Source organism: Fictibacillus fluitans (genome assembly GCF_030418125.1).
GTDB lineage: Bacteria > Bacillota > Bacilli > Bacillales > Fictibacillaceae > Fictibacillus_C > Fictibacillus_C fluitans.
Genome location: NZ_JAUHTR010000005.1, coordinates 1 through 55,416, shown reverse-complemented (window position 1 = coordinate 55,416; position 55,416 = coordinate 1). Strand labels below are relative to the sequence as shown.

Sequence of the window (55,416 nt, the reverse complement as noted above, 5' to 3'; positions counted from 1 at the left end):
CTAAAAGGCATGATGTTCGGTGGTATCGCCGGTATGCTGTTTGGCGGATTGCTGGGCAATATGGGCGGACTTGGTTCGTTGCTTGGCCTCTTTATTAACGTGATCGCGATCCTGGTCATCATTTCCTTGATCACCCGCATCTTCTCGAACATTAAAAACAGCCGCCGCAAGCGCGAGGAGTATGATGGATGGAAACGCTAACGCTAACGCTCTCTGAGCAGGACATCATCAACGCCCTTTGTCTGCACCTTGCCAACAAAAAGGAAGTAGCACCAGAAGACGTTGAGGCAGAACTGCTTTTTGATGATGATTATGGGTTTTCAGCTGAAGCGTATGTGGGAGGCAGAAAACAGGTACTGATCGAAGCCAACATGATTGAAGCACTTCGTTTTTATCTGGATACACAAATGAATATTGATCCAATTTCAGCAGGCTTGGAATTGGTTCTGGACGAAGAGGAAGGCATTATTGCCAACGTCAGAGCCAGATAAAGAAAACCACCAGCCCTTACGAAGGGCTGGTGGTTTTTATTTGTTTCAGGAAAGATTCGGGCATTACGACAGCCGTCACTTCGCCTTTTACACAAAGGATATCAGCGGCAAATACTTCAGTATGTACTTTCCACTTTTTCGGATGAATCTCTTCCATCGTTCCCACAGCCCTTAAAGGAGTGCCATGAGGGGTGGGCTTCATAAAGTCCACCTTAAGCGAGGCTGTTACAAACCGGGGCGGTTCATGGCCATCACCAGGTTCATGGCCATTTTTCCGGTGCAGGGCAAGCGAGGCAGAACCTGTACCATGGCAATCAATTAATGAAGCAATCAGCCCGCCATACACAAACCCGGGCACCGCGGTGTGTTCCGGTTCCGGTGTATAGACCGTCTCCGTCAGCTCCCCATTCCACCTTGTTTTAAATTGGTGGCCCTGATCATTCAGTTTCCCACATCCATAACACCAAGAATAATCATCAGGATACACATCCTGTACTGCCGTTTTTTCTGCCATTTGTAGTCACTCACTTTCTGTCACATTGTCAGTATCCCTTTCCACAAAGAGCATTGAAAACCTTTATTGTTTTTCTTGAAAAGCAACAGATTTTTTAGTTTTCATTCTCCATCATTTCAACCAAAGACTTTGCCCTATGGTAAATTACCTTTCTTAAATGAGCTGGTGAGACAATTCGGATTTGGCTGCCAAACCCCAAAATATACTGAACTGCTTCTTCTTCAGTATCAAAGCAAAACGAAGCGGGGATCCATCCGTTAGAAAGCGGGTCCTCCAGGCGTATTTGCTGCACGAAGCGTCCTGTAAACCTGATCCGGGAAAGGATGGTGGGGGAAAGCTCTACCTCAACATCATATGTAGGAAGGGACTGAATGAATTGCTGTGATGATTGCTCCCAGTACTCGGCCAGGTTATAGTCTGCCGGTCGTTCAAATGTTTCGTCAGTGAATTGGGCGGACAAGATCCTGGAGGCACGGTAGGTGCGAATTTCCTGGCCGACACCTGCGATGAAATACCATGTGCTGCTTTTGGCCACCAAACCGAGGGGAGATACCATCCGTTCCCGCCGTTCACCATCCGCCCGTTCATAGTGGATGAGTAGCTTTTTATCCTGCCAAAGCGATTCTTGCAAAGTGGCAAAGGCTGTGATGTTCTCGGTAGATTGCCGCCAAGAACTGGTGTCTATATGGATGCGGTCCCACACATCCTTTGCCTGGCCATGAAAAGAAGCAGGAAGCGAAGCAAGCAGTTTCTCCCGGGCGGCATGCCAATCTTCACTGATTCCCAGATCTTTTAGCAAATGAAGGGAAGGAAGAAGAAATAACGACCTGATTTCCTCCGCTTTTAACCCCGTCAAATTGGTTTTATAAGATTCAAGCAAACGCCATCCGCCAGATGTTCCACGTTCAGCAATTACGGGGATACCGGCAGAACTCAGGGCATCCATGTCACGGTGGATGGTGCGAGGGTTGACTTCAAGCTCATTTGCCAGTTCCTTCGTGGTGAGTTTGCCCCTGTTTTGCAGCAATAAAATTATGGAAATCAGCCGGTCTGCGCGCATGGTTTTCCCTCTCTTTACTCATTATATATATGACAATGGGTGTCATTATTCTTTAGTATACTCGGTTTGAACAATGATTAGTGAAAGGGGAATATCAATGGACAAAAAAAGAAAAGTCGTGCTCTATATTGCCAGTAGTCTGGATGGATTTATCGCAGGGAAAGATGGAGATCTCAGCTGGCTTGCCAGTGTGGAGAGGCCGGGAGAGGATTATGGCTATGCGGAGTTTATGAATGAAGTGGACACGGTCATCATGGGGAGAAAAACATACGATACAGTCCTTTCTTTTGAAGGCGAATTTCACCACAAGGGACGGAAATGCTACGTTCTGTCTCGGTCAAAAAGTGGAAGTGACGGCCAGGTGGAATATTACAATGGCGATGTCCGGGATCTCATTGACCGGCTGAAGCAGGAGAAAGGGAAAAACATTTTTCTTGATGGCGGAGCCGAAGCGGTTAAAGTATTGAAAGAGCACGATCTGATTGATGAGTATGTGATCTCCATCATCCCGGTTTTCCTTGGGAGCGGTATACGTTTGTTTCATGAAACGGACAATGGAAAAAGTATGACACTTGATTCGTGTAAAACGTTTGAATCGGGATTGGTTCAGTTGAAATATTCGTAAATAGTTATTGAGCGTGCTGGGTTTATGATGCCACACAGGGGGTAAATCATAGCTATAATGGAAAAAGGAGGATAAACTGATGGACCATGTGAAAGCACTTATTTTAAAGTTTGTCATGGTTGAAGTGATGGTTTATATTGTTCTTGGAGCCGCAATGAAAGTTTCCATTGGAGACACACTTCTCATCAGCCTGATCCTTACCATTGCAGCTTATATTTTGGGTGACCTTATCCTGTTTAAGGCGTTTGGTAATCCAATAGCCACGATTAGTGACCTTGTTATTGCGTTTTTTGCCATTTGGCTGGTAGGTTCATTAATCATTGAACCCAACATCCCTCTCATTACGGGCTCCATTATTTCGGCCGTACTCATTGCAGCCGGAGAATGGTTCTTCCATAAATATATGGCCCGCAACGTTTTTGAGAATGACCATGTAAAAGAAGCTCACAGTCCCAACCTTTAATTTAATCCGCCCTCTGCTATAGCAGCCGGGGCTTTTCTATGTACAGACACAGATAGGAGCAGCCAGATGAACGAACAGGATTATGATCAATTGATGAATATAAAAACAACCGGTGAACAAAAAGTGTATAGTGTCACTTCCCACTATCACCGGTATGAGCCTACTCCTTATGAAGCGCTCGAAGGCTTATTTCGCGACTATCACCTGCGGCAGGGTGACCGGGTGGTCGACTTTGGCTGCGGAAAGGGAAGAATCAGTTTTTACATCAACCACTTCTATCAGAATGCGGTGACTGGTGTAGAGGTGAATGAAGAATTTTATAAAGATGCGGTGAATAACCTGGAAACGTATCTAAAAAAACACCAAAAGAGCAAAGACCGTATTCAATTTCATTGCGCTCTGGCGCAGGAATACCCCATTCATCCGGAAGATAACCGCTTCTACTTCTTTAACCCGTTTACAATGCCGATTTTCATGAAGGTCATCAACAACATTTTGCTCTCAGTGGAACGCTTTCCGCGCGATGTGGAACTGATTTTATATTATGCGACAGAAGAGTATACCTATTTTCTGGATAACCAGACATCGTTTGAGTTGAGAGAGGAAGTAAGGCTTTCCGGGATCTATGACAGCAATCCGTACGAGAAGTTTTTAATCTATCGTTTAAAATGAAAAACAGGACCTGTCCCGGCGGACACGTCCTGTTTTTTCTTTTACTTGGCAAGGCGTTCCATGGGGTCTGGAGCTTGAACCTGGGTAATTGCCTCATATTCTCCAGGGCTTAAAATGCTTTGATCGTTTTTCATTAAGTAAGCATAAGCGAACATGGAGATGAACAGGCCAAACGTCCAGGCGTTGTCCCACAGGAATCGAAGTCCCGGAACGAGAAGACCGAGAACGGGCACGGCTACGCCGATAATAAGCGCGTATACTCCGTTTTTATTAAATCCGGAGGAGTAATTGTACCTGCCGGCTGGTTCATAGAGTTCCTTCAGAGCCATTTTTCTCCGGCGGACAAGCCAATAGTCAGCAATGGCGATCCCATCAATGGGTCCAAGGAGGGCGGCATATGTACCGAGCCAGCCAAAAATGTAATTTCCAAAATTGGACATGATGAACCACGGCTGCATGAGAACGGCAAAAACTCCGGTAATCAGTGCACCGATGCCAAAGGTAATACGTTTCGGATACAGGTTTTCAATGGCACGGGCGGGCGCAACGATGTTTGCGCCAACATTAATGGTAAGAGAGGCCATGGCGATGATGATCGTTCCTAAGAAGATGATAAAGGGCGGGAACTTGGCAAGCAATTGGACAGGATCCCAAATGGCTGTACCAAAAATAACAACAGTTGCTGAAGTAACGGCGATGCCGATGAAGGAGAATATGCTCATGGTGAGGGGAAGAGAGAAGCTTTGCGCGATCATTTGTGATTTCTGGCTTTTCGCATAGCGGCAAAAGTCGGGAATATTTAAGGCAAGTGTAGCCCAGAAGGCAATGACGCCAGTCAGTGTCGGGAAGAATACTTTAAGGAAATCACCGGTTGTCGTGAACTTGGATGGTGTGGATAAAATAGGTCCCCATCCGGCATTGGTAAATGCCCAGATCATAAGAATCAACGCCGAAATTCCGACTACAGGCGCGGCAATTAAACTCAACACCTTGATCGCCTGGGGTCCTTTATAGGCGACACCCACGTTTAAAGCCCAAAATAAAGCAAAAATAATAGCGGTATGCCCGGTCAGGTTTTTCCAGGCAGGGAAGGAAGCGGACAAGAGAACATCAATCGCGGTCGTACCAATCCAGGTGTTGATTCCAAACCAGCCGGCTGCCACGATGGCACGGGCCATGGAAGGAATATGTGCCCCCTTTGAGCCAAACCAGAGCCGGGCAAACACAGGATAGGGTATGCCGAATTTAGTACCGGCGTGGGAGTTTAATAGGATCGGGATAAGAACGATCACATTGCCGAGAAAAATGGTTCCGATCGCCTGCCACCAATTCATGCCAAGCGAGATCATTCCGCTGGCCATCGTATAGGCGGGGATGCACAGGCACATGCCGATCCAAAGAGTGGCAAAATTCAAGCCGGTCCAGGTATGTTCCTTTACCGTTGTAGGGCGGAGGTCATCATTCCATAGTTCACTGTCACTTACATCCATGGCTGCTTCATCAGACAGAGTTACAATACCATTTTGCTCAATTTGAGTTTTCATAGCGTACCTCCTTTTTTATGGCAAACCAAATCAAAAAAAATGCAGCGTTCAGTCCTCAGTTTCCTCCTTCCCCCAAAAAGTTCCAAACTTCGTTAAAATTTCGCCATATGTACAATAAAAACCTTCTTAAGTAAAATGAAAGATGGGAAGATAATCTACCAATCGGGCAAGGGGAGAATAAGTCAGTGGAAGATAATTTTATGAAAGCTTTTAAACAATCGGACTATCACGTGAGCGGCCATGGGCCAAGGAATCTCCACGTGCTCAAGGATGCCATCGGAAAATTACATGGTGAACTGGAAAGCGATATGTATGGAAAGGGAAAGGTAATTGAAGATTTTCAGGAAAAGATGGCCGGCGTTCTTGGAAAGGAAGCGGCGGTGTTCTTTCCGAGCGGGACAATGGCACAGCAGGTTGCCCTTAGGATTTGGTGCGATGAGAAAGATCTGAAGACCGTAGCTTACCATCCATTATGCCACCTCGAGATTCATGAGGAGGACGGGCTGAAGGAACTGCATCACATTAAGCCGGTTTTACTGGCCGATGAGAACCGGGTCATCACCCTGGATGATGTGATGAACATAGATGAAGAGATTGCATGCCTATTGCTTGAACTTCCGCAGCGTGAAATCGGCGGCCAGTTGCCGGACTATACGACACTTGAGGAAATCTCCGCCTATTGCAGGGAAAAGGGCATCCGGCTGCATCTCGATGGGGCGAGGCTGTTTGAAGTGCTCCCCTTTTATAAAAAATCAGCACAGGAAGTTTGCGGCTTGTTTGATTCGGTATATATTTCTGTATATAAAGGGATTGGCGGGATTGCCGGTGCCGTTTTGGCAGGAAGCAAGGAGTTTACCGAGAAATCCAAGGTATGGAAACGACGGCACGGCGGGGACTTGATCAGTCTTTACCCCTACATTTTGAGTGCGGATTACTACTTTGATGAGCATATCCATAAAATGGTCCAATATTATGAAGAAGCAAAAGAACTTGCCGAATTTTACAACCAGTGTTTTGGAATCACCACGCTTCCAAAGGTTCCGGTTTCCAACATGTTTCATGTTCATGCTGAAGCACCGAAGGAAGATATGCAGGATTTGCTCGCAAAGATGTATGAGGAAACAGGGATTGGCCTCACTGGGCATGTCAGAGAAAATGGGGAAAAGGGCAGCCGCTTTGAAGTGAGCCTCGGTGATCTGTACAGCAGGGTGCCCAAGAGGAGGCTGAAAGAAGCTTTTGCAAAACTGGACGAAAGAATGAAATCAAGATAACATAAAAAAACGGCACTCATCTTGAGTGTCGTTTCTTCAAGTTCTGCTATTCACGGGTTTCAAAGGTTTTACAGGCTGTCTCCGCTACACTGTCCGCTTCTTCTCCATGCATTCCGATGACATAGATAGAGTCTGCAACACACTGGTCACCTTCTGCCCAATACTTACAGTTTTCAACATTGCATAGAACTTCAAGTTTCATGAGTGCTTCCTCCTTTAATGGTTTGTTACTACTTACCCTTATATTTGGTGGGCTAATCATATGGTGAAGGGAATTACTTAAAAAATGGTCGATCATCGGAGGAAGTTTGCTTGTCTTGCTGGCTCTGTCATTTCTATTGCCTTTCAATCAGAAAAAATACATATAGACCAGCGTGTATCTTCCATTCTCAGGGTATATTCAGTAGTAACTGAACATGTTACTGGGAGGATGCATATGAAATGGCAAGGTAGAAGGCAAAGCACAAATGTTGAAGACAGGCGTGGAATGGGAGGGAAAACCCTGGTCGGCGGCGGAATTGGTGGAATCGTCCTCGTGCTCGTAGTCATGCTGCTCGGAGGAAATCCGAGCGATGTGCTGAACAGCCTGGGCACGACAGGTACAGATAACAATTCTGCACCTTATGAAGAATCTGATCAGGAGAAGGAATTGTCTTCGTTTGTGTCGGTGGTTCTGGCGGACACGGAAGACGTCTGGAAAAAGGAATTTGAGGAAGAAGGAAAGGTATATAAAAATCCTAAGATGGTTTTGTATAATGGCACCGTTCAATCGGCTTGCGGAACAGCTGGTTCATCTGTCGGACCGTTCTACTGTCCGGGTGATCAGAAGCTTTACATTGATTTGAGTTTTTACCAGGAGCTTAAAAACGAGTTCCAGGCCCCGGGTGATTTTGCCATGGCATATGTGATTGCCCACGAGGTGGGACACCATGTGCAAAATCTGTTGGGAACGATGGACCAGGGATCACGGCAGGGCTTGAGCAAAACCCAGGCCAATGCCCAATCGGTGCGTGTCGAGCTTCAGGCTGATTATTATGCAGGTGTATGGGCCCATGAGGCACAAGGCATGAACCTTCTTGAAAAAGGTGATGTGGAAGAGGCGATCAGAGCCGCCAGTGCGGTAGGAGATGACACCCTGCAGAAAAGAGCACAGGGCTATGTCGTGCCGGAAAGCTTTACCCATGGAACCTCAGAGCAGCGGATGCGCTGGTTTAACAAAGGATTGAAGAACGGTACCATCGAGGGCGGCGATACCTTCCATGCTAAGAAATTATGATTTTAAATATTTGTATCTAAAGGAGTGTTCTTTGCGAGCACAGTTTTTGCTATCAACAGTCATCGGTGATTTGTTGATTGGAGTGGAAGGTGCGAGACTCCAGCAGGAAATGCGGGACAGGTGAGACTAAGGAGGCGTTTACGCCGGTAACAGGCTCACCGCCCGCCCTGCGGAAAGCGAGCGTCCTGGAACGGAAATTAACTGCTAACATGCAACGAAGGGTTACGAAAAAAGACCACCCGTCATCGGGTGGCCTTTTCTATTTAAGCTCCTTTTCTGGCAAGGGGGGCTTCTTTTGACTTTTTATTGAACAAGAACTCTTTTACCGGGTTGGTGCTGCTCTTGGCTTTTTTTACAAAAAGCGGATTGAGCACGACAACGGCGAGGAAGTTCGCTGCGAGTCCCCAGAATCCTTCATAGATGCCGTAGGAATTGCCAGTGCCGTAAACAGTAAAGGTTACGGCCAATCCAACAAGCAAACCAATGATGGTCGCTTCTCTCGTCTGATTCATCCAGAAGAGGCTGATGACAATCGCCGGGAAGATTTGCACCATGCCGGAAACACCGAGCAGCTGCAGGGAAACAAGAGCGCTTGGGAAAACAAGGCCGAACAACAGGGCGAGCCCGATAACGACAAATACCATCCCTCTTGTAATCATGGTAAGGCGTGAAGGCTTTACCTTGGGGTTTATCCAGTCACGGTAGATGTTATTGGCAAACAGGTTGGATGCTCCGATGGCCATGATGGAACATGGGATCAGAGACGCCAGGGCAATGGTTGAATACGCAAGCCCCTGTGCGACGCCGCCGTAAGAAGACTGGATCAGGCTTAACAGGGCAAAGCGCGGGTCAGTTCCCTTGGGAAGTACAAGAAAAGCGATGAATCCAAGGAAAATAACAAGAATAAGAACGATGTTATAAAGCGGCAGAAATATCGCATTTTTGCGAAGTGAATCTGCACTTTTTGCGGTGAAAACGCCCGTTGCTGCGTGCGCCCACATGAACAGGGCAAGCGCAGACACGAATGAAGCGGTGATGAACCAAGGAATTCCCTTTGGCCCGTCGGTTGGTATAGTCAGAAGCTGAGGTGCATCCTTAACGATGCGGTCCATCATTGGGGTCCAGCCTCCAAAGTGGATCATTGGAAGTGTCACGACCATAAACAGCATGATCGCCCAGACTAGTACGTCTTTTATTATGGCTGTATATGTTGGTCCTTTAATCCCGCTGAAAAAGGTGTATAGCGCAACAAGCAGGAAGGAGGTGATGACCACGAATTTTACATTGATAAATCCGGTTCCAGCCACCCGCAGTGTATCCTGGATCCCGCTCAGCTGCAAACAGATATATGGAATCAGCATGAGTACGCCAACAATCGCAATAAGAATGGAAAGAAGCTTGCTGTCAAAGCGTTCTCTTGCATAATCAGCCAATGTGGTTAATTTATGATGATTGGCGACTTTCCAAAGCTTTGGAAGGAAAAAGTATGAGATAAAGAAGGCAAGTACGGAATACGGAATCGCAAAAAAGGCAAGACTTCCGCCGGTATAGGCTGTACTTGTCAGTCCCAAAAAGGTATAGGCGGTGTAAAGGTCAGCACCTACAAGAAACCAGACGAGCAGGCCGCCAAAGCGCCTTCCGCCTACTGACCATTCTTCTACAGAGCTGCGGACTTTCTTATCACGGCCGGAAAGGAAGCCGATGAGTACAACGGTTAAGATAATAAAAATGGTGATGGACAGTGCTGTTAAATTGCCTTGCATGTTACTCCAAGCCTCCCTTTGATTTCTGAAGTTGATAAATGCCATAGGTGCATAAAGGGGTTAAAACAATCCACAAAAATAACCAGAAGTGGAAAAATGGCAGCCCGAAAATAATGGGGCCAATCTTGTTGACAAAAGGCAATAAGGCCAGCTGCGCAACGAAAGGAAGCAGAACAAGTATAGTTAATATCGCTTTTTTCATGATGACGAGACTCCTTCTACGGTGAATTCAATGTTCATTATCATACCAGCAAAAAACTGGCAGGACAAGGGCAATTGAGTAAATTGTTAAAATATTTCGTATTGAGTGAAAATGATAAGGCTTACATTGATAAAAGTTAAAATAATGCTCTGGGAGTACCTTATTTATAGCTGGAGTCTCTGTGTGTGAAACCCTCATTTTTTTATACTTAAATTACACGTTGAATGGATAATGAGGTGGATGTTTTTGTTGGAATGGATGACAAGGTTGTTTGAAGAATGGGGAGTTTGGGGCATTTTGCTTTCCCAGCTGCTGGAAGGGAGTTCTTTTCCATTTGTTGGTTCTGCCTTTATGGTGACAGCGGGCGTTCTGATGGATTTCAGTTGGATGGATAGGGTATGGATTGCACTTAGCGGTAGTCTTTTTTACACAGCGGGAAGCCTGGTTCCGTATTTAATTGGGTTAAAACTCGGAGAGTCCGCTGAAAGAAAAATGAGTCTTGATAAGCGGGCTAAATTGGATAAAATTACTGAATACATAAGCAAGTATGGTAATTGGTGTGTGGCTGTCCTAAGTCCTCTCCCGGTTGGCAATGTGGTTCCCTTCTTTGCGGGAATGTCCAGAATGAACATTTGGAAGTATTCGCTGTTAACCATGACAGGCACATTTCCTGCCACTCTTCTTTTTTTAGGCATTGGGTATTTTTATTCAGGGGAAAAGGGCAGTGCAATGGACATCATCCTTATATTACAGGTTATCCTTTTTATGATGTTTACGGTTATCGCACTCCTGATTGCAGTGTGGAAATATATTGTAAATCGCAGACCAAACAAACAAAAAAACTTCTGACCAGGAGCCAGAAGTTTTCTTATGTGTGATATACATAGACTTTCCCGTGTTCAATATGCCTGCCAAGCTTAGGGCCTTTGTAGCCCCGCTTCAGTAATTCCTTACGCATAAACATCATGACACCGCCATGGCAGACAATTAAAATATCATCACCCTGCTTCTGGGTGATACGGTCTACCGTACGGCTGATCTGCTGGAGAACTTCCTGTTTGCCAGGGTTTTGTGAGGGATGTCATCAGCCAGGCCAGACGGATGAACAAGAGATGAACGGGCAGCGGAAGTGGATGTTTGAACGGAAGAAAGGGGAGAGTCTGATTTCCCTCAATTCCTCCAAAAAGGTAATCTCTCCCTTGAAAGCCCGTCTCGCTGTAATTTCAGCCCTTGAAAGATCACTGGAATAGCACCACTTCCAATCCACCCCGCCAAGGTCAACCTCAGATTCTTCGACCTCGGAGGCATCATATTCATCCACCCATTTCATCAGGTCACGCGAAGAAAATAAGCCGCTTGGATAGCCTTCTGTTACTTTAAAATGGCGCATCAATCCAATTCGCATCCACAATACCTCTCTTTATTATTGGGAACGTGTAAATATCCTCATCAATAATTCCACCCGCGGAAGCTGAAATCCTTGTGTTTTGGGAATATTCAGGGTCATTAAACCCGATATGACGGTAAAGTAGCAAGAGATCAGTTCACTGATGTCTCCTTCTGCCAGTTCTCCGTTTTTCTGGCCTTCTTCAAATACAGGTTTTAGCATGTCGATATATAAATCCATGGATGCATATTCAAGAAGCCCTTTTGCTTTTTCAGGCACCTCATCTGAGGTCCGCACTTGATGCATAAGCAAAAAATACAGCTGACCTTCTTCATCAAGAATGAGTTCAGTCAGTTTTGTTAACTTCTCAAGAGGAGATCCGGGCATTTGGTGAATCTGCCGGGTTCCCTCAATAGACCCCTGAATGGCGCGTTCCACCAGGGTGATGAACAGTTCATCCTTTGAGGAAAAGTAGCGATACATAAGCCCCTGGCTGATGCCGGCTTCCTCGCTGATCATGCTCATTTTTGCACCGATCAAACCTCTGCGGGCAAAGACCTTGAGAGCGGCTGACAGAATTTGTTCCCTTCGTTCGTCGCGTTTTTGCTGAAGCTGTTCTTCGTTTAATGGCAAATGTATTCACTCCTGTGTTTGTTGCTTCTTAGGAAGAGTATATCAATTCTCGCGAGGAACCTCTAATTCATTCGTTTTGGCAGCTGCAAAGATTTCTTCGGAAAAGTCGGGAAGGATATCCCTCAGTGCTTCTTCAAGCGGTTTACCATTCTCCAGCTCAGCCAGCACGCTTTGGCCATGTGAAGAAGAGGAAAGGACCGTTCGAACCATTTGCGGGTTGAATATGGTTCTTGGGGAGACTGACAGGGTGTTAACGGCCCAATAGAGTCCATACAGCTTCCAGTCCTGCTTTTCGGTGGCATATTTTAAATAAAGATCCATAAAGGTTTGACCAAAATCAATTCCCTTCAGAGGCTGGGTTCCCTCATAGCCGACTCCATGCCAGCGCAAATCAGCCGCACAGTTCAGCCACCAGGCTGCTTCAATCACATGCTGGAATTTCTTCAGCAGGTTTTGTTCATAGCCGGTCTCGGATGTATGATTATGCTCCAGCTCTTTGTAAAGCAATTCCGCTTCCATCGCGGCAACCGTCATGCCCTGGCCAAAGATTGGATCAAAGTTGGAATATGCATCTCCCAAAACGAGTAAACCAGCCGGCCAGTTTTCCATTTGTTCAAAGTGTTGCCGGAATAAATGAGGGACCCGGAAGCTTTTAGGCGGGGAAATGGGGTCCAGTCCTGAAATCAATTCTGAAATAAGGGGGCTTGGGAGTTTGCCGATTTCCTTTTCAAATTGAACAGGATCACTCGGAGGACACACACCGTCCGGACGATAAAGGATCGTTTCGGCCACTTGGTTTTCAATGAATGAAAAGGCACCGAGGAACGTCTTTCCAGGTGTTCCTCCGACATTCACGGCATCCCATTTATCGGCCAGATGCTCCTTGCCGGGAGGGAGTTTATACCTTCGGGTGCTGTATCCGATGTCCGCGGTCATTTTATCGGGAAGAGGAACGGTATACCCCAGTTTGCCGAGCCATTCGGTTAGCTTTGAGGTTCTTCCGCTTGTATCTATTACTAAATCAGCTGTGATGATATAAGGAGGTAAGTCTGTTTCCCGGTCACGGGCCAGGACGCCTGTAATTCTGCTGTTCTCCGGGGAGGCGGTGAGGGAAAGAACATCATGCTGCTGGAGAAAGTGAATGTTTTCGATCTTCCTGACCCTTTCCCGCAGAACATATTCGAGCACCGCCCGGCTGAACTTTATATCGTTTCTTGGATAAGGGCTGACCATGGTCCCGTACTGGTTCTGCTGGTGAATGATCTTATTAAGAGAAGAAGGCGCGCCAAATGAAATCAAGTCTTGTTCATAATCAGGAAAAAAACGATCGATAATTGCTTTGCCGCGTAAAGTTATGCGATGCGGATGGAAAGCCTGGGGAGTGCCGCGGCGGTGCTCTGGACCGTCGGGAAAAGCATCTTTTTCAACGATCAGCACCTTGGAATAAAAATCGGATAAAACACGCGCGGCCAGTAAACCACCTATACTTCCGCCAATAACCAGTCCAGTGCTCAGGTTTTTCATTGTTTCATTCTCCTCTCGTTTTATGAATGAATCATTCATTCATTTTTAAGATATGATCTTTTTAAGGTTTAGTCAACCGATTTTTAGAAATAATATTTAATGAATCTTTTTACATATGTTCATTACTTATGAAATTTTGGTAAAATGAAAAAAAGAAAAGGTGAAATGGCGGTGGAGAAGCTTGGAACAGGATAAATTGAAGAAGGTAATAGAGGCAGCAAAGCTTTATTATTTACTGGACTACAATCAAAATCAAATTGCAGCTGAGTTGGGAATATCACGGCCCACTGTTTCAAGGTTGCTTCAGCTCGCCAAAAGCGAAGGGATCGTTCAAATCAAAATAATGGACCCCGAAAATGACATTGAACAACTGTCCAGTGATCTTGAGCAGAAGTTTCATCTAAAGAAGGCCATTGTAGCTTCTGTCCCCCAATACGAAAGCGGACTGATAAAAGAAGAACTGGGTGAAAAAGCCGCAGCCTATCTTTATGAAATTACGCAGGATGGAGATATCATTGGGGTAACCTGGGGAACCACCCTTTATCATGTTGCCTGCCACTTGAAGCAAAAGTTCGTTAAAGATGTGAAGGTAGTCCAGCTGAAAGGCGGAATCAGCCATTCGGAGACCCACACCTACCATTCCGAAGTACTGAGCTTGTTTGGAAAAGCATATAACACCGTGCCCGTTTATTTGCCGCTTCCGGCCATTGTGGACCATATTGTGGTGAAGCAGGCAATGGAGGCAGACCGGCACATTAAACGGATTTTGGATTTGGGGAAAGAAGCGAACATCGCCTTATTTACCATTGGAGCAGTCAAGTCCGAGTCACTCCTGTTCCAGCTGGGCTACTTTTCTGAGGAAGACCAAAAACAAATCCGCTATAAAGCAGCAGGGGATCTCTGTTCCCGTTTTATTGACGAAAACGGTGAGATTCTGAATGCCGACATTAATGAACGGACACTGGGAATTGATTTGATGGAGCTGAAGAAAAAGGACCATTCCATTTTGGTTGCCGGTGGACAGCAAAAGATCGACGGGATATGCGCCGCACTCAAAGGCGGCTATGCCAATGTCCTTGTTACCGACCAGTTTACAGCCCGGTCATTGCTGGATAAAAACTAGCTGTCCCTTCGGGGATTTTTTATTGGAAAAAAATACTTTTACATTTGTTCATATAGTTATTTACATTTGTTCAATTGCTTGGTATAGTGTTCATGCGAACCAAAATGCATGACTGAAAGCGTTTTATCATTTTTGAAAACAGAAAGGAATAATCAGTATGTCTAACACTAATTTAGTTCAAATGATTGACCATACATTGCTAAAAGCGGATGCTACGCTAGAACAAATCCAAGTGCTTGCTCAGGAAGCAAAAGAACACAAATTTGCTTCTGTCTGTGTAAACCCAACTTGGGTGAAAGCATCAGCTGAAATTTTAAAGGATACACCAGAAGTTAAAGTATGTACGGTGATCGGATTTCCTCTTGGAGCATCCACATCGGAAGTTAAAGCACTTGAAACCAAGAATGCGATTGAAAACGGTGCAGACGAAGTTGACATGGTAATCAACATCGGAGCATTGAAAAGCAAACAGTATGATGCAGTTGAAAATGATATCAAAGCTGTTGTTGAAGCTGCCAAAGGCAAAGCGTTGACAAAGGTAATCATTGAAACTTCACTGCTTACAGATGAAGAAAAAGTAATTGCTTGTGAATTATCTGTAAAAGCAGGAGCTGACTTCGTTAAAACATCCACAGGATTTTCTACAGGTGGAGCTACCCCAGAAGATGTAGCCCTAATGAGAAAAACAGTTGGACCGGATATCGGTGTAAAAGCGTCCGGCGGCGTCCGCAGCCTTGAAGATGCACAAAACGTGGTAAATGCGGGTGCGACTCGTATCGGTGCAAGCTCTGGTGTTGCTATCGCAAAAGGTCAGACGTCTAATAGCTCTTACTAAACAATAAACCATCTGAAATGGAGAATGCCATATGGAAACAAAAGCATTAGTTGAAAAAGCAATTGAAGCCCGTCAGAAGGCTTATGTTCCGTATTCAAAATTTCAAGTTGGCGCAGCATTGCTGACCGGGGACGATTCCTTGTTCCTCGGCTGCAATATTGAAAACGCTTCTTTCGGCATGACAAACTGTGCTGAAAGAACCGCGATATTTAAAGCGGTTTCAGAAGGCCAACAGAAAATTAAAGCGATTGCGGTCGTCGGTGATACTGAAGGACCCATCTCTCCCTGCGGTGCATGCCGCCAGGTCATTGCAGAGTTTTGCGATGAAGATACAAAAATTATTCTTTCCAATCTTAAAGGTGACATCAAGGAAACATCGATCCATGAGCTTCTGCCAGGATTCTTTTCTTCAAAAGATTTAACGTAGTTTCTCACTTCACCTTGCAAAAAAACAACTTAGGAGAAATGACTTATGACATATATTATTGCGATTCTAGGGCTTGTTGTCGTACTGGGTTTGGCCTTGCTTGCATCCAACAACCGCAAACAAGTTAATTATAAGCCAATAGCCATTATGATCGTTCTGCAGCTCATTCTGGCCTACATTTTGTTAAATACAAGGTTTGGTCTGGTTGTTATTAAAGCGTTTGCCGGTGTGTTTGAAAAGCTGCTTGAATTTGCAGCGGCCGGTGTTGATTTTGTCTTCGGCGGAATCGCCAACGACGGCCAGATGCCGTTCTTTTTAACGGTATTGCTTCCAATCGTGTTTATTTCTGTTTTGATTGGGATTTTCCAATACATTAAAGTACTTCCGATTGTTATGAGAGCTATTGGATTTGTCCTTAGTAAAGTAAACGGCATGGGGAAACTCGAATCCTACAATGCCATCGCTTCTGCTATGGTTGGACAATCTGAAGTCTTCATCACGGTGAAAAAACAATTGGGGCGCATTCCCGAGCATCGCTTGTACACACTTTGTGCATCAGCAATGTCAACGGTTTCCATGTCCATTGTAGGTGCCTACATGACCATGATTGAGCCAAAATACGTTGTGACGGCGCTAGTGCTTAACCTTTTCGGCGGATTCATTATCGCTTCCATCATCAATCCGTATAAAGTGGATGAGAACGAAGATATTCTTGAAGTACAGGAAGAAGAGAAGCAATCTTTCTTTGAAATGCTTGGCGAATACATCATGGACGGCTTTAAAGTCGCGATTATCGTAGGAGCTATGCTGATAGGCTTTGTTGCCTTGATGGCAGCGATCGACAGTGTGTTTGACATGATTTTCGGTGTTACTTTCCAGCATGTGCTTGGTTACATCTTTGCTCCTGTTGCCTTCATCATGGGTGTTCCTTGGGCAGAAGCTGTTTCAGCCGGTGGAATTATGGCAACCAAACTGGTTACAAACGAGTTTGTAGCGATGATTCAGCTCGGAAAAGTACAAGAGGCAATGAGCCCTCGTACATTGGGTATCATCTCTGTATTCCTTGTATCCTTCGCTAACTTCTCATCCATCGGAATTATCGCCGGTGCGGTTAAAGGACTAAGTGAAAAGCAAGGTAACGTGGTTGCACGTTTCGGACTGAAGCTTCTTTATGGAGCAACGCTTGTCAGCGTTCTTTCAGCCATCATCGTAAGTTTCATTCTGTAAGTTAAATTTTAAAGATCAAGCAGGCATATCCCTTTCCGCTTCAGGCGGAGGGATCTGCTTTTTCTTTTTTAACGATTAAAAGTGAGGTGAATAGTCTGTGAGGTTTTTTTCTCACAGCAACCATTATGGGTGATGTCGGTTTATTTCTTTCAGGAGCAGCCCTGTTTTTAAATAGCTTTATGCTTTTCGGCAAAGCGGATGCCAAGAGTGTTGGATATTTTAACTTGTTTGTCGGAGTGCTTCAGGTCGTCATTCCTTTTTACCTGATCGTGATCTCGGATCAACAGCATTGGACCATCTTTAATTTGGCTTCGATCTTTTTATTCGGGCTGACATATTTATTTGTTGGTGTTACGAACGTGAAAGGCCTTCATGGCAGCGGTCTTGGTTATTATTCGCTATGGGTTTCGGTTGTCGCCATTCTATATGCTGTGGTGTCGTTCCTGAAGTTCCAGGATACAGTCGGAAGCCTGACCTGGGTGGCATGGGCTTATTTATGGTTCCTGTTCTTCCTTTCAGGTGCTTTAAACAAAAAGATCGATACGTATATTGGCAAGGTTGCATTCGTGCAGTCATGGGTGACGCTGACTTTTCCTGCCCTTCTTTCTCTGGCAGGAGTATGGAAAACGCAAGCCGTTTCACAGGCATGGACATACTTGCTTATCGCATCGTTCATATACTTTATTGTTTGCACTATTCAGCTGGTATTGAGATCACAGAAAAAAGAGAAACGTTTGGAAGTACAGGCGGCTTCTTAATTCAAAAGAAATTCTCCCGAATGATCGGGAGGATTTCTTTTTTCTTTGACGTAGTACTTCATCAACGAATAGGAGTGGAGGCGGAAAAGAATGGCTAAAGAAGAATTGCCGGTGGTATGGTTTGAAAGTCAGCAAGCAATGGAAGAATGGCTTGAAGATCATCATCATTCATCCCCGGGCATTCGGATTCATATTGCGAAAAAGAATTCAGGCAAGGTGACGCCGAGCTATGCCGAAGCTTTGGAAAGCGCCTTATGCTACGGATGGATTGACAGCCAGAAGGAAAAATATGATGATGAAACATGGCTGCAGCGGTTTACGCCGAGAGGGCCGAAAAGCATGTGGTCAAAGGTGAATAAGGACAAAGCAGAAGAACTAATGGAAGTGGGAAAAATGAAACCTGCAGGGCTTCAGGCGATTGAAAGAGCAAAAGAGAGCGGTCTTTGGGAAAAAGCATATGCCCCGCAAAGCGATAAAAGTCTACCTGAGGACTTTGAAAAAGAGCTTGATCAGCGGCCAAACGCAAAGGCTTTTTTTGAAACGCTAAACAGCCGGAACCGGTATGCCATTCTTTACAGACTTCAGACAGCCAAGAAACCAGAAACCCGGATTAAACGGATGAATCAATTTCTGGAGATGCTTGAAAAAGGCGAGAAGATTTATCCTTAACGTTTATTAAGAAAGCAGGAAAATGATGAAGGTCAACCAATACATCAGCCAGGCAATGAGTATATCCAGACGGGAAACAGACAGATACCTTAAAGCAGGAAGGGTTACTCTTAATGGGGCAGTATGCGGAATGGGACAGATTGTTGGGCCGGGCGACATCGTGCAGATTGATGGGAAAACCATTGAAAATAAGGTAAACTCGGTGTACATTGTGTTAAATAAACCGGCCGGCATTACGTGTACGGCCGCTTCCCATATCGAAGGTAATATTATTGATTTTGTTGGTTACGAAGAACGGATCTTTCCCGTCGGGCGCCTGGACAAAGCTTCAGAAGGTTTAATTCTGATGACTAATGACGGTGAGCTCTCTCATGCGATCTCACATGGCGATCATGGCCATGAAAAGGAATACCTGGTAACACTTGATAAGGCTTTTAGCGATGAATTTATTTCCGGCATGGCTCAAGGTGTTCAGATTCCCGGTGCGGTTACGAACCCCTGTGTGGTTGAACGGGTGAGCGACGATGAATTTCGCATTATATTGACGCAGGGGTTGAACCGGCAAATCAGGAGAATGTGCCGTGCATTTGGCTACACTGTCATTAAATTGGAACGAATACGGATTATGGACATATCTTTGGGCGATTTGCCTAGAGGACAGTGGCGGCATTTAACAAAGGAAGAAGTAAGCGGCCTTAAAAACAGTATGGGTCTTTAAAGGAAAAGGAGGTATACAGGATGAAAGCGGAGCTGAAGGACATTGTATCGAAAAGCATATTGACTCCCGGTGTGGGGCAGCTGGATGATTTTACGCACTCCCTGAATCCGTATGCCGGCTGTACCTTTGCGTGTTCTTATTGTTATGTAAGACAGCTCCCCATCTCCCTATATCGTGAAGAGGAGTGGGGAACTTGGGTGGATATCAAAACAAATGCTGCTGAGCTGCTGCGGCAGGAGCTGGCGAAGGCAAGAAAGAAAGGGCCCGTCACCATTTTCATGGCTTCTTCTACTGATCCGTATCAGCCGTTGGAGCATGAAACGAAGCTGACCCGCTCACTGCTCGAAGTCATGCTCGAACTGCCGCCCGACTTTCTTCATGTCCAGACCCGTTCACCGCTGGTTAAACGCGATATTGACCTCCTGAAACAATTTGGCGATCATGTGCGGGTATCGATGACCATCGAAACGGATAAAGAAGACATCCGCAAAGCCTTTGCTCCCACAGCCCCGCCGATTCCGGCCAGAATGCAGGCGCTGCGGGAGATCAAAGAAGCGGGTATTACTACTCAGGCCAGCCTGTCTCCGCTGCTGCCCTGCTCTAAAGAATTCCCTGAAAAGCTTCGGCCCATCGCGGACCGGGTGACGATTGATGACTTTTGGATGGGAGACGGCAGCGGAGGCAAGCGGACCGAGCGCCTCGGCATTTACGACATCTACAAACGGACCGGAATGGAAAAGTGGTACAGTCCCACCGCATATAAGGTGGTTCTGAAGATGATGCAGGAACAAATAGGCGATGAGGCAGAGGTTATGCTTTCCAAAGACGGCTTTACGCCGATCCCCGAAAAGCGGGATGCAGGAATTGGCGAAAATTTAACCTTTTTCTAGATCAGATAAAAGGTACAGCGGCTGCTGTGCTTTTTTTGTGGAAAGAAGAATGCGGGACTTTCCTCTCCAGACTAAATAACCCTTTTGTAGAATTTTCAGAAAATTGGTGTACTTGCTCTTCCGCTCTATGAATAATGGATGTATCTCATAAAATGGAGGATGCATATGAAGAGCAAAAAAATCGTGAAGTGGATGGCAGTATTCGTATTTATTGCCTGTATTGGTGCCGGTGGAATGAATTTCACCTCAGCAACAAAAGAAGGGGAACTGGAATGGAACGGCAAACAGCTTAGCACACTTGAGATTAATGGCAAGCCGTATGTACCGGCTGGTGAACTGGCAAGTGCCTCAGGCAGTGTGCTTCATAAAAAGCGGAACCATTATACAGTGGCTTCAAGGCTGGACCGCATCATGAAAAAAGGGGTCATTCGTGTAGGAACAACGGGTGACTATAAGCCGTTTACCTTTTATAACCCGGACACCAAAACGTTCGAAGGCTTTGATATTGAAGCGGCAGAACTGATGGCGAAGGACCTGGGTGTAAAGGTCAATTTTGTAAAAACCACCTGGCCGACGCTTATGGATGATCTGCTGGATGACAAATTTGATATTGCAGTCGGCGGAGTGAGCCGAAATACGGAACGTCAAAAGACGGCGCAATTAACCCGTCCGTATTTGAATGAAGGAAAATCTCCGTTGATCCGAATGGAGGATAAGGCCCGGTTCACGAGCCTGGAGGCCATTGATCAGCCTGATGTGACGATCGGCGTCAATCCTGGAGGAACCAACCAAAAATTTGTCGATGCCAACATTAAAAAGGCAAAGGTCGTTGTTGTGCAAAACAACCTTGATATTCCTCATATGGTCGCTGAAGGAAAAGTGGATGTGATGATCACAGACAGTACCGAAGCAATGTATTATGCCAGCAGGGATACAAGGCTGTATGCGGCGCTTACCGATAAAACCTTCACGAAAAGCCAGAAAGCATACATGATTCCGAGAGGCGATTCCGTGTATGAAAACTGGGTGAACCTGTGGATGGATGAAATGGAGCTGCAAGGTGAATTTGACCGGCTTAAAGACAAGTACATTTTTAACAAGTAAATCTGTATGAAGGCGACCCGGAGAACGGAGGTCGCCTTTTTTTTGGGCCGAAAGACTTGGACCCATCAGAGTGCTTGTTGTGCTTGCCTATCGAATCGGCACAGATGCTGCTTTTTACTGTCGAAACAATGGTTATTTTGCAGGCGGGGAATTAAGGCCATATGCCCTATTTTGATGTAAAAAACTGGATTAACATGAAGAGGTAAGCCAAAAGAAGGAGGAATGTGAATGAAAGTAAGATCGAAGTTACTAAAGTTTCTTGTAACCGGAACGGCCCTTTTCTCCATGAGTTTACCTTCCTATGTACACGCACAAACCAGTACGTCCCCAGTAAAAGCGCAATCAGACCCGCCTTTGTCACAGCCCAAATACGCCTATAGTGATGCTATTCGCGAGACCGTATTTGTGGAATCCAACCTCGACACCGACGACAATGGAAAAAAAGACCGGATTGCCATGGATATTATTCGTCCCAAGGAGACAGAGGGCTCTCTTCGGGTTCCGGTCATTATGGATGCTTCCCCTTATTATGAAAGACTGGGGCGGGGCAACGAATCCGAGGTGAAGGACAAAGACAAAGACGGCATTAACGAAATGTTTCCGCTCTGGTATGACAATTATTTTGTACCGCGGGGCTATGCGGTGGCACAGCCGGAAATGGTTGGCACAAACCAGTCGGACGGCTGCCCGACAACAGGAGGACCTGAAGAAATCGAAAGCATTAAAGCAACTGTCGACTGGCTGAATGGCCGGGCCAAAGCATGGAACAAGGACGGAAAAGAAGTAGAAGCCTACTGGACGGATGGAAAAGTGGGCATGATCGGAAAATCATATGACGGCACGCTTGCCAATGGTGTGGCAGCGACCGGGGTGGAGGGATTGAAGACGATTGTCCCAATCGGTGCCATCAGTTCCTGGTATGACTATTACCGCTATGGCGGAATTCCTTATTACAAGGGTGGACCTTCCGGACTTGCCCGAACCGTCGTCAATTCCAAACGTCAGGCGCAATGCGAGCCTGTCCGCCAGCAGATCCTGCAGGAATCAGATGATGCAACCGGGGATTACAATTCGTTCTGGGATAAGAGAAACTACATAAACGATGTGAAAAACGTGAAAGCGAGCGTTTTTCTGATTCACGGCCTGAACGATTACAATGTAAAAACCAATCAATTCTCCCGCTGGTGGGCGGAGCTTGCGAAACAAAACGTTCCACGGAAAATCTGGCTTGCTCAAACTGGACACGTGGATCCATTTGATTTCCGCCGGTCAGAATGGGTAGACACACTTCATCAGTGGTTTGATTATTGGTTGAAGGATATGAAAAACAACATTATGGATGAACCAATGGCAGATATTGAACGGTCCGCAGGTACATGGAACACGTATTCCACATGGCCGGACAAGCAGGCCGATTACGTAAAAATCAATCTCGCTGCCAATAAAAAGGGAGAAACAGGAGAGCTTACCAAGCATTCCGTCTTGAAAAGCCCTTCCATCTCCTTTACGGATAATCCTTTTTTGACGGAAAAACAGCTCGTCCAGACGGATGCCTCTCTCAATAAAAACAGGCTGCTGTTCTTATCGGAGCCGCTTTCGAAAAGCGTCCGTTTCAGCGGTACGCCGAAAATCGAACTCAGTACAGCCACCAATGCGGAAGATACGAATTATACAGCGTACCTGGTGGATTATGGAACAGACACAAGGGTGAACCATGAAGCCAGGGGAGAAGGCATTACGACGCTGACGGAGGAAGACTGCTGGGGTGAGAGTGCTGGTGCAGATGATGCCTGCTACAAAAAGACCGTAAAGAACACTCATACCTCCGATTACGAGATTGTGACCCGAAGCTGGATGGATGCGCAAAACTATAAATCTCTTTCTGTTACTACATCCCTTTCTCCAGGTAAACCCTATCAGGTACGGTGGGATGCCTTGCCGGAAGACTATATTTTTAAGCCCGGCCACCGTATCGGCCTGGTAATTGCAGGCAGTGACGACAACTGGACCGTTCCGGATACGACGAAAGCGGAAAACACGATCCTGCTTCCAAGAAGCTCATTGCGGCTTCCTGTCGTAGGCGGAGAACAAGCCATAGACTTTTAATGAAAAAAGCTGACTCAGAAAAATGCACGAAAGTGTATTTTACCAGAGTCAGCTTTTCTATTATTTTTTCTTCGTTTTTAGGAGTTTTGCTTCCGTATCATACAGATAACCCATCTTTCTGTGGTTCATAACCTCTTCCGGCACGGTGTCCCAGGGATACATGGGATCGGTTGGATTATGTCCGAAAGGGCCTTTTTGCTGGGGCAAGTATGGTTCCTTTTTGTGGATGATCTGCCATATTGCCCAGATTCGGTCCACATTGGCATGATGCAAAAAGAAGACAGGGTCATTGGGGGCAATCGGTACAAATCCCATATGGCCGCCTACCCACCCATGAACACGGTTATGCAGCTGAGGCCCGTTGATAAAGCCCTCCAGCTGATTCCTGAAACTGGGCTCGCTGGTCATGTTCCAGGGAGGCGAATCATAAATATCAACCTTCAACGCTTCTTTTACATCACGAACGGTTGGAAGGGTACTCGCTCTTTCACTTCCACCCAGGTTGCGCCTCAGCCCGCCGTCAGGATTGCCATCTTCATCAATGGTTTCCCAATGCTCCTGAGTAAAAGGACCATCTTCCACAACAAAATGATTCTCGGGATTTCCGCTGCCTCCCATCAAATCCTCCGCCCATAAGGGAGATTGCCTCGGATCCGGCAGTCTTGCATCTGCTGCCCAGTCCCAATAGGGAAGGCTGATGCCCGGGGCCACGGTTTGAAGATCTTCTTCAAAGCGCCTTAAAAACTCCCGGTGCCATGGCAGAAAGGCAGGACCCATATGGGCCGCATTCCGGTCAGCACCCTGTGGGGTATGAAACCGGCCTGCCGAAGCATGCCATGCAATGTAACGGTTATAGATTCCTTTTTTCTTTAGCTTGAGTATGGCACATATCAGCTCATGTTTTTCGTCATCCGTAAGATGGAGCACATTTTTTCTGACGTTAAGTTTGGTTGCCACCACATATCCCTGCCTTTAAAAATCGTCTATAGGCAAACGCTTACGAGAGCCCTTCGATATAGTAAGCGCGAATATAGGAGATGGCTACCAAATTAGGCTCAGGGCATTAAAAAATCCCGGGTATTCAGCCGTAAGGCGTCCCGGGATCAGGCAGTGCTCTTTAGTTTTCATACACCGTTACTTTTACGTCTTTGCGGCCCCAGTTGATGGCATCCCCATGGTCAGCGATGAACACATCAAGCATTTTGCCGTTAATGCCGCCGCCAATATCAGCGGCAATCGCTGTACCATAGCCTTCAACGACCACTTTAGATCCAAGCGGGATTACCGCCGGATCGACAGCCACTACTTTTCCGCCGCTGTATTTTTTAAGATCGATGCCCATTTTTGTTTTGCCTGAACAGCCATCACAGTCAGCTGTGTAAGCCGAGCTGTTCACCGTGAAGCTTCTGGTGGAATAAGAAGGGCTCTTTTGGCGAAGCTTTTTATATGTACTTGGTCCTGCGATGCCATCAGAGGAAAGTCCATGGCTTTTTTGGAAGGAAGCCACTGCTGAAACGGTGCTGTCTCCATAAATGCCGTCAACCGTGGAACTGTAAGCGTTCCAGGCCTTTAGCAGGCGCTGCAGTTCGATAACTGGTTTGCCGATATCCCCTTTGCGCAGTACTTTCAATTTATTAATAGTTTCCGATCCTGCAACCCCGTCAACTTTAATGCGGGATTGGTTTTGAAATTGCTCGACAGCGGTTTTCGTAATTGATCCATAATAGCCCGTAGCCGTATGATACGGAAAAACGCCCTTTGTCATCAGATACTCCTGAAGATCAACCACATCATTGTTGCTTGATCCTTGTGACAGCATTTGGCTGCCTAGAGCGGCACTGCTATGTCCAGGAAACATAAAGCCTGTACAGAGAACTGCCGCCATGAAAATCCCCAACCATTTTTTCATCTTAAATCTCCCCTTTTCATTCGTAATAAATCCTCTAAGATATTCGACAAGAAATGACAGTATAGGGGGAATTCTGGTATAAACGCTTCTATTTTCCTATAAACCTTACAATATCAGCCAAGGGTCCGTTTGCACCCTGCTCATGCAGGGTAACCCTATTGGTGAAAGTGCCGCGATGATTCCTCTCTTCTTCTGCTCCCGCTTTTTTCCTCTGTTCGGTTCTAATCTACGTCTTAAGTCTTAGTCTTTTTACGTTTACAGGGCAATGGAGAAATTCCGCATCATGCGGTATGGTAATGATAGAAGATAGTAAAATTTTTCTAAACATGAAACTCACAGTCTGTTCTGTTCGTAGTAATAGAAAAGACGTGAAATCGGGAGCGATTGACATGAACGGATTTTTAGGTTTCGTCGTAAAGGTCATCAGCAGCTTTAATGCCACGGCCATCGTATGGCTGCTTTCTTTCTTCGCCTTTGACCAATCCTTTTGGCTTTCAAGCGGCTTGGCCGTTGGCGGCGGGGTAATCGGTTTTTCAATGGCATCGATGCTCTGGAACTGGCGGCTGCTCAAAAAGCATCAGCTCACACGTGGTGAATATAAGTACATTCAAAGAAATTTAAGAGAAGCCAAGCCGAAAATCCAGCGCCTGCAAAAGACGCTGTTTTCCATCCGTGATATTCCAACGCTAAAGCAGCGATTTGAGCTGACGAAGGTGACGAGAAAAATATACAGCATGACCAAGAAGGAGCCCAGGCGTTTTTTTCAAGGAGAAAGATTCTTCTTCACTCACCTGGATTCTGCCGTCGAACTGACAGAGAAGTATGCATTTTTGTCGAGCCAGCCAAAGAAAAGCTGGGAAATACAGGAATCCCTCTCTGAAACAAGAAGGACGTTAAAAGAGCTTACCGAATATATTGAAGAGGACTTGTACCATATGCTTTCAGATGACATGGAAGAACTGAATTTTGAACTGGATGTTGCCAGGCATTCCATGAAAATGCTGAAAGAAACCAAATTAGACACGAAAGCAGGAGATTTTCATGAGCGATAATACATCACCTCTTTATAATCAAGACGATAAATTGGATATTATGGATGACCTGCTCGCAGATCCGTTCGGTGAAGCGCCGAAGGTTCCGGAGGTTCAGCAGGAAGAACCGGCGGTCCAGCGGAAATTGATCGACGTGCTTCCGGAGGAGAACAAAGCCAAAGCCTATCAGCTGGCCCAGCAGATTGATCCGAAAAACCATCAGGCGATGATCACCTATGGCTCGCCTGCACAGTCAAAGCTTCTATCGTTCTCGAATACAATGCTTGACCAGGTGAAGAAGCAGGACGTTGGCCAGGTTGGCGATATCATAAACGATCTCATGAAGAAATTAAGTACCGTTAATCCGGAAGAGCTGCAATCCAACAAACCCTCGTTGTTAGGCAGGGTGTTCGGAAAGATTTCCGGATCGGTTCAGGAAGTGCTGTCCAAGTACCAAAAGACAGGAGCCCAGATTGACCGGATCAGCGTGAAGCTCGACAGCAGCAAAAACGTACTGCTGGCCGATATCGCCATGCTGGATAAGCTCTATGACCACAACAAAGAGTATTTTCAGGCATTGAACGTGTACATTGCGGCAGGGGAATTAAAGCTTGAGGAAATCAACACTAAGGTCATTCCTTCGCTCCGTAAAGAAGCGGAAGCTACGAACGATCAAATGAAATATCAGGAAGTCAATGATATGGTGCAGTTTGCCGACCGACTGGACAAACGGCTTCATGATCTGAAGCTGAGCCGGGAAATCACCATTCAGAGTGCTCCGCAAATTCGCCTGATTCAAAACACAAACCAGGCGCTCGTGGAAAAAATACAGTCTTCCATCATGACAGCTATTCCGCTCTGGAAAAACCAGGTCGCCATTGCCCTTACTCTTCTTCGCCAGCGGAGTGCGGTGGAGGCTCAGAAAAAGGTCGCCAAAACGACCAATGATCTGCTGCTGAAAAACGCAGAAATGCTCAAAGCGAACACGCTTGAGACAGCCCGCGAAAATGAACGGGGTCTGGTTGATATCGAGACGCTAAAGAAGACGCAGGAAAACCTCATGTCCACCCTTGAGGAAACACTCCGCATTCAGGAGGAAGGCCGTCACAAACGCCGTCTGGCCGAAAACGAGCTGGCCCAGATGGAGACCGGCCTGAGGCAGAAGCTGCTGGAAATCAAAGGACAATAATATCATTGATGAAAGGCCATCCCGTTAGCAGCGTGATGGTCTTTTTTTTATGGCATTCCTTTTTTGTCCATCGAATATAACAAGTAGGGAATATCATAAATTCAAACATGATGGGGGACAGCTCATGACGAGATTCGGTTTTGTTCCAGATAATTCGAACCTGAAGAAAACAAGCGGAACACCCAATCTCTTTTTTGATTCCAAAAGCAATGTCTTTTTTAAAAGAGATGAGGAGAACCTGGCGTACGAAGTGACCTCCACCCAGCTTCCGGCCATGGTGGGAGGGGCGTTTGTGAACCTTTTTATGAGCAAGGGGCATATGCGTGAGCCCCATTGGCATCCAAACGCGTGGGAACTCGACGTAGTAGTTTCGGGGGAAGTGGTAGTTTCCATCATCGATCCGGATGTGAACAAATTGCACAGTTATCATGCCAAGCCAGGACAGGTCGTTTTTATTCCAATGGCCTGGTGGCACTGGATTACACCTGTAACTGACAAAGTGCATCTTCATTTGTTTTTTAACAATGACCAATTTGAAACAGCGGAAGGGTCAGACACCCTACGTCTCACTCCGCCAGAGGTTTTCGACCTGGCCTATGGCCTCCGTCCCGGAGAAATCGCCCAGGCTCTGTCCCCGATCAAGGAATCCGTTGTCATCGGTCCACCCCGGCAGAACAGGCTGAAGGGTAAAACTGGCGCGTCTATAGAGGGTGATGGCATTACCGTTAATATCAACAATAAGATCATTGATGTTTGATTGCAGAGCCGTACCGCTTGAAAGTGGGCGGTTTTTTTGTTGTTGGGGAGACGGGGGTGGCGGGACTTGTCCGGAAAACCAAAAACACGCCCGAAAGCAAACGAATCGGGATTCAATTAATTCCTTCCTAATAATTTTTTCCTGAAAAATAAAACTTTTTTTCCATTTATTAGTCTAATATATACAACAGAGAAGGAAAAAGGGGGATCACGGCATTTGAAACAGGAACAGCAGTGGGTTGAGGACGCAAGCAAAGGAGACGGAGAAGCGTTTTTAACACTTATGAAACAATACAAGCTTGATTTGTACAGAACTGCCCTGTCGTATCTTCATGATGAGGGAGAAGCGCTGGAAGCCATACAAGAGGTAACGTACAGAGCCTATAAAAATATTCGCAGCATAAAGCAGCCTGCCTATTTTAAAACATGGCTGATCCGCATCATGATTAATTATTGCAACGATCAGCTGAAAAATAACAGGCGCATGACAGTAAACGATGAACTATTAAACGCTTACGGCATATCGGAAAATCATTCTGAGATGGAGCTGAAGGATGCCATGCAGGGGCTCGACGAACGTTCAAGGGAGATTCTAATCTTAAAATATTTTCATGATCTGAAAATAAAAGACATCGCCCAGGCCATGCAATGTCCGGAAGGAACGGTGAAAACCTGGCTCAATAAAGCGCTGAAGATGCTGAGGGACAGGTTGGACGAGAAGGGAGGGAGCCTGAATGTATAGCAAGGAAGAAGAGCAGATAATGAAGCTGAAAAAGAAATATGATGCTATGGAAATATCCATGGATGCGCTAGATGAAGCCATTTTTGCAGGCTTCCATAAAGCAAAATCGGAAGAGAAAAGCGGTGTAAAAAAGAAACGCTGGATGTACGGTATGGCAGCGGCTGCTGTCCTGTTGATCGGGTTTTTCTGGTCCATTCGGTTCTCTCCTGTATTTGCGGATTATATGACGAACATCCCCGGTATGGAAAAAGTCGTTGAACTCATCAGAGATGATAAAGGCCGTATGGCAGCCATTGAAAATAAATATTACCAGGAAATCGGTGTCTCGCAGGAAAAGAACGGAGTGAAAGTAACGATCGACGGAGCTATTGCAGATGAAGAGGGCATGGTGCTGTTTTATACCATTAACTCTAATCAGAAACTAAAAGAAGTGAACATGAGTGATACAGAACTAAAAAACAGAAATGGCAAAGTACTTGAAGTGAACGGAATCAATTACGGTGGACCGCATGACTCGGAGAGCGGAAAAAAGCAATACACCGGCAAATTGGAATTCTTTTATGAAAAACCAAATGATGAGATGAGATATAAAGTGTTATTTAAACTAAAGGGAAGTCATCATTTAGATGAAAAGTTTGCGATAGATTTCGATTTAACGAAAAAACTTAAAATAAAAAAGGTATATGAACTTAATAAGCAGATCACAGTGGAAGAGCAGAAAATCACAGTTGAAAAAGTAGTAGTTTATCCTCTGCGTGTAGCAGTATATCTTAAGGAACATCAGGATAACACAAAAAGAATACTGAATTTTGATGGAATCAGGCTTGTGGATGAAAGCTGGGAATCATGGGGAACCTCTTCGGGATTGACAAGCATCAAAGAGGAAGAGGATGAACATGTATATTATCTGCAAAGTAATTATTTTCGCAAGACGCAAGAACTGTACCTGGTCATGAATCAAATTCAAGTTATTGATAAATCAAATGATAAATTAGTAGTTGATACGGAGAAAAGAAAAATATTAAAGCAACCTGACAAAGAACTATTCAGGGATATGAAAGTAAAAAAGAACAGTCTTTCGTTTAAGATGCATACCAAAAAGCCATTCCACTTTATGCCTTTTAGCAACGCAACCGACGGAAATGGCAAAGAAATAGAGTACCATTCTGCATTTGGGTCTACTCCAAATCATAGACCTAGTGAAGTAGGAATAGATATAAAATCTGTCAAAAAATATAAAAATCCGATTACCATTGATTTCAGTTTCTATCCTAAGTGGATCCACGGCGACGTTAAAATCCGAATCCATTAGATAGTCAATGTATCTTTTTTCAGCTATATTCGTAACTTTAGGAAAAGGAGGAAGAAATTTGCTGGCAGCCGGTGCAGTGATTTTTGCCTTGTTACTTGGTGCATTTGATTATTGGATTTTTCATGATGAATCCAAGCGGTATTCGTTTTACAAAAAATTAACGAAAAAGCAAAAGATGTTAATAGCTGTGCTTGCTGTTGTGCTTTTGGCAGCAGTGGATTATTTCTGGTTGTTCTAATTTCATTAACAAGAATAAGAGAGCTGTCCATAAAGTCAGTAAAAATGACTTCTGGAAGCTCCTTTTTCATTTGGCAGGATGGAGTTGGGTCTTCATCTCCATTGGTATGTTACTTGGAGTGGAGGGTGCGAGACTCCTCGAAAATGAAAATCACATTTTCTTCTTGCGATGAATCGCTGCCGAAGCATTCCTTGTCCTGCAGGGGAAACGTGACAGGTGAGACACATTGGCGCTTGCGCCGGTGGGGCTCAGCGCACGCCCTGCGAAAGCGCTAGCGCCGGTAAAAGCGAGCGACCCGGAATGGAAAGTAATACTTTCAAGAGCTTCAAAGACATTTATTGGACACTCCCTTTCTTTTGGGCACAAACGTTTCCTCTGACCAACACTTTTTTAGGTGTGTTGTTTTTATACCAAAGCCCAAAAACGTTGCTATAGACCCACCCGGATAGCGCCTGCTACGATATGAATTGAAGAAACATTTGGAGGATGGCTATTTATGGATGAGCAGCATTATCAAAATTTAAAACTGGGGGAAAGAGGGGCGATCATCAGTATTGTCGCTTACATTTGCTTGTCCGCTCTGAAGCTGGTGATCAGCTACTTCAGCCATTCGGAAGCGTTAAGAGCAGACGGATTAAACAATGTGACCGATATTATCGCTTCCATCGCGGTATTGATCGGGTTAAAGATGTCCCGCAAGCCGCCAGACAAAGACCATCCATACGGCCATTGGAAAAGTGAAACGATTGCATCATTAACCGCCTCATTTATTATGGCGGCGGTTGGACTTCAGGTATTATTTGAAGCGGTATCCTCCATGTTTTCAGGAGTAAAGGAATCACCTGATGTCATTGCCGGATGGACGGGATTGTTTTGTGCGGCTGTTATGTATTTTGTATATCGATACAATCATGCGCTGGCAAATAAAATCAACAGCTCTGCCGTTAATGCAGCAGCGAAGGATAACCTCTCTGATGCGTGGGTGAGTATCGGAAGCGCAGTGGGGATCTTCGGCTCCCAGCTGAATCTGCCGTGGCTTGACCCGCTTACTGCCCTTGTTGTAGGTTTTTTGATCTGTAAAACCGCGTGGGATATTTTTAGAGATGCGTCCCATCAGCTTTCCGATGGATTTGATGAAAACCTGATCCGCTCCTACCGGGAAACCATTCAAAACGTGGAGGGTGTGAAAGGGGTAAAAGAAATTAAGGCAAGGAACTATGGGAATAATGCGGTCGTTGATATTGTGATATTTGTAAAATCGACGCTCGATATCAAGGCCGCTCACGACATATCAACCATCGTGGAGAACACGCTTGTCAAAAAGCATGACGTCTATAATGTGCATGTTCATGTAGAACCCAATTAATGAACAAAAGGGACATCTCTAATAAAGAGTGTCCCTTTTGTATTACTGTTTTGGTGCATAAACCGGTACTTCCATAATGATTTTATAGGAAGATAAGAGGCTGTACAAATTATGCATTTGCGTGGTCTGCTTGGCAGCCCAGCCGATGTCCGAAGCATATTGATGGCTTGCTTTTCCGCTGTTTGCCGCTGCGAGCGGATTCCACCTCATTTTGTAGAGCGTGTCCTGCTCTGCCTGGATGTAATCCTGGGAGATAAATTTGGCACCACCGATGATTGCGGCTTCCGGTGTAAACCATCCTTCGGCATAAGCCTTTGCGGCTCCCTTATTGATTGGTTCGCTGTCCACTGCTCCAATACCGTACATGTTATAGACTGTTCTTCCGTTGTATTGAATGCCTTTTGCGAGCTTTGAGGTTCCGTTTCCGGTCTCAAGCAGCGCATGGGAAATCAGGTAAATTTCATTGATATGGTAGGTTTCCCCTGCGGAAATAAAGGCTGAGGCCTTCCCCTGAAGGATACCTTTACCGGTGAGTATGCGTTGATTGACCTCATCGGTATTCAAACTGGCCGATTGTGAGAGTTTAATAAACTGATAAGATTTTACCGGATCATTTTTGAAATTGCTGGAATCCAGATAGTATTTCACGTCATCCGGGCTTGCGTTGGCCCATGTTTTATAAGCGACCTGGTACCATATTCCTTCTGATGATTTAACACTGCCAAGAACTTTTAGTTTGGTTCCGTTGTTCACTGTGCCAAGGGACCAAAACCCTGTTCCGGCACCATTTCTTACATTCCAATTATCTCCTGACACGGTGGCCGTTGTGCCTGAAACAGTCACTGCACTTTGGTGAATATAGTTTTTATAAAGATCGGTTTGCGGATTTACTTTCATCTGCATGGCAACCATCTCATCAAGGCTCCTGCCATAAAGTGCTTCGTAATCCGAAGACGGTACAGGGTCTCCTTTTACAGTAAGGTAGGAGGAGCTGACATAGCCCGTTTTCCCATTCGCGTTTACTTTTGCCCATCCTTTTTCTTCAGAGAGCACGTTTACTGCTGTATCATGCGCCAGCTGTAGCACCACGGAATAGGAGGTAGCCGGGCCTGATCTCATATTCAAAGTATCTGTGGTAACAAACTTAACCACCGAAACAGGCTCAGGAGCTGGTATTGGTTTTGGAGCCGGAACTGCTGCTGGTTCAGGCTCTGGCTTTGGCACTAGTACTGGTGCTGGTACCGGAACGGGAGCCGGTTCAGGTTTTGAAGCCGGAGCCCGCACGGATTTCGGTGTTGGTGCAGGTGTTGGCACTGGCTTTGGTGCAGGAGCCGCCGGCTTCTTTTCCGTTAGGTATTTCACACTGACATAGCCGTCCTTGCCGCCTGCTTTTACTTTTGCCCAGCCATTGGTTTCGGCGTAGACGTCAACCGGCGATCCGTCCTTTAGCACTGTAACGACTGCTGTTTTGGCGGATGCCCCTGTGCGCAGGTTCAGGTTTCCTCCCGTCACGTATTTCGTTGTGAATGTGGGTGCTGCTGATTGAGGTACGTTGCTGACTGGCTTTTTGTCAGAAAGGTTCTTGCTGCTGACAAACCCATCTTTACCATTGGCTTTAATTTTTGACCACCCTTTCGTTTCGGAGTAGACCGTAACGGCTAAACCGTTTTTAAGTGTGGTAACAATTGCTGAGGTTGCTGATGCACTTTTGTAGACCTTCAGGTTACTGCCTGAGCTGAGTACAGTGTATTTCGTAACGGTTTTCTGCGCTGAAGGCTTGGGAGCTGCGACCACCGGTTTTTTTACAGTTAAATACTTAAGGCTTGCATAGCCGTCTTTACCGTTTGCCTTAATTTTCGCCCAGCCGCTGGCTTCAGAATAAACCGTAACGGCCAGACCGTTTTTCAGGGTTGTAATAACGGAGGATGCGGCTGTGGCACTTTTTCTCAGGTTAAGGCTCCCGCCTGAACTCACTGTAACATATTTGGTTGTTGGTTTTGGTACAGCAGCTGCCTTGGCCGTTGAAGGCTTTGAAGCAATGAGATATTTTGTGCTTACATACCCAAGCTTGTTGCTGTATTTCAGTTTGGCCCACCCTTTGCTTTCGGAATACACGATGACCTTGTTGCCTTTCATCAGTTTCCCAATGATGGCAGCATTTGCAGAAGCACTTTTGCGCATGTTCAGGCTTGAAGTGGCACTGACATTTACATACTTTGTTTTTGCTTCCTGAGCGGATATCGCATCCGCATGAAGACTTTGATATAAGGCAGCTGTTGTCAGAACAGCGAAACATATCCCCGTAACAAATGATTTTTTCATTTTCTTTCCATCTCTCCTAATCCATTAAACATATAAAATTTTGAATCTATGAAGTTTATCGGCAGGCAGAGGAAAAGTTTAATTAAAATGGTTAATAATTCATAAAAATTTTTTCGAGTTAGAAATTCAAGGGTTTTCCGTAACCCTGGGGAAGTAATACATATCAGAATAAAAATGCTCATCAGCATAGCTGACCTGCATGCCAAAGCTTGTTTCTACACTAAAAGTGGGAGGAATAACGATATGTATCCGACAATTGGAAAGCTGTTTGATCAAAGTGTCAAAAAGTATCCGAAAAAGGAAGCACTTGTGGATGTGTCGCAGGGAAAAAGGTGGTCATATGAAGAATGGAATCAATATGTGAACCGTGTTGCCCAAGCTTTTTTATCGTCAGGTGTGGGAAAGGGAGATATTGTTTCTGTTTTCATGCACAATACAAGTGAGTTCGCGACGGTTTATTTTGCGTGTGCAAAGATTGGTGCCGTACTGAATCCAATTAACTTCCGATTAAAGTCAGGCGAGGTATCGTACATTCTTAACGATTCGAAGCCTGCTCTTTTTATTTATGAAAAAGCGTTGGAGGATCAGGTGAAACTCCTGTTTGATGAGTTTCCGCTTGTGTCCTTCTGGTCGACGGACGAAAATGTTCCTGAACAGGCCATAAGCTTTCACGAGCGGGTTCTGTCAGCAGAGGCTGCAGAACCGGCAGTGGAACTTGATGAGAATGATGTTTATGCGATTATGTATACAAGTGGTACAACAGGACATCCCAAGGGAGTCCTGCACAGGCACCGCGACATGATCGAGCAGAGCCTGACCTGCATGCATGCGCTGCAGCTTAGGCCTGCTGACCGGGGTTTAACGGCAGCTCCCATGTTCCACTGTGCGGAGCTCCATTGCGCCTTTTTACCGCGCGTACATAATGGATGCACGACAGTGATCCTTCATCATTTTGATGCGAAACAAGTATTGGAGACCATTCAGCATGAAAAAATCACGGTGATGTTCGGGGCGCCTACGATGTGGAATATGATGCTGCAGGAGGACCTGGATGCCTATAATCTTTCCTCCATGAGGTTTGGTCTCTATGGCGGTGCGTCAATGGCGCCGGTTCTGGTGCGGGCATTGGGGGAGAAAATGGGGATTCGCCTTGTGCAGGCCTATGGCATGACAGAAATGGGCCCGGCCATCTCCTTTTTGTTTGAGGATGAACAGGAGAGCAAAGCGGGCTCTGCCGGGAAAGCATGCTTCAATCATGAAATTCGGGTAGTGAAACCGGGAAGTCCAGGCCCGTCCAATCCCGATGAAATTCTCCCGCCAGGAGAGCAGGGGGAGATTATTGTCCGGGGACCGAGTGTGATGAAGGGCTATTACAAAAGAAATGAGGCGACAGAGCGAGCCCTATACAATGGATGGTATCATAGCGGGGACATTGGATATATGGATGAGGAGGGCTATTTATTTGTCTCGGACCGCATCGATGACATGATTGTCAGCGGCGGTGAGAACATTTATCCGCGGGAAGTGGAGGATGTGCTGTACGAACATGAAGGTGTTCTGGACGTGGCTGTGCTTGGAGAACCCGATGAAAAGTGGGGCGAGCGGGTAACCGCCATTGTGGTCAAAAAGGATGAAAACCTGACGGAGCTGGAACTCGATGAGTTTTGCCGGAACAGCAGCAAACTGGCTGATTACAAGCGCCCGCGAAGATTTGTCTTTGTGCCGGAAATGCCGAGAAACGCAAGCGGGAAAATACAGAAGTATTTATTGCGTAACACGTACACCGAACTTTCTGCACAATAAAAAAGCAGCCCCGTAGGACTGCTTTTACAGCTGCTTGAGTATGGTCTGTTCAATCTTGCGAATCACATCTCCGCGACTGATCACGCCGACCACACGTTTTTCCTCATTAATGACTGGCAGTTTTTTAAAATGATGCTTAGCCAGCAGCTGAAGGACTTTTTCCATTTCATCATCTGGTGAAACAGTAATCAGTCCGTTCTTCCTGGCAATTTTAATGACAGGTACTTCTCCCAGTTCCTTAAGGAATTGTTCCAGTTCCTGCTTTTGTTCATAGATGACAAAGGTGAAGAAATCATAAATCTGCCGCTCGCGTGGTTTGATGGCGCGCAGGATATCGCCGTCAGAGACCATGCCGAGCAGTTTTCCTTCATCGTCCACAATGGGCAGGCCGCCAATCTTTTTATGAACGATAAGGCTCATCACATCCTGAAGGGTATCGTCGGGTCTGGCAGTAATGACATTTGAAATCATGAATTCTTTTACTTTCATAAGGCACCTCTTATCAGTTAGATTTAAAAAAGGATGGAAGAAAAGCCATAGAATTTTCTATGGCTTTTCATTATCCCGTTTTTGCTGCATGGATTTCAGTGCGTTACGGTAATCATTGTCCTTCATGGACAGTTTCTCCCTGGCCTTTGCAGGAGCAGGAGGAGAAGGCTTGGTTTTTAGTTTTTGCAGGGCTTTGCGGTATTCATCGTCACCCATGGAATTTGGGTCACTAGCAACTGCAGGTGCCTTCCCCTTTGGTGATGATGGAGCAGCCGGCTCTTGGTCCTGCTCTTGATGATGATCAACAGCTGCGGACGTTTCTTCGCTGAGAAATTCTCCCACAGGCTTATCTGTGTCTGGAGACTGTTTCGGCTCATCAACAGGAGAATCCTCCTGGTTGCGTGATGAAAAAGCCCTTGTGTTAATTACAATCAAGGCAACAATCAAAATTACGGCAACTGCAATGAATAAAATCGGGAGCATGTTTCATCACCTACCGTTCTGTAAATTGTCGTGCCACTGTGGCTACACGTTCTCCCAATGCCCGGCCAAGTGCCTGATCATCCTCTGTAATAAGTTCATTCCCTTCAATCGGACAAGTTATTCCGACTCCATAATATGAACCATACAGAGCATTTTCAGGGATATTGCCAGGAAGGCCGGCAATGATCATTCCCTGGTGAAGCATCGGTGTGATCAAGTTAAGCAGTGTAGCTTCCAGACCGCCGTGCGTGGTCGCTGTCGTACAAAACACGGCGCCGACTTTATTGATCAATTTTCCTTCGGCCCATAAATAGCCGAGCTTGTCGATCCAGGTTTTCAACCCTGAACTGATGGTTCCAAAATGTCCGGGGCAGCCCCAGATGATGGCATCCATTTCCGGAAGGGCATAAACATCCGCTTCATCCACATGCTGAAGATAAACCGTTGCTCCTTCCACCTGCTCTGCTCCGCGCGCGATCGCTTCTGCAAGGGATTGAGTATGTCCACCTTCACTGTCATAGACTACACAAATTTTCATCAAACATTCCTCCATTTAGTAAAGTAATGCGTCAGGACACGTTTTTAGGCGCCGGCAGAAGAAGAACTTCTTCCTTCTTCTGTTCAGGAGCAGATACATTGGCTTTATCCTTACGTACGTCACGAAGGAAAATGCTCAGCACTAAGCCGATAGCCGAAATTACGGTAGACCAGATAAATGCATCATTAATACCGGCAATGCTTGACTGCTGGCTTGCTCTTCCGGCCAGGAGCTGAACAGCCTGTGACTGTGCCTGGGAGACCGGCAGATGCAAGGTCATTGCTACTTTCTGTACAAATTCATGGAAAGATGCCATAAAGAACGGATCGGCTGTGTTCATGGCGCCTTCCATTTCGTTCATGTGAAATGTTGTACGGTTGGTAAAAATGGTTGTAATCAAGCTGATTCCGATCGATCCGCTGACCTGACGGAGCGTATTCGACATGGACGTACCGTGGCTGCTCAAATGTTTCGGCAGCTGGTTTAAACCAGCCGTCATGATCGGCATCATCAGGAATGACATCCCGAACATGCGGAACATGTAAAGCATCACAATAAATGAATACGGTGTGTCCATCGTTAATTTTGTGAAATAGTATGTTGTTGCTGTTGTAATCGCCATACCGAAGATGGCAAGAGGGCGAGGTCCTATTTTATCAAAAAGTGTACCTGAAACAGGGGACATGACCAGCATGATCAATGCACCGGGCAGTAATAGCAGTCCGGAATCCAATGGAGAATATCCACGGATGGTTTGCAGATAGATCGGAAGCAGGAACATCCCTGAAAACAAGCTGATGGTTAATACGACGTTAATCACACTGGATAGTGAAAAGATGCTGTATTTGAAAATACGCATATCCAGCAAAGGTTTTTCGATGCGAAGCTGGCGGATGACGAAAATCGCTAGCAGCACTGCACCGCCAATCATGGTGGAGAGTACTACAGCATCATCCCAGCCGTCATTTCCTGCTTCACTGAAGCCGTAAAGAAGCAGCGCCATTCCGGCCAGTGATGTAACGACGGATGGTCCATCCACTTTTACTTTTTTGGCTGGCTGAATGTCTCTCAGTCTGAAAAAGGCAAATATCAGAACAATAGCTCCCAGAGGAACCATTCCTGTGAAAAGAAGATGCCAGTCATAATTTTGTACAACCCAACCTGAAAGGGTTGGACCAACGGCCGGTGCAAACATCATGGCAAGACCAAAGATACCCATACCACGGCCCCGGATTTCAGGCGGGAAGATAAACAGAATGATGGTCATGACGAGGGGAGCGAGAACACCACCGCCAACTGCCTGGATTAAACGACCGATTAACATGACCGGAAACCCTGTAGCTATACCGCAAATCAGTGATCCGAGGGTGAAGCAAAACATTGCAAATAAAAACAGGCGGCGAACCGCAAACCGCTCAATCAAGAACGGTGATAATGGAATAAGCGCTCCGTTGACGAGCATGTAGCCGGTCAATAACCATTGCGCAGTATTGGCTGATACACCAAATTCCGTAATCAAGTGGGGAATGGCCACGTTCAGCAATGTCTGGTTCAGGATGGCAAGGAACAATCCGACCATGAGGATAACCAGCAAAGGAATATATTTTCTGATTCCATGTGCGTCTTGTGGTTGTTGTAATTCATCTGTCATTCATTCTTCCTCCTTTCTTCGGAAGTAGTAAGTTAAATTTAATGATTAGTTCTTGGAAATTTTAACTTCTGCGTTCATACCTGGTAAAACTTTATTGGAAGAATTCGTAATTGAAATTTTAACGGGTACAGTTTGTGTTACTTTCGTATAATTGCCGTCATCATTGGATTTTGGCATTAAAGAAAATAGAGAGTTGGTAGCATAACCGATTTTTTCAACGCTTCCTTCAAGGGTTGTATCGTCATCCCCATCCACAGTCACGTCTACCTGGTCGCCTTCCTCGATATCGTTAAGTTCATCTTCTTTGATGTTGGCAAGCACATAAAGTGAATCCATATTTACTTCGCTTGCAAGTGTTTGACCAGCTTGAACCATTTGGTCATTGCTGGCTTGTTTTTTAATGATGGTTCCATCCGCTGGAGTTTTGACAGACATTGATTTTTCAGCTCCGGAAACTTTTCCTAGCTCATCATCCTTGGCGACCTTTTTTCCTTCTTCAAGATTAAATCCGGAAAGTTTTCCGTCTGCAGGAGCTGTAATGGTATGAAGATCACCTGATACTTTCGCGTTATCGGTTGTCACATAGTTGTTGTTTTGAACATAGTAGTATGCTCCTCCTGCAATTAAAGCAAGTACTACAATAAATGCGACGATGTTGGTCATGAGTAAACGGCCTCTTGACATTTAGTTTTCCTCCTTAATGGTTAATGTTGTTAACTGTGTCGGACAATTAACTATTTATGAGATATACCTTTTTCTCTAAGTTTTACTTTTTAGCAAAGATACTTTATGATAAAGGTATTGTCTAAGTAAACACTTTACCACAAAGAAATGATGGGCACAATAAATTTACACTTTAATTTTTCGGGACAATTTATCATCATATTGAACATAGGAAGGCAGAGGGGAAAAGGGTATGGACGAACTAATGCAAAGGAAGATTAATGAGCTCGACAAGATCAAAGATACCTTCTTTAAATTGCGGCGGGCATTTATCGAAGACCAAATGAAGGAATTCTCATATAGCTTAACAGCAACCAAGTACTCCGTATTGAAAATGATTTTTGAGAACCATAAGTGCATGGTGGTTGATATATCGAACAAAATGGGCCTGACTTCGGGGGCCACGACCACACTTCTTAACCAGCTGGAGAATGACAATTTGATTCAGCGGACACGCGATGCGAAGGACAGGCGTGTGGTGTGGATTGTTCTGTCAGACGACGGGAAAAACCTGGTGGAAACGATTCTGAGAAAAAGGGATCATTTTTGGATGGAGATGCTTTCCACGCTGGAAAAGGAAGAGCAGGAAGAATATATTCGTTTATTAAAAAAAATAGAAGCAGGCATCCGCGAGAAGGTAAAGTAAGCCCGTTCAAGCGACTAGCTGCTTCAAAAGCAAGGAGATCTTTATTATGAAAACCAGAGAACGGCTCGTACAGGATTTAGTAATCAGCTACCGGAGTCAAACCAAGAAGATCCGGTCTTGTTTTCATCCGCTGCTAAAAGACTATATTCCTTATAATGAATATGCAGTGTTGAAAGTGTTGAACTGCTGTGGCGATCAGATGGTGTCTGAAATTGCGGATCATCTGAATGTAACCAACAGCCACATCTCTGTTACGAGTGACAAACTGATCAACCGCGGACTGGTGAAGCGGACCCACAGCAGCGAAGACCGCAGAATCGTCTATTTGTCCATTACCGCTGAAGGAAAACAGATGGCAGCGGAAATGGAGAACATTTTGCAGGGTTTTTATGAAAAAACATTTGAAGAATTGACAGAAGAGGAAATGGAAACGTTTATTTCCTTATTAAATAAAATAAAAATGTAATGGAAGTAGGAAATTAGCCGTATATTATAGGAAAAGGAATTGTAAATTCCATAAAATGCATTAGTATAGAAGGGTATAGTTTACATACAAAGGACGTGCTACATGAAGAAGCATATACCCAATCTGCTTACGCTCGGAAACCTTTATTGCGGCTTTTTTTCAATCGGCTATATTATTGACGGGGACAGCAAAAACGCAACTATCCTGATTTTTATCGCAATCATGCTTGATGCGGTGGACGGCAGGGTGGCGAGGATCCTCGGAGTAACCAACGAAATGGGGAAAGAACTTGATTCCCTGGCCGATGTGGTTTCTTTTGGAGTGGCTCCTGCATTTCTAGCTGCGCATACGTATTTGGCGGATTTCCATTATATATACGGTGTTGCAATGGCCGGGATTTTCCCTGTCTTTGGGGCGTACCGGCTGGCGCGTTTCAATGTAACCTCATCAGAGGAATCGCTGAAACGGTTTACCGGCATTCCGATTACAATGGCAGGCGCCATCGTTACCTTCCTGGTACTGTTCGTTAAAACCATTCCGTTGTGGATATTTCTCGTCGCCTTTTACGGATTGGCCGTTCTGATGGTCAGTACCATTAAGATACCTAGCTTTAAAAGCATACGGCTGCCAAAAAACGGCGTGATTGTTACCTTGTTTTTATTTTATATGTTCTACCTTTTGGCCAAAGCGAGATTTGAAAAAGTTCCCGTATTTTTCTATGTGGCCCTGGCCATTTACATCCTGTTCATCATTATCCGCTTCATCCAGGTAAAAGAGCCAAAGCTCCCGAAATGGAAGCGTGGAAGATAACACGAGAGACACCCATTCTTAAAAAAGGATGGGTGTTTTTTTTGTGTCTTTTAAAGGTAGCTGGGGGCAGTTGCTTTCCGCTTCAGGATGCTCGCTTTCCGCAGGGCGTGCGCTGAGCCCCACCGGCGCAAGCGCCTGTGTACCGGCGTAAACGCCTACCTTGTCTCACCTGTCACGTTCCTCTGCAGGACAAGGAAGGCTTCGGGAGCGATTCATCGCACGAAGAAAATGTGATTTTCATTTTCGAGGAGTCTCGCACCTTCCGCTCCAATCAACTGATCGATGAAGTCTCTATAAAAGTTACTCTTGAAGCAACTAACAGGATATGTAATCTGTGTCGAAAAGATAACGTTGACCACAGTGGTCAATCAGCATATACTGAAGTTGACCGAAGTGGTCAATGAGAAAAATGAAAGAAGTGCTGCTCTTGAATTCCAAATTTTTCAGTCTCGATGACGAGAAGCAAATCAAAATTTTAAATGCTGCGATAAAAGTATATGTCCAGAAAGGGTATGACCATGCATCGACCAATGAAATTGTGAAGGAGGCAGGCATTTCGAAAGGGCTGCTGTTTCACTATTTCAAGAACAAGAAAACACTCTACCTGTTTTTGTTTGACCATTGTATTGAGGTCGTAATGGAGGATTTTTATAAAAAGACAGTCATGGAGGAGCCTGATTTTTTTAAACGGCTTCATGACATGACGCTGATCAAGGTGGAACTGCTCCAAACGTATCCCGATATTTTTCGTTTCTTTGAAAAAGCCATGCTGGAGGAGTCGGAGCAGATCCGAAGCGATTTTCAAGGCAAGATCAAGGAATTCACAGCGAACAGCTCCACATGGCTGTTTGACGGTATTGACCATTCCCGGTTCCGGGAAGATCTGGACCTGCCGAAAGCCATAAAAAGTATGATGTGGACGTTCCAGGGCTTAAGTGAAGAATACTTGATGAAAGCGAAATTAAGTCAGCAGGAGCTGGATTATGATGAAGTATTTGCTGAATCGAAAGCTTATATTGATATGTTTAAACAAGCATTTTACAAATGACGGGAGGCTGCTGCCATGAACGTGATTGAACTGAATCAGTTAACCAAACGATACGGCCAGTCAAGAGGAATCGAAGACATTACCTTTTCTGTGAAGGAAGGGGAGATCTTTGGGTTTATTGGCCCGAATGGGGCCGGCAAGTCCACTACGCTTCGAACCCTTTTGTCCATCATTTATCCCACAAGCGGCAGTGCGACCATTTTTGGAAAGGACGTTGTGAAGCATGGTCCTGAAATTAAAAAACAAATCGGATATTTGCCGTCGGAGGTTTTTTATTACGACAAGATGAAGGTAAAGGACCTTCTTAAATACTCAGCCAGCTTTTACAAAAAGGACTGCAAAAAGCGGATCCGTGAACTGGCAGAGAGAATGGATCTGGACCTGAACAAACGAATCGATGACCTGTCGTATGGAAACCGCAAGAAGGTGGGCATTGTCCAGGGGTTGCTGCACGAACCAAAGCTGATTATTCTGGATGAACCGACAGGCGGGCTTGATCCACTGATGCAGCAAACGTTCTTTGAACTTTTAAAAGAAGAAAATCAAAAAGGAGCTACCATTCTCTTTTCCTCCCATATCCTCAGCGAAGTGCAGAAAATGTGTGACCGGGTCGCCATTATTAAGGAAGGAAAACTGATTACGGTTGAAAAAATCAGCACTTTGCAGGAAAGAAACCACAAGAAAATCAGAATCGAAACCAGAGTGCCTGTTGATGCCGGGCTGTTCGCTTTGGATGGCGTTACAAAAATTGAAAGTGAAGCGGGAAACCGGATCAGCTTTTTATACAGCGGGGATATCAATCTGATCATGAGGAGGCTTGCGGAGATACAGCTTGCCAACCTGTGGGTGGATGAACCCGATCTGGAAGAAATTTTTCTTCATTATTATGAAAAGGAGGATGTTCAAGATGAACATGTTCCTGCACGAGCTTAGGGAGAACCGCCGCTCTATGATGATATGGACCATATCGCTTGCAGCGGTGACTGTTTTGTTTTTCTCGATGTATCCGTCCATTGAAAAGGATGGCGACCAATTTATCAAGGTGCTGCAAAATTATCCGGAGGGTGTTTTGAAGGCTTTGGGTGTGCAGATCAACAGCATCACCTCATTGCTTGGTTTCTACTCGTATTTCTTCTTATATATTATGCTGTGCGGCGCCATCCAGGCCATGAACCTGGGAACAGGTATCCTTTCGAAGGAAGTCAGCGGGAAAACGGCGGAGTTTCTTTTAACGAAACCGGTGACACGAGGGAGGATTATTACGTCAAAAATGGTTGCCGTGCTGGTTATCCTGTTGATCACCAATCTGGTTTTTGTTGTGGTTTCTTATATCATGGCGAATACAGTGGCAGCAAATGACTTTGATACCAGTGCCTTTTTCCTGATATCAGCCGCTAATTTTTTTGTGCAGCTTATGTTTGCGGCGCTTGGCTTTTTTGTCTCTGCCTTATTTCCAAGAATCCGTTCGGTGCTGCCGGTATCCCTCGGTACGGTTTTTGCTTTCTTTATCATCAGCATGTTCGGTTCCGCAATCAGCGATGAAGCTTCCCGCTATATCACGCCGTTCAAGTACTTTGACCTGCCCTACATTATGAAGCACACCGCGTATGAGCCCTTATTTATGGGCTTGGGGGCAGCAGTCATTGTGATCGCTGTTGGAGCAGGCAGCTTTCTGTTTATGAAAAAAGACATCCATGCTGCTTAGCTGGATGTAAAAGAGGTGAAAAAAATTGAACATCTTCTGGAGAGAGTTGAGGAGCAGCCGCAAATCGATGATCTGGTGGTGTATCGGGCTTCTTTTTATGGTGGTGTCCGGTATGAGCAAGTACGATACGATGAAAAACTCGGGCCAATCCGTGAACGAAATCTTTGGAGCGATGCCGAAATCACTGCAGGCGATCTTTGGATTGAGTTCGCTTGATCTAACCACCATCACAGGGTATTTTGGAATGCTGTTTTCCTATCTTGCACTCATGGCTGCCATTCATGCAGCCTTGCTTGGTTCGACGATGATCACAAAAGAAGAGCGGGATAAAACGTCCGAGTTTTTGCTGGCGAAACCTGTATCCCGAACAAGGATTGTTGCCTCCAAGCTTGCCGCTTCCCTCATTCTGCTTTTGCTCTTTAATCTGGTGACATATGGGTTGTCTGCCGGAATGGTCAATTACTATGAACCTTCTGCAGACTTAAGCGGGATTGGGAGGCTGATGGCCGGAATGCTGATCCTTCAGCTGATTTTCCTCTCGGTGGGGATGGCAGTAGCTGCTGTGAGCCTCCGTCCCAAATCGACCGTATCCATAGCGACAGGCATTCTTGTTATTGCCTATATTTTATCGATTGCCATCGAGCTGAACGACAAGCTCGATGCCCTGCGTTTCATCACGCCTTTTAAATATTTTGAAGCAAAAAAGCTGGTGGGAAGCACAGGGTTTGAAGGGGTGTACATCTGGCTGTCCGCCGCTATCATTCTCGGTGCATTCGTCCTGACGTTTGCGGCATACCGTAAGAGAGATTTGAAGATATAAACATAGATTATAGTTGCGAAAAAACAGCTGAGAGGCTGTTTTTTTGTGTCTTTTACTAAAAAAGCACCGTTTGGAGAGTCTGTCAGCCGGCTGTTGACAGAAATACAGGCCGAAATCCAAAACTTACTGGCCAGAATCGAAGACTTACTGGCCGGAATTAAAGCTTTACTGTCCAAAACAAAGAATTTACTGGCCGGACCCACCCCGCTATTACTTTTAAAATAAAATCTTTCATTCTAGTAAACGCCTGTCCAATCCTCTTAAATCCAGCAAACATATACTATCTTACTTCGTATTTACGGAGGAAGCAGTTGTGGCAAGGGGCTTGCCGTCACCAGAAGCAAAAATAAAGAATAAGCTAAAGAAATTCCCCTTGGTTCTCAACCGATGAAAGGAGGGGATTGCATGGCTGCCATTCAAAAGAGTGTAGACTCTTCCAGCTTAGCGGAGGTTATCGACCGGATTCTGGATAAAGGTGTGGTTATTGATCTGTGGGCTCGGGTTTCCTTGGTTGGAATCGAGCTGTTAACGATTGATGCCCGTATTGTCATCGCGAGTGTCGATACCTGGCTTCGTTATGCCGAAGCAGTAGGCCTTCTTCAGCCTAAGGAAGAAGACAGTGAGCCTGCACCACTTTAATACAGACTCGGAAAAACCAGGGCTGTTCTGCGCCTTGGTTTTTTTAAATGATGAATGAAAGGAAGCGAAAAGGATGATGAATCAACAGGATGAATTTCTCGCTGTCCCTTTTTACCAGTCACTGGTGTCCAGGTCCCTCATGTATTTGCGGACAGGCTTTCCGGTTCATTTTACCGGACCATCAGGGGTAGGAAAGACCAGTCTTGCCTTTTATATTGCCAAACAGATGGACAGGCCGGTAACCGTAATACGGGGACATCACGAGCTGAGCAACAAGGACCTGATCGGCCACTATATGGGTATCACCAAAAAGGAGGTCGTAGACAACTATATCCATTCGGTATATAAGAAGGAGCAGGAAGTCAGACCTTTATGGATGCAAGGGCAGCTGATTGAGGCGGTGAAAAAGGGACATGTCGTAATTTATGATGAGTTTACACGTTCGCGCCCGGAAACGAATAATATACTTTTATCTCTCCTCGAGGAGAGGGTGCTCCCTGTGTATGGGAATGGAAAGTTCACCGCCATTCCATGCCATCCGGATTTTTGCATGATTTTCACAAGCAACCCGGAGGAGTATGCCGGAACGTTTCATACACAGGATGCACTGATCGACCGATTAATTACCATCGGTATAAATCTCTGTGATGAACAATCAGAAATGGCTATTATCCGCAAGAAAACAGGTGTTAATGAAAAAGAAGCAGCATCTATCGTTCAGTTTGTTAACCGGCTGAGAGCCTATGGCAATGGCAGCAGCCCGAGTCTGAGGGCTGCCATCATGATTGCTTCCATAGCCAAAAAAGCGTCTGTTGAAATTTGTCCGAAAAATCTTTTGTATCAGCAGCTTTGCCTTGATGTACTGACCCGCCATGTTCAGCCTTTTTTTCCCGATGAAGAAGAGGAAACGGTGCAGGAACTGATTCTGCAGGAATTGCAGAGAGAGGATGAACCGGAGTGAGCACGGAAAAAGGCATTTATGTTTTTTGTGCGATAGCGGAAAAAGAAAAGAAGTCATTTGGCCAGGCAGAATTTAATGGTGAGAAATCCGGAGTGTTCACTCTTCATCTGGGCAGCATTGCCATGGTGGTATGCAAGGTGGAGGGCGAGGTGCTTCCCGGCCGTCAGAACCTGTTGACCCACCAGGATGTGATCTCGGAAGTGATGAAACAGTACAGCTTGATTCCCATGAGCTTTGGCAATGTGTTTCATTCAGAGAAGGATGTTCTGCTCATTACCAGCCATCTGAAAAAAGATTTTATCGAATTGTTCTCTCATCTCGAGAACAAGATTGAAGTCGGCTTAAAGGTCTTTCCCAAAAAGGAATGGATCGATGCGGAGATGAAAAAGGATCCCGTTTTGTTGGAATGGAAAAATTCAAAGGATATAGACGCACCGGCTGCTTTTTATGATCGTATCCAGATGGGGGAACGGGCACAGCTGTTTGTCCTTCAGCTTCAGGAACAGGTGGAAAGGGAAATTTACCTGCCGCTTTCGCTGCTCTCCGCTGCAGGAAAGCAGAATGATACGATTCCGGGGAAAGTGTTTTTGAATGCGGCCTTTTTAATCGAGCGCAGCAGCGAAACTCAGTTCGACCAAAAGGTTAACGATCTCTATGAAGCATGGAAAGACAAAGTGGATTTCAAATACACAGGTCCGTGGCCGGCGTATAACTTTGTAAATATACGACTGAGAATTGAGGGTTCATCATGATTCATAAACTTTTTACCCTGCCCATCCGTTCGATCATCAAGCTCGGAGAAAAGATCCAGGAGGAAGTGGATGAAGAGCTGTACAGTATCCCTCATATCCAGCAGCAGCTGGTACAGCTTCATACGATGTTTGAAATGGAACAAATGGATGAAGAATCCTATCTGGCCCGGGAACAGGAATTGTTGGACCGGTACAGAATCGCCAAGGAACGTGAAAAGCAGAACTGAAGACAGCAGGGGTGAGGAGGAGAAAGCATGGCACAAACTGCAACAACCTTTCTCTATGTGTATGGCATTTGTGCAGCAGCAGATATAGGTAATGCGGAACGCCCGGAATTACAGGGAATTGGCGGCGAGCCTGTGAAAATCAGCAGGTACAATGGTTTGGCTGCCATCCTGACAGAAGTAGACGGGGACGCGTTTTGTCAGGAACAGATCGACCGGCAAGTAAAGGACGCCGATTGGCTGAAAAAGCACGCGTTTCATCATCATGAGACGGTTGCTTTATTTCAGCAGCAATTCCCGCTTTTGCCCATGTCGTTCTGCACGATCTTTGAACAGGACGACAAGCTGCAAACCTTACTTAGGAATCAGCATGATGATATCCTGCGAAAACTGGACCACCTGAGAGGAAAACAGGAATGGAACATCAAGATGTTCTGCAGTCCTGAACGCTTGAGAGAGTTTGTTCAGCATAAGAACCCTTCGGTGCTATCGTTGGAGCGAGAGATGGAGTCCATGCCTAAAGGGAAGCAATTTTTAATGAAAAAAAGGCTTGCCATGCTGGTCGAGAACGAATTAGAGCGGGAGAAAAATGAGCTGTGGCATCAAGTAATCACTGAGCTGGAACCACTGATTTCAGAACAGCTTCTGCGGCAAAATTGGGGAAGAGATATGACGGAAATTACCGAAGAAATGGTTGCGAATTGCGATGTCCTGATTCAAATAGAAGAGGCAGATGAATTTTTTAAATCCATTGAAACCATTGAGGAAGAATTGAAGGAAAAAGGGTGTATTTTTCACGTGACGGGCCCCTGGCCGCCATATCACTTTTCCAAGCTGGCAAAGGAACATACGGAATGAGACAATTTTCACCATTTGAAAATAAAGAAGTGACATTGCTGGATCTTCTCGATGGCATCATTGACACTGGAGTGGTCATCCGCGGGGAAATCCTGATCTCGATTGCAGATATTGATTTGATCATCGTCGATTTGAAGCTGCTGATCTCCTCCATAGAAAGTGCCTTTGAAAACAGCAGCCGCAAAATCATCGAGGAGGCGGTGGATGGTGGAACGCTTATCACTGGATAAATCGGATGTAGAACAGGGATTGGCCAAACTGGTGCTCACCATTATAGAGCTTTTGCGCCAGCTGATGGAGCGGCAGGCTATGCGAAAAGTGGAGAATGATTCCCTGTCGGATGACCAGCTTGAGGAACTCGGGCTGACACTCATGAGGCTTGAAGAAAAAATGCATGAGCTCAAGGTTATTTTCGGACTTGAGCACGAGGACCTCAATATCGAGCTGGGACCGCTTGGAAAGCTGCTATAACATTAGAGACAGGAGAGAAAAGGCATGCCCGTTCAACAGCCTGTACAATCCAGTAATCTGCTTGATATTTTGGAAAAGATACTCGATAAGGGAGTGGTCATTGCCGGCGATATTAAAATATCGCTCGCCGATGTCGACCTGCTGACGATCAAAATCCGGCTGCTGGTTGCCTCAGTTGACAAAGCAAAAGAAATTGGAATGGACTGGTGGGAGAAGGATCCCTACTATTCCTCCAAAGGGCTTATGGCTGCTGAGGAAAAAGCGCTGCTCGAAGAACGGATCCACCGTTTGGAGCAATTGGCAGAGGATAAGGAAAAAGCTGCCGAATTGCCAGAACCGGTCAAAAAAGATGAGAAAGAATAGTGGGCACATTGTGTTCACTATTCTTTTTTTTTAAGAGTTAAGCGTTTACATTTTAAAGGTAATCCGTTAAAATGGATTTTGCATACGTATTCAAAAACGAGATTATTCAGAAATTTGGTGATTACGTGGAAAAGTTAACGGTACTTGGCTGTGGTACGATGGGGCATTCCATCGCATTAAACGCGGCGTGGGCAGGCATTAGTGTAACCTTGCAGGGAATTGATGAGCAAAACTGTGAGACAGGCTGGAAAAGTCTTGTGAGAAAGCTGGATGTCCTGGTAGACGATGGTTTGTTCAGTGGTACGGAAGCTCAGCAAATCAGGGAACGCATTACGATGACTACTTCCGTTGAAGAGGCAGTCAAGGGTGCAACCTTTGTGGTTGAAGCCGTCCCGGAAGTTCTTGAATTGAAAAAATCATTGTTTACGAGACTTGATGCTTTGTGCGATGAACATGTCATCCTCGCCAGCAATACATCCGGTTTAAGCCCGACTGCGATCGCTTCAGAAGTCAAACGGCCGGAGAGGGTTGTAGTTACTCACTTTTGGAATCCGGCTCACCTGATCCCGCTTGTGGAGGTAGTGCGTGGGGATAAGACAAACGATAAAACGGTGGAGCGCAGCTTTGATCTTTTAAACCAGATGAAGAAGAAACCGATTGAGGTGAAAAAGGAATTGCCGGGCTTTATTGGTAACCGGCTGCAATATGCGTTATTCCGCGAGGCACAGTATCTCTTGGAAACAGGCGTTGCCTCCAAAGAAGATATTGATGCGGCCGTCACGTACAGCATTGGCCGCAGGCTGCCGGTCACCGGGCCTCTGCAGTCAGCTGATCTTGGTGGCTTGGATGTCTTTTCTTCGATTTCTGATTATCTGTTCAGCGACTTGTCTTCTGCACAAGAATCGCTTCCTGTCTTAAAAGAACTGGTGAAAGAGGAAAAGCTCGGCGAGAAAACTGGAGAAGGCTTCTATCAATGGGACGAATCATTTTCACAGGAGATTCAGCTGAAACGTGAAAAAGAACTGATCCGTTATCTGAAAGAGGATCTGGCTGCTGATCATGTGATGGGAGACCGATCATGAAATACTTCCCGGATCTTGAAGGAAAGGCGGTCCTTGTGACCGGAGGCGGAAAAGGAATCGGAAGGGACATCGCGCTGGCATTTGCAGAGCATGGCGCCAACGTAATGATCGTCGGACGCAATGAAAAGGATTTGGCCGAAACCACGGAAGCTTTGAAACAGCTTCAACCCCAATGTTCCTATATAACTGGTGACTTGAGTGCGGTGGATGAAGTACGGCGGGTTGTTGACCATGCGGCTGCGGAATTGGGAACGCTTGATATCCTGATTAACAACGCGGGCATTAATATCGCCAAGCCGGCGCTTGAAGTCACGGAGGAGGACTGGGACCGCATCCAGGATATTAACCTGAAGGGCGCGTTCTTTTGCAGTCAGGCGGCAGCCCGAATCATGGTGCCTAAAAGAGCAGGAAAGATTGTGAACATCGCTTCCCAAATGGCTTTTGTCGGCTATTTTAACCGTACGGCCTACTGTGCCAGCAAGGGCGGTATGGTGCAGATGACGAAAGCACTTGCTGTGGAATGGGCACAGCATAAAATCAATGTGAATGCGGTCGCTCCAACGTTTATTGAAACAGAGATGACCGGAAAAATGTTCAAGGATGAAGCCTTTAAGGAAGACGTGCTTCGCCGGATTCCGCTTGGAGAACTGGCAGAGCCTTCGGACATTTCAAACGCAGCACTTTATCTTTCATCAAACGTCTCAAAATTTGTAACGGGAGAAACGATCAAAGTGGATGGCGGCTGGACAGCTATATAGAAATTTGCATACGTATTCAAAAAAGGAGAGAAAATAACATGGCATACTTTTTAAAAGAAGGAAAGTCCAATCAGGAAGTGCAGGAAGCGGATTCCAAAGTAAGGGACACTGTAAGCTCGGTCATTAAAAATGTGGAGGAAAACGGAGATCAGGCAGTTCGTGAGCTTTCCGAGAAGTTTGACAAGTGGTCACCGGAATCCTTTCGTTTAAGTGAACAGGAAATACAGGATATCGTAAACAGTGTGCCTGCGCAGGTGATTGAGGATATTAAATTCGCACAAGCTCAGATCCGCAATTTTGCCCAAAAGCAAAAGGATTCCCTTCAGGATCTTGAAGTGGAAACACTGCCTGGCGTGGTGCTTGGGCACAAGAATATTCCGGTGAACAGTGTGGGCTGTTACATTCCAGGCGGACGCTATCCGATGGTTGCTTCTTCCCACATGAGTGTTCTTACAGCAAAAGTGGCCGGCGTTAAACGGGTAATTGCCTGCACACCGCCAATTAAAGGAGAAATTCCTGCGGCAACCGTAGCGGCAATGCATTTGGCAGGTGCGGATGAAATTTACCTTCTTGGCGGCATTCAGGCGATGGCGGCAATGGCGATTGGTACGGAAACTATTGAATCGGTGGATATGATTGTAGGACCGGGTAACGCATTTGTGGCTGAAGCGAAGCGCCAGCTGTTCGGCAGAGTGGGGATCGACTTGTTCGCCGGACCAACAGAAACGCTTGTTATTGCAGACGAAACAGCGGATGCAGAAATGATTGCGACTGACATGCTTGGGCAGGCAGAACATGGGCCAACTTCTCCAAGCGCGTTGATTACAACATCCGAAACGCTCGCCAGAGAAACGCTTGAGGAAGTGGAACGCCAGCTGCAGACTCTTCCTACGGCTGACATTGCCAGCGTATCATGGAACGATTATGGTTCTGTCATTGTGGTTGATTCCATTGAAGAAGCGGTTGTTGAAGCGGATAAATTGGCGTATGAGCATGTTGAAGTGCTGACCGAAGACCCGAACTACTTTTTAGAGAACATGACCAACTTCGGTGCGCTTTTCCTGGGCAAAGAAACCAATGTGGCCTATGGGGACAAAGTGATCGGCACGAACCACACATTGCCGACCAAAAAGGCGGCACGCTACACCGGCGGCCTGTGGGTAGGGAAATTCCTTAAAACGTGCACCTATCAGCGGGTAACACCTGAAGCGAGTGCAGAAATTGGTGAATATGCTTCACGCCTTTGTGAATTGGAAGGCTTCATGGGTCACAAGGCACAGGCTGATCTTCGCGTGAAACGCTATGGCAAAGACAAGGCGAAAATCTGATATAATCTTTTCTGTCTAGATCGGCAGGAGGAAACCTATTTTGAATAAAAAAGTGACAGCGATGGATGTCGCCCGGCTGGCAGGAGTCTCCCAGTCGAGCGTCTCCAGAGCGTTCAGCAAAAGTGCAAGCATTTCAAATAAAAAACGAAAAATGATCCTGGATGCCGCTGAAAAGCTGGGGTATCAGCCTAATGCGATTGCCAGAGGGCTGATAACCAATCAATCTCGAATTATCGGTATTGTCATGCGTGATGTACAAAATCCTTTCTATCCGGAGGTGCTTGAGAAATTTTACAGCAGGCTTTCTGAAGAAGGGTATCAGATCATGTTCATCAACTCCCAGAATGATGAAGTCCAGGAATATGAAGTGAGCCAGCTGATTGAGTACAGTGTAGAGGGCGTCATTATCACCGATGCCCTCCTAACATCAGCGGCTGTTCAAAAATTTAATCGAAATGGCATTTCTGTTGTGCTGTTTAACCGCTATATTAGCGATTCTATGAGCAATGCTGTCATCTGCAACAATTTTTCCGCAGGCCAGAGGATTGGCCAATACCTTTTGGACACCGGCCACCGGCAGCTGGGCTTCATTTCCGGTCCGTCAAATACATCCACATCTTTGGAGAGAAGCCGGGGGTTCATAGATACATTGCAAAAGCACGGAATCGAATCCATTCCGATGGAGGACGGCGGCTTCACGTATGAGGGCGGGTTTGCAGCGGCGGAAAAATTAATGAAGCATCATGCGAAGATTGACGCATTGTTTTGCGCGAATGATGTTATGGCATTCGGTGCAATGGACTATTTAAATACCGCCGGATATCGGATTCCCGAAGATATTTCCGTGATCGGATTTGATAATGTAAAAATGGCGGACTGGTCGCCGTACGCGCTGACTACCTGGCAGCAGCCGGTGGATGAAATGATTCAACAGGCAGTTAAACTGATGCTGGACGATATCAACGGACAGCAGGAGGAACCTGAAATGAATTTTGTGGACGGATGCCTCATAGAACGTGCTTCGGTTAAAAACAGACGCTAAAGATAAAAAGATAAAGGTCTCTAATTAAGAGGCTTTTTTCTTTTAATAAAAACTGTAAATGGTGGAAAGGTATTGTAAGATAAGGGGAAAGCATACATACCTGAACAAAACGGAGGTTATTTCATGTACAACCATCCTTACCGGCCGCAGTTTCACTTTTCGCCAAAGGAAAAATGGATGAACGATCCGAACGGTCTTGTTTATTACGACGGGGAATATCATTTGTTTTATCAGTATCATCCGGAAAGTACCGTGTGGGGTCCGATGCACTGGGGCCATGCGGTGAGCCCTGATCTCATCCATTGGGAAGAGCTTCCGGTGGCGTTGTACCCGGATGAGCTCGGCATGATTTTTTCCGGCTGTGCCGTTGTTGACCGTGATAATACGAGCGGTTTAAAAGAGGGAGAAGAGGATGTCCTGGTTGTCTTTTATACCCAGCACCAGGAAAACGATGAGAAGCAAAGTCTTGCATACAGCCATGACAGGGGGCGGACATGGATTAAATATGACCAGAACCCGGTGATCGCCAATCCGGGTATCAAGGACTTTCGTGACCCGAAGGTGTTTTGGAGCCAGGAAAACAAAAAATGGATCATGTGCCTGGCAGCGGGTGATGAGATTCAGTTTTATGAGTCATCCAATCTGATCAACTGGGAGTATCTATCTGCATTTGGTAAAGATTTTGGGGCCCATGGGGGAGTTTGGGAATGTCCGGATCTGTTTCAGCTGACGGTGGACGGCACTGACACGAAAAAGTGGGTTCTGATTGTGAGCATTAATCCAGGCGGGCCAAATGGCGGGTCAGCCACGCAGTATTTTGTCGGCGAGTTTGATGGCAAAGCCTTTCATCCGGACGAAGGACCGGCCGATATTCGCTGGGCAGATGGCGGAAAGGATTTTTATGCGGCGGTTTCCTGGAGCAACACCGAAGTGGAGCGCAAAATCTGGATCGCCTGGATGAGCAACTGGCAGTACGCCAATGAGGTGCCGACCGACCCGTGGAGAAGCGCGATGTCCCTGCCGAGGGAGCTTGGCCTGAAAATGACCGATAGCGGCTGGTGTTTGACTCAAAAGGTCGTTAAGGAATTCGACAACATTAAGGAAGAAAAGCTGAATACGTATGAAAATGTGGCAGTGAAAGACGGGCAGCCGTTTGTGTTTCCAAGCAAGGATGAGCTTTTCGAATTGAAACTGAAGCCTAAAAGTATAGATCCTGAGACGAAGGAATGGGGTATCGTTCTTCGAAAAGGGGAAAAAACGGAAACATGTGTAGCCTACAGCCGGGTAAACCGGCAGTGGAGTGTGGATCGCCGCAGAAGCGGAACCACTGATTTTTCCGAACACTTTCCGAGCCTGGACGCAGCAGTGGCCACCCGGCAGCACACCGATCACAACGTTCAGCTGATTTTGGATGCCTGTTCGCTGGAACTGTTTGCGGGTGACGGGGAGCTCATGATGACGGAGTTGCTCTTCCCGTTTGATGAAGATTTCACAATGCAGTTATATTCCGTTGGCGGTGAGGTGGCGTTTGAGGAAGTGAAGCTCACCCGCCTGAAATCCATTTGGAACCCAAAAGCATAAAGTAAAGCCCATCCTTCAGGGATGGGCT

At 45.8% G+C, this 55,416-nt stretch carries 64 protein-coding genes and 1 pseudogene (1 of these 65 only partly in view); 47 read left to right on the top strand and 18 right to left on the bottom strand.

Translation table 11 applies throughout. The annotated features are described in order from the left end of the window. Nucleotides 1-201, top strand: the end of a protein-coding gene (locus QYB97_RS10940; protein ID WP_301166039.1) for a hypothetical protein. The gene continues 252 nt to the left of window position 1, outside the view; 201 of the gene's 453 nt are visible here — the last part of the coding sequence; the start codon falls outside the window, past its left edge; it ends in the stop codon at nt 199-201. Further along, complete coding sequence (locus tag QYB97_RS10935) at nt 189-491, top strand: YxcD family protein (protein ID WP_301166038.1); 303 nt, start codon at nt 189-191, stop codon at nt 489-491. The genes QYB97_RS10940 and QYB97_RS10935 overlap by 13 nt, the downstream gene beginning before the upstream one ends. A gap of 16 nt (nt 492-507) precedes the next feature. Here QYB97_RS10935 and QYB97_RS10930 read toward each other — a convergent pair whose 3' ends face one another. Then, complete coding sequence (locus QYB97_RS10930; protein WP_301166037.1) at nt 508-1,005, bottom strand: PaaI family thioesterase; 498 nt, start codon at nt 1,003-1,005, stop codon at nt 508-510. A 94-nt stretch (nt 1,006-1,099) separates the two neighbouring features. Then, nucleotides 1,100-2,065 carry a helix-turn-helix transcriptional regulator gene (locus QYB97_RS10925; protein ID WP_301166036.1) on the bottom strand — a complete coding sequence of 322 codons (966 nt, stop codon included), beginning with the start codon at nt 2,063-2,065 and terminating at the stop codon, nt 1,100-1,102. 97 nt (nt 2,066-2,162) lie between these two features. Here QYB97_RS10925 and QYB97_RS10920 point away from each other — a divergent pair, with 97 nt between their 5' ends. The 3 genes from QYB97_RS10920 to QYB97_RS10910 all read left to right on the top strand — a co-directional run bounded on the left by QYB97_RS10920 (nt 2,163) and on the right by QYB97_RS10910 (nt 3,825). Continuing rightward, nucleotides 2,163-2,690, top strand: a complete 528-nt coding sequence (locus QYB97_RS10920; protein WP_301166035.1) for a dihydrofolate reductase family protein — start codon at nt 2,163-2,165, stop codon at nt 2,688-2,690. 79 nt (nt 2,691-2,769) lie between these two features. After that, nucleotides 2,770-3,153: a YndM family protein gene (locus QYB97_RS10915; RefSeq protein WP_301166034.1), complete on the top strand. Its 384-nt coding sequence runs from the start codon at nt 2,770-2,772 to the stop codon at nt 3,151-3,153. Nucleotides 3,154-3,219: 66 nt separating this feature from the next. Then, complete coding sequence (locus QYB97_RS10910) at nt 3,220-3,825, top strand: class I SAM-dependent methyltransferase (protein WP_301166033.1); 606 nt, start codon at nt 3,220-3,222, stop codon at nt 3,823-3,825. A gap of 41 nt (nt 3,826-3,866) precedes the next feature. On the opposite strand, the gene QYB97_RS10905 is transcribed toward QYB97_RS10910, so the two are convergent. Beyond that, nucleotides 3,867-5,369 (bottom strand): NCS1 family nucleobase:cation symporter-1, encoded by a 1,503-nt coding sequence (locus QYB97_RS10905; RefSeq protein WP_301166032.1) that lies wholly within the window; start codon nt 5,367-5,369, stop codon nt 3,867-3,869. Between the two features lie 200 nt (nt 5,370-5,569). On the opposite strand from QYB97_RS10905, the gene QYB97_RS10900 reads away from it, so the two are divergent. Continuing rightward, nucleotides 5,570-6,640, top strand: coding sequence for a threonine aldolase family protein (locus QYB97_RS10900; protein WP_301166259.1), 1,071 nt, complete (start codon nt 5,570-5,572; stop codon nt 6,638-6,640). A gap of 46 nt (nt 6,641-6,686) precedes the next feature. On the opposite strand, the gene QYB97_RS10895 is transcribed toward QYB97_RS10900, so the two are convergent. Then, the gene (locus QYB97_RS10895) at nt 6,687-6,842 is read right to left on the bottom strand and encodes a DUF1540 domain-containing protein (RefSeq protein ID WP_301166031.1); all 156 of its coding nucleotides are present in this window, start codon (nt 6,840-6,842) and stop codon (nt 6,687-6,689) included. A gap of 234 nt (nt 6,843-7,076) precedes the next feature. Between QYB97_RS10895 and ypfJ the strand changes: the two genes are divergently transcribed. Then, nucleotides 7,077-7,916 carry a KPN_02809 family neutral zinc metallopeptidase gene (gene ypfJ, locus QYB97_RS10890; protein WP_301166030.1) on the top strand — a complete coding sequence of 280 codons (840 nt, stop codon included), beginning with the start codon at nt 7,077-7,079 and terminating at the stop codon, nt 7,914-7,916. Nucleotides 7,917-8,179: 263 nt separating this feature from the next. Here the strand turns inward: ypfJ and QYB97_RS10885 are convergent, their stop codons facing one another. Beyond that, nucleotides 8,180-9,679, bottom strand: a complete 1,500-nt coding sequence (locus QYB97_RS10885) for a sodium:solute symporter family protein (RefSeq protein WP_301166029.1) — start codon at nt 9,677-9,679, stop codon at nt 8,180-8,182. Between the two features lies 1 nt (nt 9,680). Continuing rightward, nucleotides 9,681-9,884 (bottom strand): DUF3311 domain-containing protein, encoded by a 204-nt coding sequence (locus QYB97_RS10880; protein WP_301166258.1) that lies wholly within the window; start codon nt 9,882-9,884, stop codon nt 9,681-9,683. Between the two features lie 243 nt (nt 9,885-10,127). On the opposite strand from QYB97_RS10880, the gene QYB97_RS10875 reads away from it, so the two are divergent. Continuing rightward, nucleotides 10,128-10,730: a DedA family protein gene (locus tag QYB97_RS10875; RefSeq protein ID WP_301166028.1), complete on the top strand. Its 603-nt coding sequence runs from the start codon at nt 10,128-10,130 to the stop codon at nt 10,728-10,730. Nucleotides 10,731-10,749: 19 nt separating this feature from the next. Here the strand turns inward: QYB97_RS10875 and QYB97_RS25195 are convergent. The 4 genes and pseudogenes from QYB97_RS25195 to QYB97_RS10860 form a co-directional block, all read right to left on the bottom strand. Next, a pseudogene (locus QYB97_RS25195) lies at nt 10,750-10,926 on the bottom strand (histidine phosphatase family protein); the annotation flags it as partial. A 39-nt stretch (nt 10,927-10,965) separates the two neighbouring features. Further along, nucleotides 10,966-11,286, bottom strand: a complete 321-nt coding sequence (locus QYB97_RS10870; protein ID WP_301166027.1) for a hypothetical protein — start codon at nt 11,284-11,286, stop codon at nt 10,966-10,968. A gap of 18 nt (nt 11,287-11,304) precedes the next feature. Beyond that, complete coding sequence (locus tag QYB97_RS10865) at nt 11,305-11,901, bottom strand: TetR/AcrR family transcriptional regulator (RefSeq protein ID WP_301166026.1); 597 nt, start codon at nt 11,899-11,901, stop codon at nt 11,305-11,307. 42 nt (nt 11,902-11,943) lie between these two features. Then, a complete protein-coding gene (locus tag QYB97_RS10860; protein WP_301166025.1) occupies nt 11,944-13,425 on the bottom strand; it encodes an FAD-dependent oxidoreductase in 1,482 nt (493 codons plus the stop codon). 181 nt (nt 13,426-13,606) lie between these two features. Here QYB97_RS10860 and deoR point away from each other — a divergent pair, with 181 nt between their 5' ends. From deoR to QYB97_RS10810, 10 genes are all read left to right on the top strand, one after another. Further along, nucleotides 13,607-14,548, top strand: a complete 942-nt coding sequence (gene deoR, locus QYB97_RS10855; RefSeq protein ID WP_301166024.1) for a DNA-binding transcriptional repressor DeoR — start codon at nt 13,607-13,609, stop codon at nt 14,546-14,548. A gap of 157 nt (nt 14,549-14,705) precedes the next feature. Then, complete coding sequence (deoC, locus tag QYB97_RS10850; RefSeq protein WP_301166023.1) at nt 14,706-15,383, top strand: deoxyribose-phosphate aldolase; 678 nt, start codon at nt 14,706-14,708, stop codon at nt 15,381-15,383. Nucleotides 15,384-15,414: 31 nt separating this feature from the next. Beyond that, entirely contained in the window at nt 15,415-15,810 is a 396-nt protein-coding gene (locus tag QYB97_RS10845; RefSeq protein WP_301166022.1) for a cytidine deaminase, read from the top strand. Nucleotides 15,811-15,855: 45 nt separating this feature from the next. Further along, entirely contained in the window at nt 15,856-17,037 is a 1,182-nt protein-coding gene (locus QYB97_RS10840; protein WP_301166021.1) for a NupC/NupG family nucleoside CNT transporter, read from the top strand. A gap of 125 nt (nt 17,038-17,162) precedes the next feature. Further along, nucleotides 17,163-17,795 carry an AmiS/UreI family transporter gene (locus QYB97_RS10835; protein ID WP_301166020.1) on the top strand — a complete coding sequence of 211 codons (633 nt, stop codon included), beginning with the start codon at nt 17,163-17,165 and terminating at the stop codon, nt 17,793-17,795. 90 nt (nt 17,796-17,885) lie between these two features. Beyond that, on the top strand, nt 17,886-18,464 hold the full coding sequence (locus QYB97_RS10830; RefSeq protein ID WP_301166019.1) for a YdeI/OmpD-associated family protein: 579 nt from the start codon (nt 17,886-17,888) through the stop codon (nt 18,462-18,464). A gap of 25 nt (nt 18,465-18,489) precedes the next feature. Then, nucleotides 18,490-19,182 carry a 23S rRNA pseudouridine(2604) synthase RluF gene (locus tag QYB97_RS10825; protein ID WP_301166257.1) on the top strand — a complete coding sequence of 231 codons (693 nt, stop codon included), beginning with the start codon at nt 18,490-18,492 and terminating at the stop codon, nt 19,180-19,182. A gap of 20 nt (nt 19,183-19,202) precedes the next feature. Continuing rightward, on the top strand, nt 19,203-20,072 hold the full coding sequence (locus tag QYB97_RS10820; protein WP_301166018.1) for an SPL family radical SAM protein: 870 nt from the start codon (nt 19,203-19,205) through the stop codon (nt 20,070-20,072). Nucleotides 20,073-20,237: 165 nt separating this feature from the next. Next, complete coding sequence (locus QYB97_RS10815) at nt 20,238-21,176, top strand: transporter substrate-binding domain-containing protein (RefSeq protein ID WP_301166017.1); 939 nt, start codon at nt 20,238-20,240, stop codon at nt 21,174-21,176. A gap of 228 nt (nt 21,177-21,404) precedes the next feature. Further along, a complete protein-coding gene (locus QYB97_RS10810) occupies nt 21,405-23,282 on the top strand; it encodes a Xaa-Pro dipeptidyl-peptidase (protein WP_301166016.1) in 1,878 nt (625 codons plus the stop codon). 60 nt (nt 23,283-23,342) lie between these two features. Here QYB97_RS10810 and QYB97_RS10805 read toward each other — a convergent pair whose 3' ends face one another. Further along, nucleotides 23,343-24,239: a tyrosinase family protein gene (locus QYB97_RS10805; protein ID WP_301166015.1), complete on the bottom strand. Its 897-nt coding sequence runs from the start codon at nt 24,237-24,239 to the stop codon at nt 23,343-23,345. 160 nt (nt 24,240-24,399) lie between these two features. Next, nucleotides 24,400-25,191 (bottom strand): peptidoglycan-binding protein, encoded by a 792-nt coding sequence (locus QYB97_RS10800; RefSeq protein ID WP_301166014.1) that lies wholly within the window; start codon nt 25,189-25,191, stop codon nt 24,400-24,402. A gap of 389 nt (nt 25,192-25,580) precedes the next feature. Between QYB97_RS10800 and QYB97_RS10795 the strand changes: the two genes are divergently transcribed. The 7 genes from QYB97_RS10795 (at nt 25,581) to QYB97_RS10765 (ending at nt 31,825) form a co-directional block, all read left to right on the top strand. After that, a complete protein-coding gene (locus QYB97_RS10795; RefSeq protein WP_301166013.1) occupies nt 25,581-26,243 on the top strand; it encodes a 5-bromo-4-chloroindolyl phosphate hydrolysis family protein in 663 nt (220 codons plus the stop codon). Continuing rightward, nucleotides 26,233-27,411, top strand: a complete 1,179-nt coding sequence (locus QYB97_RS10790) for a toxic anion resistance protein (protein ID WP_301166012.1) — start codon at nt 26,233-26,235, stop codon at nt 27,409-27,411. The genes QYB97_RS10795 and QYB97_RS10790 overlap by 11 nt, the downstream gene beginning before the upstream one ends. A gap of 124 nt (nt 27,412-27,535) precedes the next feature. After that, on the top strand, nt 27,536-28,168 hold the full coding sequence (locus tag QYB97_RS10785; protein WP_356948176.1) for a cupin domain-containing protein: 633 nt from the start codon (nt 27,536-27,538) through the stop codon (nt 28,166-28,168). A gap of 216 nt (nt 28,169-28,384) precedes the next feature. Next, nucleotides 28,385-28,909, top strand: coding sequence for a sigma-70 family RNA polymerase sigma factor (locus QYB97_RS10780; RefSeq protein ID WP_301166011.1), 525 nt, complete (start codon nt 28,385-28,387; stop codon nt 28,907-28,909). Next, entirely contained in the window at nt 28,902-30,221 is a 1,320-nt protein-coding gene (locus QYB97_RS10775) for a DUF4179 domain-containing protein (RefSeq protein ID WP_301166010.1), read from the top strand. Before QYB97_RS10780 ends, QYB97_RS10775 begins: the two co-directional genes overlap by 8 nt. 58 nt (nt 30,222-30,279) lie before the next feature. Then, the gene (locus QYB97_RS10770) at nt 30,280-30,459 is read left to right on the top strand and encodes a hypothetical protein (RefSeq protein ID WP_301166009.1); all 180 of its coding nucleotides are present in this window, start codon (nt 30,280-30,282) and stop codon (nt 30,457-30,459) included. Between the two features lie 496 nt (nt 30,460-30,955). After that, nucleotides 30,956-31,825: a cation diffusion facilitator family transporter gene (locus QYB97_RS10765; protein ID WP_301166008.1), complete on the top strand. Its 870-nt coding sequence runs from the start codon at nt 30,956-30,958 to the stop codon at nt 31,823-31,825. A gap of 42 nt (nt 31,826-31,867) precedes the next feature. Here QYB97_RS10765 and QYB97_RS10760 read toward each other — a convergent pair whose 3' ends face one another. Beyond that, a complete protein-coding gene (locus QYB97_RS10760; protein ID WP_301166007.1) occupies nt 31,868-34,147 on the bottom strand; it encodes an SH3 domain-containing protein in 2,280 nt (759 codons plus the stop codon). A gap of 243 nt (nt 34,148-34,390) precedes the next feature. Here QYB97_RS10760 and QYB97_RS10755 point away from each other — a divergent pair, with 243 nt between their 5' ends. Then, complete coding sequence (locus tag QYB97_RS10755) at nt 34,391-35,950, top strand: fatty acid--CoA ligase (protein ID WP_301166006.1); 1,560 nt, start codon at nt 34,391-34,393, stop codon at nt 35,948-35,950. Between the two features lie 24 nt (nt 35,951-35,974). On the opposite strand, the gene QYB97_RS10750 is transcribed toward QYB97_RS10755, so the two are convergent. From QYB97_RS10750 to QYB97_RS10730, 5 genes are read right to left on the bottom strand one after another with little or no spacing between them, the layout of a single operon-like run. Continuing rightward, nucleotides 35,975-36,439: a CBS domain-containing protein gene (locus tag QYB97_RS10750; RefSeq protein ID WP_301166005.1), complete on the bottom strand. Its 465-nt coding sequence runs from the start codon at nt 36,437-36,439 to the stop codon at nt 35,975-35,977. A gap of 57 nt (nt 36,440-36,496) precedes the next feature. After that, nucleotides 36,497-36,922 carry a hypothetical protein gene (locus QYB97_RS10745; RefSeq protein ID WP_301166004.1) on the bottom strand — a complete coding sequence of 142 codons (426 nt, stop codon included), beginning with the start codon at nt 36,920-36,922 and terminating at the stop codon, nt 36,497-36,499. Between the two features lie 10 nt (nt 36,923-36,932). Further along, nucleotides 36,933-37,460 carry an NAD(P)H-dependent oxidoreductase gene (locus QYB97_RS10740; protein WP_301166003.1) on the bottom strand — a complete coding sequence of 176 codons (528 nt, stop codon included), beginning with the start codon at nt 37,458-37,460 and terminating at the stop codon, nt 36,933-36,935. 31 nt (nt 37,461-37,491) lie between these two features. Continuing rightward, the gene (locus tag QYB97_RS10735; RefSeq protein ID WP_301166002.1) at nt 37,492-39,111 is read right to left on the bottom strand and encodes a DHA2 family efflux MFS transporter permease subunit; all 1,620 of its coding nucleotides are present in this window, start codon (nt 39,109-39,111) and stop codon (nt 37,492-37,494) included. Between the two features lie 45 nt (nt 39,112-39,156). Further along, the gene (locus tag QYB97_RS10730; RefSeq protein ID WP_301166001.1) at nt 39,157-39,795 is read right to left on the bottom strand and encodes a biotin/lipoyl-containing protein; all 639 of its coding nucleotides are present in this window, start codon (nt 39,793-39,795) and stop codon (nt 39,157-39,159) included. A gap of 232 nt (nt 39,796-40,027) precedes the next feature. Here QYB97_RS10730 and QYB97_RS10725 point away from each other — a divergent pair, with 232 nt between their 5' ends. The 21 genes from QYB97_RS10725 to QYB97_RS10625 all read left to right on the top strand — a co-directional run bounded on the left by QYB97_RS10725 (nt 40,028) and on the right by QYB97_RS10625 (nt 55,388). Then, on the top strand, nt 40,028-40,480 hold the full coding sequence (locus QYB97_RS10725; protein WP_301166000.1) for a MarR family winged helix-turn-helix transcriptional regulator: 453 nt from the start codon (nt 40,028-40,030) through the stop codon (nt 40,478-40,480). A 46-nt stretch (nt 40,481-40,526) separates the two neighbouring features. Then, nucleotides 40,527-40,946, top strand: coding sequence for a MarR family winged helix-turn-helix transcriptional regulator (locus tag QYB97_RS10720; protein WP_301165999.1), 420 nt, complete (start codon nt 40,527-40,529; stop codon nt 40,944-40,946). Nucleotides 40,947-41,048: 102 nt separating this feature from the next. Continuing rightward, nucleotides 41,049-41,756 carry a CDP-diacylglycerol--serine O-phosphatidyltransferase gene (pssA, locus tag QYB97_RS10715; protein ID WP_301165998.1) on the top strand — a complete coding sequence of 236 codons (708 nt, stop codon included), beginning with the start codon at nt 41,049-41,051 and terminating at the stop codon, nt 41,754-41,756. A gap of 400 nt (nt 41,757-42,156) precedes the next feature. Beyond that, nucleotides 42,157-42,804 carry a TetR/AcrR family transcriptional regulator gene (locus QYB97_RS10710; protein WP_301165997.1) on the top strand — a complete coding sequence of 216 codons (648 nt, stop codon included), beginning with the start codon at nt 42,157-42,159 and terminating at the stop codon, nt 42,802-42,804. Nucleotides 42,805-42,819: 15 nt separating this feature from the next. Next, entirely contained in the window at nt 42,820-43,737 is a 918-nt protein-coding gene (locus tag QYB97_RS10705; RefSeq protein ID WP_301165996.1) for an ABC transporter ATP-binding protein, read from the top strand. Next, nucleotides 43,712-44,509, top strand: a complete 798-nt coding sequence (locus tag QYB97_RS10700; protein ID WP_301165995.1) for an ABC transporter permease subunit — start codon at nt 43,712-43,714, stop codon at nt 44,507-44,509. Before QYB97_RS10705 ends, QYB97_RS10700 begins: the two co-directional genes overlap by 26 nt. 25 nt (nt 44,510-44,534) lie before the next feature. Continuing rightward, complete coding sequence (locus tag QYB97_RS10695) at nt 44,535-45,329, top strand: ABC transporter permease subunit (RefSeq protein ID WP_301165994.1); 795 nt, start codon at nt 44,535-44,537, stop codon at nt 45,327-45,329. Between the two features lie 45 nt (nt 45,330-45,374). Further along, entirely contained in the window at nt 45,375-45,554 is a 180-nt protein-coding gene (locus QYB97_RS10690) for a hypothetical protein (RefSeq protein WP_301165993.1), read from the top strand. A 180-nt stretch (nt 45,555-45,734) separates the two neighbouring features. Then, complete coding sequence (gvpJ, locus tag QYB97_RS10685; protein WP_061974594.1) at nt 45,735-45,968, top strand: gas vesicle protein GvpJ; 234 nt, start codon at nt 45,735-45,737, stop codon at nt 45,966-45,968. Nucleotides 45,969-46,041: 73 nt separating this feature from the next. Further along, complete coding sequence (gvpN, locus tag QYB97_RS10680; protein ID WP_301165992.1) at nt 46,042-46,929, top strand: gas vesicle protein GvpN; 888 nt, start codon at nt 46,042-46,044, stop codon at nt 46,927-46,929. After that, a complete protein-coding gene (locus tag QYB97_RS10675; protein WP_301165991.1) occupies nt 46,926-47,681 on the top strand; it encodes a GvpL/GvpF family gas vesicle protein in 756 nt (251 codons plus the stop codon). The genes gvpN and QYB97_RS10675 overlap by 4 nt, the downstream gene beginning before the upstream one ends. Further along, nucleotides 47,678-47,908, top strand: coding sequence for a gas vesicle protein GvpG (locus tag QYB97_RS10670; RefSeq protein WP_301165990.1), 231 nt, complete (start codon nt 47,678-47,680; stop codon nt 47,906-47,908). The genes QYB97_RS10675 and QYB97_RS10670 overlap by 4 nt, the downstream gene beginning before the upstream one ends. 27 nt (nt 47,909-47,935) lie before the next feature. Next, nucleotides 47,936-48,763, top strand: coding sequence for a GvpL/GvpF family gas vesicle protein (locus QYB97_RS10665; protein WP_301165989.1), 828 nt, complete (start codon nt 47,936-47,938; stop codon nt 48,761-48,763). Next, complete coding sequence (locus QYB97_RS10660) at nt 48,760-48,993, top strand: gas vesicle protein (RefSeq protein ID WP_301165988.1); 234 nt, start codon at nt 48,760-48,762, stop codon at nt 48,991-48,993. The genes QYB97_RS10665 and QYB97_RS10660 overlap by 4 nt, the downstream gene beginning before the upstream one ends. Beyond that, entirely contained in the window at nt 48,968-49,234 is a 267-nt protein-coding gene (locus tag QYB97_RS10655) for a gas vesicle protein K (RefSeq protein WP_301165987.1), read from the top strand. The genes QYB97_RS10660 and QYB97_RS10655 overlap by 26 nt, the downstream gene beginning before the upstream one ends. A 24-nt stretch (nt 49,235-49,258) precedes the next feature. Then, nucleotides 49,259-49,597 carry a gas vesicle protein gene (locus QYB97_RS10650; RefSeq protein ID WP_301165986.1) on the top strand — a complete coding sequence of 113 codons (339 nt, stop codon included), beginning with the start codon at nt 49,259-49,261 and terminating at the stop codon, nt 49,595-49,597. 71 nt (nt 49,598-49,668) lie between these two features. Continuing rightward, nucleotides 49,669-50,679, top strand: a complete 1,011-nt coding sequence (locus tag QYB97_RS10645; RefSeq protein WP_301165985.1) for a 3-hydroxyacyl-CoA dehydrogenase family protein — start codon at nt 49,669-49,671, stop codon at nt 50,677-50,679. Next, a complete protein-coding gene (locus tag QYB97_RS10640) occupies nt 50,676-51,437 on the top strand; it encodes an SDR family NAD(P)-dependent oxidoreductase (protein WP_301165984.1) in 762 nt (253 codons plus the stop codon). The genes QYB97_RS10645 and QYB97_RS10640 overlap by 4 nt, the downstream gene beginning before the upstream one ends. Nucleotides 51,438-51,475: 38 nt before the next feature. After that, entirely contained in the window at nt 51,476-52,765 is a 1,290-nt protein-coding gene (gene hisD, locus QYB97_RS10635) for a histidinol dehydrogenase (protein ID WP_301165983.1), read from the top strand. Nucleotides 52,766-52,805: 40 nt separating this feature from the next. Then, nucleotides 52,806-53,807, top strand: coding sequence for a LacI family DNA-binding transcriptional regulator (locus tag QYB97_RS10630; protein WP_301165982.1), 1,002 nt, complete (start codon nt 52,806-52,808; stop codon nt 53,805-53,807). Between the two features lie 123 nt (nt 53,808-53,930). Continuing rightward, on the top strand, nt 53,931-55,388 hold the full coding sequence (locus QYB97_RS10625; RefSeq protein WP_301165981.1) for a glycoside hydrolase family 32 protein: 1,458 nt from the start codon (nt 53,931-53,933) through the stop codon (nt 55,386-55,388). Nucleotides 55,389-55,416 lie beyond the last annotated feature (28 nt).

What these genes read in the sequence shown, in the direction of transcription:
- QYB97_RS10935 (WP_301166038.1), top strand. Translation starts at nt 189, where the DNA reads ATGGAAACGCTAACGCTAACGCTCTCTGAGCAGGACATCATCAACGCC.
- QYB97_RS10930 (WP_301166037.1), bottom strand. Translation starts at nt 1,005, where the DNA reads ATGGCAGAAAAAACGGCAGTACAGGATGTGTATCCTGATGATTATTCT.
- QYB97_RS10925 (WP_301166036.1), bottom strand. Translation starts at nt 2,065, where the DNA reads ATGCGCGCAGACCGGCTGATTTCCATAATTTTATTGCTGCAAAACAGG.
- QYB97_RS10920 (WP_301166035.1), top strand. Translation starts at nt 2,163, where the DNA reads ATGGACAAAAAAAGAAAAGTCGTGCTCTATATTGCCAGTAGTCTGGAT.
- QYB97_RS10915 (WP_301166034.1), top strand. Translation starts at nt 2,770, where the DNA reads ATGGACCATGTGAAAGCACTTATTTTAAAGTTTGTCATGGTTGAAGTG.
- QYB97_RS10910 (WP_301166033.1), top strand. Translation starts at nt 3,220, where the DNA reads ATGAACGAACAGGATTATGATCAATTGATGAATATAAAAACAACCGGT.
- QYB97_RS10905 (WP_301166032.1), bottom strand. Translation starts at nt 5,369, where the DNA reads ATGAAAACTCAAATTGAGCAAAATGGTATTGTAACTCTGTCTGATGAA.
- QYB97_RS10900 (WP_301166259.1), top strand. Translation starts at nt 5,570, where the DNA reads ATGAAAGCTTTTAAACAATCGGACTATCACGTGAGCGGCCATGGGCCA.
- QYB97_RS10895 (WP_301166031.1), bottom strand. Translation starts at nt 6,842, where the DNA reads ATGAAACTTGAAGTTCTATGCAATGTTGAAAACTGTAAGTATTGGGCA.
- ypfJ (WP_301166030.1), top strand. Translation starts at nt 7,077, where the DNA reads ATGAAATGGCAAGGTAGAAGGCAAAGCACAAATGTTGAAGACAGGCGT.
- QYB97_RS10885 (WP_301166029.1), bottom strand. Translation starts at nt 9,679, where the DNA reads ATGCAAGGCAATTTAACAGCACTGTCCATCACCATTTTTATTATCTTA.
- QYB97_RS10870 (WP_301166027.1), bottom strand. Translation starts at nt 11,286, where the DNA reads ATGCGAATTGGATTGATGCGCCATTTTAAAGTAACAGAAGGCTATCCA.
- QYB97_RS10860 (WP_301166025.1), bottom strand. Translation starts at nt 13,425, where the DNA reads ATGAAAAACCTGAGCACTGGACTGGTTATTGGCGGAAGTATAGGTGGT.
- deoC (WP_301166023.1), top strand. Translation starts at nt 14,706, where the DNA reads ATGTCTAACACTAATTTAGTTCAAATGATTGACCATACATTGCTAAAA.
- QYB97_RS10845 (WP_301166022.1), top strand. Translation starts at nt 15,415, where the DNA reads ATGGAAACAAAAGCATTAGTTGAAAAAGCAATTGAAGCCCGTCAGAAG.
- QYB97_RS10840 (WP_301166021.1), top strand. Translation starts at nt 15,856, where the DNA reads ATGACATATATTATTGCGATTCTAGGGCTTGTTGTCGTACTGGGTTTG.
- QYB97_RS10835 (WP_301166020.1), top strand. Translation starts at nt 17,163, where the DNA reads ATGGGTGATGTCGGTTTATTTCTTTCAGGAGCAGCCCTGTTTTTAAAT.
- QYB97_RS10830 (WP_301166019.1), top strand. Translation starts at nt 17,886, where the DNA reads ATGGCTAAAGAAGAATTGCCGGTGGTATGGTTTGAAAGTCAGCAAGCA.
- QYB97_RS10825 (WP_301166257.1), top strand. Translation starts at nt 18,490, where the DNA reads ATGAAGGTCAACCAATACATCAGCCAGGCAATGAGTATATCCAGACGG.
- QYB97_RS10820 (WP_301166018.1), top strand. Translation starts at nt 19,203, where the DNA reads ATGAAAGCGGAGCTGAAGGACATTGTATCGAAAAGCATATTGACTCCC.
- QYB97_RS10815 (WP_301166017.1), top strand. Translation starts at nt 20,238, where the DNA reads ATGAAGAGCAAAAAAATCGTGAAGTGGATGGCAGTATTCGTATTTATT.
- QYB97_RS10810 (WP_301166016.1), top strand. Translation starts at nt 21,405, where the DNA reads ATGAAAGTAAGATCGAAGTTACTAAAGTTTCTTGTAACCGGAACGGCC.
- QYB97_RS10800 (WP_301166014.1), bottom strand. Translation starts at nt 25,191, where the DNA reads ATGAAAAAATGGTTGGGGATTTTCATGGCGGCAGTTCTCTGTACAGGC.
- QYB97_RS10795 (WP_301166013.1), top strand. Translation starts at nt 25,581, where the DNA reads ATGAACGGATTTTTAGGTTTCGTCGTAAAGGTCATCAGCAGCTTTAAT.
- QYB97_RS10790 (WP_301166012.1), top strand. Translation starts at nt 26,233, where the DNA reads ATGAGCGATAATACATCACCTCTTTATAATCAAGACGATAAATTGGAT.
- QYB97_RS10785 (WP_356948176.1), top strand. Translation starts at nt 27,536, where the DNA reads ATGACGAGATTCGGTTTTGTTCCAGATAATTCGAACCTGAAGAAAACA.
- QYB97_RS10775 (WP_301166010.1), top strand. Translation starts at nt 28,902, where the DNA reads ATGTATAGCAAGGAAGAAGAGCAGATAATGAAGCTGAAAAAGAAATAT.
- QYB97_RS10765 (WP_301166008.1), top strand. Translation starts at nt 30,956, where the DNA reads ATGGATGAGCAGCATTATCAAAATTTAAAACTGGGGGAAAGAGGGGCG.
- QYB97_RS10760 (WP_301166007.1), bottom strand. Translation starts at nt 34,147, where the DNA reads ATGAAAAAATCATTTGTTACGGGGATATGTTTCGCTGTTCTGACAACA.
- QYB97_RS10755 (WP_301166006.1), top strand. Translation starts at nt 34,391, where the DNA reads ATGTATCCGACAATTGGAAAGCTGTTTGATCAAAGTGTCAAAAAGTAT.
- QYB97_RS10750 (WP_301166005.1), bottom strand. Translation starts at nt 36,439, where the DNA reads ATGAAAGTAAAAGAATTCATGATTTCAAATGTCATTACTGCCAGACCC.
- QYB97_RS10745 (WP_301166004.1), bottom strand. Translation starts at nt 36,922, where the DNA reads ATGCTCCCGATTTTATTCATTGCAGTTGCCGTAATTTTGATTGTTGCC.
- QYB97_RS10740 (WP_301166003.1), bottom strand. Translation starts at nt 37,460, where the DNA reads ATGAAAATTTGTGTAGTCTATGACAGTGAAGGTGGACATACTCAATCC.
- QYB97_RS10735 (WP_301166002.1), bottom strand. Translation starts at nt 39,111, where the DNA reads ATGACAGATGAATTACAACAACCACAAGACGCACATGGAATCAGAAAA.
- QYB97_RS10730 (WP_301166001.1), bottom strand. Translation starts at nt 39,795, where the DNA reads ATGTCAAGAGGCCGTTTACTCATGACCAACATCGTCGCATTTATTGTA.
- QYB97_RS10725 (WP_301166000.1), top strand. Translation starts at nt 40,028, where the DNA reads ATGGACGAACTAATGCAAAGGAAGATTAATGAGCTCGACAAGATCAAA.
- QYB97_RS10720 (WP_301165999.1), top strand. Translation starts at nt 40,527, where the DNA reads ATGAAAACCAGAGAACGGCTCGTACAGGATTTAGTAATCAGCTACCGG.
- pssA (WP_301165998.1), top strand. Translation starts at nt 41,049, where the DNA reads ATGAAGAAGCATATACCCAATCTGCTTACGCTCGGAAACCTTTATTGC.
- QYB97_RS10710 (WP_301165997.1), top strand. Translation starts at nt 42,157, where the DNA reads ATGAGAAAAATGAAAGAAGTGCTGCTCTTGAATTCCAAATTTTTCAGT.
- QYB97_RS10705 (WP_301165996.1), top strand. Translation starts at nt 42,820, where the DNA reads ATGAACGTGATTGAACTGAATCAGTTAACCAAACGATACGGCCAGTCA.
- QYB97_RS10700 (WP_301165995.1), top strand. Translation starts at nt 43,712, where the DNA reads ATGAACATGTTCCTGCACGAGCTTAGGGAGAACCGCCGCTCTATGATG.
- gvpJ (WP_061974594.1), top strand. Translation starts at nt 45,735, where the DNA reads ATGGCTGCCATTCAAAAGAGTGTAGACTCTTCCAGCTTAGCGGAGGTT.
- gvpN (WP_301165992.1), top strand. Translation starts at nt 46,042, where the DNA reads ATGATGAATCAACAGGATGAATTTCTCGCTGTCCCTTTTTACCAGTCA.
- QYB97_RS10670 (WP_301165990.1), top strand. Translation starts at nt 47,678, where the DNA reads ATGATTCATAAACTTTTTACCCTGCCCATCCGTTCGATCATCAAGCTC.
- QYB97_RS10665 (WP_301165989.1), top strand. Translation starts at nt 47,936, where the DNA reads ATGGCACAAACTGCAACAACCTTTCTCTATGTGTATGGCATTTGTGCA.
- QYB97_RS10660 (WP_301165988.1), top strand. Translation starts at nt 48,760, where the DNA reads ATGAGACAATTTTCACCATTTGAAAATAAAGAAGTGACATTGCTGGAT.
- QYB97_RS10655 (WP_301165987.1), top strand. Translation starts at nt 48,968, where the DNA reads ATGGTGGAACGCTTATCACTGGATAAATCGGATGTAGAACAGGGATTG.
- QYB97_RS10650 (WP_301165986.1), top strand. Translation starts at nt 49,259, where the DNA reads ATGCCCGTTCAACAGCCTGTACAATCCAGTAATCTGCTTGATATTTTG.
- QYB97_RS10645 (WP_301165985.1), top strand. Translation starts at nt 49,669, where the DNA reads ATGGATTTTGCATACGTATTCAAAAACGAGATTATTCAGAAATTTGGT.
- QYB97_RS10640 (WP_301165984.1), top strand. Translation starts at nt 50,676, where the DNA reads ATGAAATACTTCCCGGATCTTGAAGGAAAGGCGGTCCTTGTGACCGGA.
- hisD (WP_301165983.1), top strand. Translation starts at nt 51,476, where the DNA reads ATGGCATACTTTTTAAAAGAAGGAAAGTCCAATCAGGAAGTGCAGGAA.
- QYB97_RS10625 (WP_301165981.1), top strand. Translation starts at nt 53,931, where the DNA reads ATGTACAACCATCCTTACCGGCCGCAGTTTCACTTTTCGCCAAAGGAA.